This is a genomic window from Citrobacter sp. Cu096 (assembly GCF_030332285.1).
In the GTDB taxonomy this organism is placed as follows: Bacteria; Pseudomonadota; Gammaproteobacteria; order Enterobacterales; family Enterobacteriaceae; genus Citrobacter; species Citrobacter meridianamericanus.
The window spans coordinates 230687-287499 of sequence record NZ_JAOWID010000019.1; the positions used below are offsets into that span (position 1 = coordinate 230687).

Sequence of the window (56813 nt, forward strand, 5' to 3'; positions counted from 1 at the left end):
TTAGCCCCGCAGTTGCCGGATATGCAGTCTGAGTTGCTGGATAAACATTATCTGCGCAAACACGGGGCAAATGCGTATTACGGGCAATAACGGGTCAGGCGCTATTGATATGTTCTTTGCAATAGCGCCGTTTCCACGCCGCGGGCGTCAGGCTGGTGTGTTTGCGGAAGATTTTGCGAAAATAGCCCACGTCATTAAACCCACATTTCATTGCCACTTCAGTAAGCGATAGCGAATCACTGATCAGCAGTTTTTCTGCCGCCCTCACCCGCTGGCGATGCAACGCTTCGGTTAACGTCAGACGAAAAGCGCCACGAAAAACGCGCCCCAGATAGTCCGCATTGCAATGCAGTTCTTTCGCCAACGTTGAGGCGGAAATCGGCAGGTGAAACCGGGTGTGAATGATTTGCTGTGCTTTCCAGGCCAGGGCATTCCCGGGGCTGTCGACGGGTTGCTCGCTGGCGGCTGCGGATATTTGCTGCAAAATCAGCAGTAGAATCAGTTCCAGCGCCATGCTGCGATGAATATTTTCCTGTTCACGTAAGAACTGGCGAAACAACGAAATAATATATTGTGGCTCACCCACCCGGGAATGCTGAGGTATAGCAAGTAACGATCCTGCTATTGATGCTTCATTTTCTGCTGTGACCTCAAAGTGCAACCAGTAAAATTTCAAATCAGCCGGAAATTGCCCAACGCCAATATGCGATCGCTGTGGCCACAGCAGCAAACTTTCTCCGGCATTCACGCAAAAAACTGTCTGGCCTTCGCGAATCGTTAATGTCCCTTTTTCAACAAAGATAATTTCCCAGGATTGCAATCGTCGCGCAGGATGACTGCCCACGCCCCGGGAAATAAATAGCCCACCATTTTGCACTTTAATCGGAAGAGACATGGATAATTCGAGCATATATATTCAAATTCCCGCTTTTTACATTATTTAAACTGCTATTTGTCATTGATTATTCACGATAAATTAGCTTTCCGCTGGATCGAAATCACATTTTTATAATGAAGTCGGAATTGTCATCTTTTTATACTTTTCTCTTCCCTTGTTGACCCAAACATTTCGTGCAGAATAAATAACGTATTTTGCAAATTACAAACAAATAACCCGCAACGTAGCGGGAAACTTTCTGAACATCCTCTCCGGGAGTTATTTATGACTTCGGCTCCGATTACAACATCTGATTTGGCACAGCGTGCCCAGGACGACAAATTATCCCTGCGTGAAAAAATTGGTTATGGGCTAGGCGATGCTGGCGGGACGGTAATTACCTGCCTGATCATGAACTTCCTGACATTTTTCTACACCGATGTCTTCGGGTTAACGCCTGCGCTGGTCGGCACATTATTTATTGCCCTGCGTGTATTTGACGCCATTTCCGACCCCATCATGGGTGTGCTAGCCGACCGTACGCAAAGCCGCTGGGGGCGCTTTCGCCCGTGGCAACTGTGGGTTGCGATTCCGATCGGTATTATTGGCGTGCTCACTTTTACCGTCCCGGACGCCAGCATGGGGGTCAAGATCGCCTGGGCATTCGGCACCTATCTCCTGCTCTCTGTCGGCTATACCGCCATCAACGTACCGTATTGTGCGCTGATCAACACCATGACGACCCGCCATAACGAGGTGATCGCCTGTCAGTCCTGGCGCTTTGTGCTGTGCGGCGTGGCGGGATTCCTGGTTTCCGTTGGTCTGCCGTGGATGGTGGATATTCTGGGTCAGGGCAATGCCGCACAGGGTTATCAGTTTGGCGTGGGCATCCTGTGTGCCATCGCGGTGGTGATGTTCCTGTGCTGTTTCTTCTGGGTTCGCGAGCGTGTGCCGCTGGCGATGATGGGGAAATTTACCCTGCGTGAACACATTGGAGGGCTGCGCAAAAACGATCAGCTATTGTTGATGCTGGTAATGTCTTTCCTGCTGATCAACGTCTTTAATATTCGCGGCGGCGGGTACATGTATTTTATTACCTACGTGCTGGAAGGCAGCACCGCCTATACGTCGCTGTTTTTCACCATGGTCACTTTCGCGTCCATCATCGGTTCAGTGATTGTCAGCCCCCTGACCCGCCGCATCGATACCGTCAAACTCTATTACTACACCAATCTGGTGCTGACGGCCCTGGCGATACTGATGTGGTTCCTGCCAACCGGCCCGGCTTATCAGACGCTGTGGCTGGCAGTCATCCTCGGTAACGGCATTATTTTAGGCTTCACGCTGCCGTTGCACTTCTCACTGATGGCCTTCGCCGACGATTACGGCGAGTGGAAAACCGGCGTGCGTTCCTCCGGCATGAATTTCGCCTTCAATCTGTTTTTCATCAAGCTGGCCTGGGCCTCAAGTGCAGGGATCATCAGCCTGCTATTTATTTTTGTCGCCTATCAGCCAGGCGCCGGTAACCAAACCGCCAGTTCGCTGCAAGGGATTACCGCAATGGAAACGCTGCTGCCCGCGCTGTTCCACCTGCTGCTGGCGCTGTCAATCCGCATCTGCAAACTCAATAACCCGATGATGTCGCGCATTGCCACCGATCTGCGTCAGCGTCATGTACAGCCTTAAGGAGCTCGAAATGAACGTACTGGAAGTCGACCTGCATAAGCTCACAGTCAGCGATCCGTTCCTCGGACAATATCAGCAGTTGGTGCGCGACGTGGTGATCCCCTATCAGTGGGATGCGCTCAATGACCGCATTGCAGAGGCGGAACCCAGCCATGCGATAGAGAATTTCCGTATCGCCGCAGGTCTGCAGGATGGTGAGTTTTACGGGATGGTTTTTCAGGATAGCGACGTGGCGAAATGGCTGGAGGCCGTTGCCTGGTCGCTGTGTCAGAAACCCGATGCGGAACTTGAGAAAACGGCCGATGAAGTCATTGAACTGGTGGCCGCAGCGCAGTGTGAAGATGGCTATCTCAATACTTACTTCACGGTGAAAGCCCCGAATGAACGCTGGACCAACCTCGCCGAATGTCATGAGCTGTACTGTGCCGGTCATTTAATTGAAGCGGGTGTCGCGTTCTTCCAGGCAACGGGAAAGCGCCGTCTGTTAGAGGTGGTGTGTCGCCTGGCGGATCACATCGACAGCGTGTTTGGACTCGGGGAGAATCAACTGCACGGCTACCCCGGACACCCGGAAATCGAGCTGGCGCTGATGCGCTTGTACGAAGTGACCCAGCAACCTCGCTATATGGCGCTGGTAAATTACTTTGTTGAACAGCGCGGCACACAGCCTCATTTCTATGACGAAGAGTACGAGAAACGCGGCCAAACCTCTTACTGGCACACCTACGGCCCGGCGTGGATGGTGAAAGATAAGCCCTATAGCCAGGCACACCAACCGATTTCAGAGCAGCAAAAGGCTATTGGTCACGCGGTACGCTTTGTCTACCTGATGACCGGCGTGGCGCATCTGGCACGCTTAAGCCAGGACGAAGGCAAACGCCAGGATTGCCTGCGTCTGTGGAAAAACATGGCCCAGCGCCAGTTGTACATTACCGGCGGGATCGGCTCGCAAAGCAGTGGCGAAGCGTTTAGCAGCGATTACGATCTGCCTAACGACTCAGTGTACGCAGAAAGCTGCGCCTCAATAGGCCTGATGATGTTCGCCCGTAGAATGCTGGAAATGGAGGCCGACAGTCAGTATGCCGACGTGATGGAACGCGCCCTGTATAATACGGTGCTGGGAGGTATGGCGCTCGACGGCAAGCATTTCTTCTACGTTAATCCGCTGGAAGTACACCCTAAATCATTAAAATTCAATCATATTTATGACCACGTGAAGCCCGTTCGCCAGCGCTGGTTCGGCTGCGCCTGCTGTCCACCGAATATCGCCCGCGTGTTAACCTCAATTGGTCATTACCTCTACACGCCACGTCAGGATGCGCTGTATATCAATATGTACGTGGGCAATAGCATGGAGGTCCCTGTTGCAAATGGCTCGCTTAAGCTACGTATTAGCGGGGATTACCCATGGCATGAACAGGTAAAAATCGCCATCGAATCACCGCAATCGGTGTATCACACCCTCGCTCTGCGCCTGCCAGACTGGTGCTCCGCACCGCAGGTTTTGTTGAATGGTCAGCCGGTTGCGCAGGATATTCGCAAAGGCTATTTGCACATCAGCCGAACCTGGCAGGAAGGCGATACGCTCAGTTTGACCCTGCCGATGCCGGTACGTCGGGTGTACGGAAATCCACTGATGCGCCATGTGGCAGGGAAGGTCGCCATTCAACGTGGGCCGCTGGTGTATTGCCTGGAGCAGGCCGACAACGGTGAGGAGCTACATAATTTGTGGCTGCCGAAAGAGAGTGAATTCCGGGTATTCGAAGGTAAAGGTTTGTTCAGCCATAAGATGTTAATTCAGGCTGAAGGTGTGAAGCAAAGTAGTGCCAACGCCTCACAGCAATCCTTGTGGCACTACGATGTTTCACCGGCTTTGCGTGAGGCGCATACGCTGACGTTTATTCCGTGGTTTAGCTGGGCGAATCGTGGTGAAGGCGAAATGCGTATTTGGGTGAATGAGCTGTAATTGAAAACGTGCCGGATAATGACGCTTCGCGCTTTATCCGGCCTGGCGCACTGAAAAGATTGCCCTCCTCCCTGAGGACAAACGGGTGAGAATCAGAAACGCCAGGTTAACCCGGTCAGGAATGTGAAGCTGTCGTCACGATCAACCATCGGGCTATTTTTGATGTCATCCGGCAACGCACTGTAGTTGGCGCTGGCCAGCAGCGTCAGGTTGCTGGTCAAAGCGTATTTCGCGGTCAGTGCAACATACGGTGTCCAGCTGTCGCCAGGGGAGTAGCTTGATAACCCACTACGGCGGGATTCATTGCCAGAGATACCGTAATAATATTGGTTGAAGTTTTCGTCATAGTAGAGCACGCCAATCGCCGGCGTCAGCGTCAGCTTGCCCATCGGCATTTGGCGGAACAGAGATAATTCCCCGACCCAACCGTTGCTGTTATCCAGCACATCCGCTGCGGCGGAGACTTTCACGCTGCCCCATCTTTCATGGTGATACCATGCTGCACCTGCCATCGCGGTAGCGTCACGCTTATCCAGCATTTTCATCGCATGGTCGTCGTTATCGCCTGGATCAAACTCAAGCGGCATATATGAGGCAGTAATACTAAATTCATTACTTTCGTTTTTTGAAAGAATATAACCTAACGTTGTTTGCCTAAAATAAAAGGATTCACTTTCATAACTGGCAAGCGGTGCAACGTGAACATTATCATTATATCCACGATAAGGTGATTCATTATATACAGCGCCACCGCCAAGAGAAAATTCTGCGGCTGATGCACTCGCCATAAAAGAAAAAGCAATTAGCGCCACAACATTGCGTTTAATTAACATGCCAACTTTCCATTTTAAAATAAGCTACAAAGCGCGTGCATAATAATGCTTACAATTTCATCGATGCAACATTCATATTTATATAGTAATATATAAAATCATATATATATTGGGCTTTGCGATGAATAAATTACAACTCAAACACCGGGAATTGAAGATTATCTCGGTAATCGCTGCCAGTGAGAACATCAGCCACGCAGCGACCATCCTCGGCATTGCGCAAGCCAACGTCAGCAAATATCTTGCTGATTTTGAATCAAAAGTAGGGTTAAAAGTTTTCGACAGAACCACCCGACAACTCACCCTTACTCCGTTTGGCAAGGCACTGCTTCCCTACATCAACGACATGCTGGACAGAACCGAACAGCTGAATAATTTCATTGCTGATTATAAGCATGAAAAAAGCGGGCGAGTCACAGTTTATGCGCCAACTGGGATAATTTCTTACTTATCACAAAAAGTTATTGCAGAAATAAAAAACATTGGCGGTATTTCTCTTACACTAAAAACATGTAATCTGGAACGTAAAGCATTTTATGAAGGCGTTGATTTTCCGGATGATTGTGATGTTTTAATTACCTACGCTCGTCCAAAAGATGAGTCATTGGTTGCGAGTTTCATAACGAAATATGCAGTGATGGCTTTTGCCAGTCCGGAGTATCTCAGAAACCATCCTATTAACTGCCCCGAAGACCTTGAACACCACTCCTGTATCTTGATTGATTCAATGATGATTGACGATGCAAATATTTGGCGATTCACCACTCTCGAAAGTAAGGAGATGCGCGACTATCGTGTGACAGGGAATTACGTTTGCGATAATACGCAGTCCGCACTGGCACTGGCACGTAACCATCTTGGTATTGTTTTTGCGCCAAATACCAGCGTACAGCAAGATATTGAAGCCGGACTGCTGGTTCCGTGCTTCACTGAACAATATGAATGGTGGCTGGATCTGGTGGCCATTTTCCGCAAACGCGAATACCAGCCCTGGCGAGTACAGTTTATTCTTGATGAGATGTTGGGGGAAATTCGCCGGCAGCTTACTCAGTCGCAGAAACAGCAGACTGAGTAAGCAAAATAGCCTGATTTTAATGATCGAGATACAGGTAATGCACCCAACTGGTCATGCGCAACAAGACCTTGCGCATGACTGACACATGTTCGAAGTGGTCTGAATAAACGGCGACCTGCGCGTAAATCCCATCAGGTAACGCGCTAACCTCCGCATTATCATTCAGCTCAATCGTGGCAATCACACCTTCCGAACCGGGCGTGGAATTTAAAGATTGCAGCGCCCCGTTCGACTGGTATGTGCCGCCCGGCACTGCCGGACTAATCGCAGCCAGTTTACCGCGAAATACCTTACCCGGCAGCGCGTTAAACACCACTTCAGCTTCATCACCTGGTTCCAGACGCAGCAGCGAGTTTTGACGGAACTGGGCGATAATTTGCCGTTTTTGATCCGGGATAAACACCATCACCGGACGCATCGGTAACGCAGCGGCATAGGTTCCGGGACGCATCAGCACCTGCGTAACGTAACCATCGCTGGGCGCACGAACCACGGTTTGATCCAGATTGAATTCCGCCTCAGCCAGTTGTGCCTTCAGGCTGGCAATTTGCGAATTCTCACCCATTATCAGGCTGTCTAACTGGCTTTGTATTTGCTGCTGCTCTGCGACAGAGGATTTCACCGACGCTTCCTGCGCCAGATAGTTTTGCCGCGCCGCATCGATATCGCGTTCAGAAAAAGGATTCACCTTCGCCTGACTCCCCTGCACATAACGCTGGTAATCTTTCGCCAGCTTGTCACGGGTAGCCTTAGCCCGCTGCGTGTTGGCTTTCATTTCGTCCAACTGCGCCACCAGCGCCTGCTCTTTATGTTGTGCTGTAACAATATCGGCTTTCAGGCGATCAACCCGTGCCTGATAACGCCCCGGATTAAGCTTGAACAGAACTTCGCCTTTTTTAATCAGCGTATTCTTCTTATCCGTCACTTCCGTTACTACACCCGTTACCTGCGGCACTACGGGAATAGAAATTACCGCCTTTTGCGCCTTATAGGTATACGGATGGTTATAATTCATCAGTAGTATCAGTCCACAAACAATGAATATACCGCCCAATACCGCAGTGGGCACGGTCCATTTGTTGACAGGTATTTTAAATATTTTAAATATTGACCACGCACACGCCACATAGGTCAAAACGATCAGTAAATCCATCGATATTACTCCGCCGGAGAGGTCTTAACCTCACCCAGTTTCTTTTCCAGATCAGCTACCCGTTCCTGCAGTTGAATAAGGGAAGAATCAGCGCTCTGCATCCCCCAGCCTCGCTCCGGGCGATACAGTGTTGCCCAGATCCACAAAAAAGGCCAAATAACATGTAAGGTGAACAAACTCACCCAGCCCGCAACATGTATTGCGTCGGCATGAGGATGGTTACGTTTTTTTGCAATCAGGTAGGGAATATCATGCAGAATAATAACCCCATAAAAAATGACCAGGAATACAAAAACAAGCACTCCTAATGCAAAATAATCAAGAAACATATTTGCCTCAGAGATTGAAATAACAAATAAGAATTCTATTTAGATTAACAAATAGATTGAATGATAGTAGATGAGTATGTATATGAAGTGCAATTATCTTATTTATATAACGACATATGGGTTTATATATAACTGAAGAATAAAGATATGCCCGGCGCAAAACCGGGCAATAAGTGATGAGAAATTAAAACAGCCCCAGCGGTTTATCCGAGTAGCTCACCAGCAGGCACTTGGTTTGCTGATAATGCTCAAGCATCATCTTATGCGTCTCGCGTCCGATGCCCGATTGCTTATAACCGCCGAACGCCGCATGTGCCGGGTAAGCGTGGTAGCAGTTGGTCCATACACGCCCCGCCTGAATCCCACGGCCCATCTTGTACGCCAAATTACCGTTACGGCTCCAGACGCCAGCGCCTAGCCCATATTGAGTGTCATTGGCGATTTCCAGCGCCTCTTCCATGGTTTTGAAGGTCGTGACGGCCAGCACCGGTCCGAAGATCTCTTCCTGGAAAACTCGCATGTTATTCTTGCCAAACAGAATGGTCGGTTCGAGGTAGTAACCCTCTTTTAACTCGCCATCGAGGAGCTTGCGCCGCCCACCGGTGAGAACATCTGCCCCTTCTTTCTTACCAATGTCGATGTAATTCAGTATAGTTTCCAGTTGACCATGCGACACCTGCGCACCCATCTGCGTCACACTGTCTAACGGATTACCGCTACGAATACTCTCCACGCGGCGAATGGCTCTTTCCATAAAACGTTCGTAAATGGATTCCTGTACCAGCGCACGGCTCGGACAGGTACACACTTCGCCCTGGTTGAAGGCAAACAGCGCAAAACCTTCCAGCGCTTTGTCAAAAAACGCATCTTCTTCATCCATCACGTCAGCGAAGAAGATGTTGGGTGATTTCCCACCCAGCTCCAGCGTCACAGGGATAATGTTCTGCGTGGCGTACTGCATGATCTGCTGCCCAACTTCCGTTGAGCCGGTAAACGCCACTTTCGCAATGCGTTTAGACGTCGCCAGATACTCACCAATTTCCCCACCCGCGCCGTTTACCACGTTCACCACGCCAGGTGGGAGCAGATCGCCGATAACGTCCATCAGCAGCAGTACGGACAGTGGCGTCAGGCGGGCAGGTTTAAGCACTACGCAGTTACCCGCTGCCAGCGCAGGCGCCATCTTCCAACTGGCCATCAGCAAGGGGAAGTTCCACGGAATAATTTGTCCTACCACACCGAGAGGTTCATGGAAGTGATAAGCCACGGTCTCGCTATCAACTTCGCTTATTCCCCCTTCCTGCGCACGAATACAGGAAGCGAAATAGCGGAAATGATCAATCGCCAGCGGCACGTCTGCCGCGCTGGTTTCACGGATGGGTTTACCGTTATCCCAGGTTTCTGCCGTCGCCAACAGTTCCAGGTTTTGCTCCATACGGTCGGCGATTTTGAACAGAATCGCCGCCCTGTCCTGCACGGATGTTTGCGCCCACTTGTCTTTTACTTTGTGCGCGGCATCCAGTGCCAGATCGATATCCTTTTTGCCGGAAGAGGCCACTTCGCACAGTAATTGCCCGGTTACCGGCGTCAGGTTTTGGTAATACTCGCCGTCCACAGGGGCGACCCAGTCACCACCGATAAAGTTATCGTATCGGGCTTTTAACTTCAGAGGGTAACCATACTCGCCGGGATAAATACGCGTTGAAGGGGGGTTGTTGGTCATGACCGTCTCCTTGCTGTAGGGGTACTACAAGGGTAGACGGGGCTGGCGAATTATTCGCCAGCCATTTAATGCTTTACGACAGGTATCACGAATTACATGGCAGCGCGATAAATCGCCATGATTTCTTCATGAGTCGCCTGAATCGGGTTAGTGAAGCCGCAGGCATCTTTCAGGGCATTGGTCGCCAGTACGGCAATATCCTCTTCCTTCACGTTCAGCTCACGCAAACCAGCCGGAATATTCACTTTCTGCGCCAGTTCGCGGATCGCCGTAATGCAGGCTTCTGCCCCTTGCTCTGCGCTCAAACCAGCAACGTTCACGCCCATTGCCCCTGCGCAATCGCGCAGGCGAGCGGCAGCTACTTTGCTGTTGAAGACCTGCACATGTGGCAGCAACACAGCATTACATACGCCGTGCGGCAGATCGTAGAAGCCACCCAACTGGTGCGCCATAGCGTGTACGTAACCCAGAGAGGCATTGTTAAAGGCCATGCCCGCGAGAAACTGCGCGTAAGCCATGGCTTCACGCGCCTGAGCATTGCTGCCCTCTTCAACGGCGACCGGCAGGTTTTGTGTAATCATGGTGACCGCTTTCAGCGCACACGCATCGGTAATTGGCGTGGCGGCAATTGACACGTAGGCTTCGATAGCGTGGGTCAACGCATCCATACCGGTAGCCGCCGTCAGAGACTTCGGCATGCCGACCATCAGCGAGGAGTCATTAACCGACAGCAGCGGCGTAACGTGCTTATCGACAATCGCCATTTTAATGTGGCGTACTTCATCCGTAATGATACAGAAACGGGTCATTTCTGATGCCGTGCCCGCGGTGGTGTTAATGGCGATCATCGGCAACTGCGGTTTTGCAGAACGGTCTACACCTTCGTAATCGCGAATATCGCCGCCGTTAGCGGCCACCAGAGCGATACCTTTCGCACAATCGTGCGGAGAACCGCCGCCGAGAGAAATAACGCTATCACATTCGTTTTCTGTCAACATTTGCAGGCCAGCGGCAACGTTGCTGGTCGTGGGATTAGGATGCGTACCGTCGTAAATTACGCTGAAAATATCACGTTCCTGTAATGCCTTTTGAATCTCGCCAGCCATACCTAATTTCGTCAGCATGGCATCCGTGACAATCAGCGTACGGCGAAAACCATATTCCGCCATTGTATTCATTGCGTCTTTTAATGAATCAGCGCCAATTACATTCACGGAAGGAATAAAAAATGTTGAAGCAGCCATTGTACGATCCTTAATTACTCTAAAGAGTCAGGAAGCATACGAGTGAAATATCCAACAAAATATGATCGTGGTTGTTATTTTAATAACACCCACAATTAAAAAGCACATTAGGTTCATAATCTAATGTGCTTATTTCTTTCAATATCTATTTTGTATTAATTCATTTAATTCCTGAATTAATTGTTTCATTACTTTTCAGGGAACAGTAATGCATCGCGTAATAAATGATCATTTCCCCGACGACGCGTAAAACCAATGCGGTCAAAATATTCCAGAATCTGAATAGCCAATTTTCGTCCAACGTTAAGCCTGTCGCGGAAATCGGCAGCACAGGTCGATCCTTTCTCCTGATCCAGCTCGCGGATCATATTGGCAAAAGCCACAATCCGATCGTTACGGTAATAGCGATCTTTAACGATCGCGGTGATGATGCCTTGCTGCGCCGCTTGCCGTAACGCCATACGCATTATCTGCTCATCCGTACCGGTCTGTTTTGCCAGATCGCGTACCCACCATGGCTCATCACCAAAAAGTGATTCTACTTTTTGCCAGATAGCCTGCTGCTCATCGCTAAAACCGGCCTTATGATCGGGCAAATGCAGCCAGCCATGATGACTATGGATGACGCCGCTCTCACGCATCTTTTCAATCAGCAGCAGCACCAGTGCTTCGTCTTCCATTGGTAAAGCCATCCGGCGCAGGCGTTCGCGCCCAGGTCCTGGCTCATCACGGTGCTGGTCGTGGTAAGTCGCCAGCGTATCGAGGATTTTGCGCTGCCAGCGTGCGGCAACGGTGGCATCCAACAGACTGTATCCCGCCTGAATAAAGCCATGCTGCTCAATCAACGGACGCATGCCGTTACCGTTGAGCTGACGCGACCATGCGAAGTCGGGAATATTCACCGCTCCACGCGTCAGATGTAGAGCCAGGGCGTCACCGTCACTTTGCGACTTCTCCAGCGCCGCCAGCCATTGTAAATACTCCGGCTTACGCTTCCCGCGACGCGGCGGATTGAGCGTTACCACGCGGGCGCCAGCCAGCGTCGTGCGGGCCGAAATATCGCGCAGCACCAGACGATCGTTATCGGCGAGCCAGAGCGGCGTATCAAACACCAGTTCCGCCAGCGTCCCTTCAAGCAGCGAGATTCTCCCGGTAACGTGGCTGGCAGCGTGGTGAATATGCAGAGGTTGCCACTGCATCAGCGGTGCCGCATGTTCTAAAGAGACAATCACGCGGGTAAACGCCTCTGGCGGCGCATCAGAAAGCAGCCAGTCGCCGCGGTTAAGTTCTTCTTTTTGCGCATCACCGGCAATATTCAGCGCAATACGTTGCCCCGCCTGTGCGCGATCGGTGGCGTGATTTTGCGCATGCAGACTACGTACGCGCATCGGTTTGTTGACGCCGGTGAGCCACAACGTGTCACCGACATTCACTTCACCGCTAAGCGCCGTCCCGGTCACCACCAGCCCCGCACCTTTGACCGTAAAGGCACGGTCAATCGCCAGGCGAAAGCTGCGATCGCAGGCATGCTCACGCGACGTCAATTGCAGCAAATGATCGCGTAGTTCTTCGATTCCACGGCCTTCACTGGCGGCCGTCACAAACAGAACCGCATCCGCGAAGCCATAGTTCTCAAGTGTGGTGTGCACCTCGGCACGCACCGCCTTGATGCGAGCTTCATCCACGCGATCGGCCTTGGTGAGCGCCACGGTGATCTGAGGATTGCCCGTCAACTGCAGAATTTGCAAATGCTCACGCGTTTGCGCCATCACGCCGTCATCACACGCCACCACCAGCAGCGCATGGTCGATGCCGCCAACACCCGCCAGCATGTTAGACAGAAACTTTTCGTGTCCGGGCACATCGATAAATCCCAGTATCCGCCCGTCCGGCTGCGGCCAGTAGGCATAGCCGAGATCGATGGTCATGCCGCGTTTTTTTTCTTCCGGCAGACGGTCGGCGTTCACGCCGGTAATCGCCTGTAATAACGTTGTTTTTCCGTGGTCAACGTGTCCGGCGGTTGCAATAATCATTTCAGCATCATCTCCATAAACCGGGTCTCGTCTTCAAGGCAGCGCAGATCCAGCCACATACGGCCATCATAAATTCGGCCAATGATCGGCACGGGCAGCGCACGCCAGCGGGCGGCCAGTGCGTCGAGGCGGCTACCGCGCCCGTCATGAGGGGTAAAGGTTAATGCTGCGCTGGGCAGCCTATCAACCGGTAGCGAGCCGCTGCCAATTTGCGACAGGCAAGGCATGACGTTCAAGGCAAATTCATCGCCGTAATGCTCAGCAAGCCGCGCCTGTAATTGTTGTGCCTGCGCGTGGACAGCCTCCTGCGAGCGAGTGAGTTGGCGTAACGTCGGCAACTTCTGCGCCAGCGCTTCCGGGTGCAGGTAGAGCCGCAGCGTCGCTTCCAGCGCTGCCAGCGTCATTTTATCAGCCCGTAATGCGCGTTTCAGCGGATGACTCTGTAAACGAGCGATCATCTCTTTTTTACCGACGATAATCCCGGCCTGCGGCCCGCCCAGCAGTTTATCCCCAGAGAAGCTCACCAGACTCACTCCAGCGGCAATCAGCTGTTGCGGCATCGGTTCCTGTGGCAATCCATACTGGCTGAGATCGACCAGCGAGCCGCTGCCGAGATCCGCCACTACCGGCACATCCAGTTCCTGACCAATGGCGGCCAGCTCAGCCTCATCCACCGACTTCGTAAAGCCTTCTATGCTGTAATTACTGGTATGGACTTTCATCAGCAGACCGGTGTTTTCATTCACCGCCTGACGGTAATCTTTCTCATGGGTCCGGTTGGTAGTACCGACTTCGCGCAGAACACATCCGGCCTGACACATCACATCCGGAATACGAAACGCGCCGCCAATTTCCACCAGCTCACCGCGCGAAACGACCACCTCTTTACCGTTAGCCGTGGCGGCCAGCATCAGTAAAACCGCTGCCGCATTGTTATTGACGATACAGGCATCCTCCGCCCCCGTCAGACGGCAGAGTAGATCCGCCAGCGCCCGATCCCGATGTCCACGTCCGGCATCATCCAGGCTATATTCCAGCGTCACCGGCGTGCGCATTGCTTGCACCACCGCCTCGATCGCATCTTCGGCCTGCGACGCGCGCCCAAGATTGGTATGCAGCACCGTTCCAGTGAGATTAATCACCGGACGCAACGCGCTTCGCGATTCTCGTTCCAGACGGGCGCTGGCTTCTTGCGCCCAGTCCTCACACCATGCCGGGAGCGCGTGCGTGTCGCGAATCGCTTCTCGGGCTTCGTCGAGCATATGACGCAGCAGGTCAACCACCCGGGTATGACCGTGAGACTCACGTAAGGCTGGGAAGGCGCTATCGCGCAATAAACGATCGATAGCGGGAAGCTGGCTGTAGAGTGAACGCATGTCGGTTGTCATGAAAGGGCCTGGCTGTTGGTGGCCCTCTCCACCGTGGAGAGGGCTATCGATATAGGGAGGATTGTACCGTGACTTTGCTCAGGCGGACATACATGCACATCAAGCCTTTGGCGGTTCTGTGCGGGCAAAACTTTCGCGTTGAAAGAGCGTTTCCACCAGTTTGACCAGACGCGGGCGGTCCACACACCAGCCGGGTGCGACCCGACGGAAATTGAGATAACCGACGGCACAAGCAATCGCGATGGTAGCCAGGTTAACCGTATCCGTTTTCAGCGTACCGTCCGCCAGATAGCCTTCCAGCATATCCAGACTACGGGTAATTTTCTCTCGCTGGCGTAACAGTTCGGTTTCTGACTGCTGCGCGGCGGGGCGAGCCTGCTCGCGTACCGAGACTAATCCCGCATCCATAATACCGTCGGCCAGCGCTTCCAGTTGACGAACTTTGAGTGCCGCTAACGGTTCACGCGGCAGCATGGCTGGCGCAATATCCAGCAGCTCTATGTATTCTGCGATGATCGGAGAGTCAAACCAGTACTCACCCTCATCGGTGACTAACGCGGGCACTTTTCCTAGCGGGTTATAACGCGCCACGCCGCTATCCGCGTTATAAGGAAGTTCATTCACAAATTCGAAGGTGATACCCTTTTCCAGTAACAGAATAGAAATTTTACGCACAAAAGGGCTGGTATAGCTGCCAATGAGTTTCATGCCGGGTCCTTTTTGCCAACAAAAATATCAGTATGGCTCAGGTCGCCGTAAATGGCAGGTGATGACGATCTCAATGATCCAAATAAAGGTAATGCATCCAGCTGGTCATGCGCAGCAGCACTTTACGCATCACTGAAACGTGAGCGAAATGGTCGGAATAGACCGCCACCTGAGCATAGATACCGTCCGGCAGCGCATCCACATCGCCATTGGGATCCAGCTCAATCGTGGCCAGCACGCCATCGGTACCCGGCACTACAGTCAGAGACTGCAATGCTCCCTGGGCCTGATAAGAACCGCCCGGCACAACCGGCAGAATGCTGGTGAGCTTGCCGGAGAATACCTGGCCTGGCAGCGCGTTGAAGACCACTTCCGCTTCATCACCCGGTTTAAGACGCAACAACGAATTCTGACGGAATTGCGCCACGATTTGCCGCTTCTGTTCCGGAATAAACACCATCACCGGGCGCAGAGGCAGCGCGGCGGCGTAGGTCCCGGGCCGAATCAGCACCTGCGTAACATAGCCGTTGCTGGGGGCACGGACGATAGTCTGCTCAAGATTGTATTTGGCTTCAGCGAGCTGAGCGCGCAAAGACGCAACCTGAGATTGCTCCCCGTTGACCATACTGTCTAACTGGCTCTGAATCTGCGTCTGCTCGGCAACGGAGCCTTTTACCAGCGCATCCTGTGCCAGGTAGTTCTGCCGCGCGTTGTCGATATCGCTTTCAGAGAAGGGATTAACCTTCGCCTGGCTGCCCTTCAAATAGCGTTGATAATCTTTATACAGACGATCGCGTTCAGCGGAAACGCGGGTAGTATTGGCGACGGCTTCAGAAAGTTGGGCTTTCAAATTGTCGATGTTGTGCGTGGCGGTAACAAGATCAGCCTGCAGTCGATCCACTCGCGCTTGATAACGCACGGGATCGAGTTTAAATAACACCTCGCCTTTTTTAATTAGCTGATTATTTTTATCTGTCACCTCACTCACAATTCCAGTGACCTGCGGGGTTAGAGGAATTGAAATAACCGCCTTTTGCGCCGTAAAGGTATACGGATGGTTATAGTTCATTAATAAGATGAGTCCCGCCACAATAAACACTCCACCTAATGCGGCGGTGGCAAGCGTCCATTGGTTTACAGGAATACGGAATATTTTAAAGATGGCCCAGGCAAATGCCACGTAAGTCAGGACAATCAACAAATCCATGATCAAATCTCCGGAAAGGTGGAGTTATCGTCTTTTTTCTCCCCATCCAGTCTTTTTTCCAACTGGGTGATGCGCGTAGCCAGCGCGGCAACTTCAGGGTCAGGTTCCTTTCCGGTTGGCGTAATGTGTGACTGCATCCCCCAGCCTCGTTCTGGCTGATAGAGCGTGGCCCAAATCCACAGGAACGGCCAAATCACATGCAGTGTAAAAAGGCTCACCCAGCCCGCCGTATGAATGGCATCGGCATGGGGATGATTGCGCTTCTTAGCCATGTTATAGGGAATATCATGGATAGCGATGATTCCGTAAAACAGAACCAGAAAAACGAAGATCAGCACACCTAACGCGAAATAGTTTAGAAACATACCCGCCTCGTATTCACGCTAATCAGAGCTTTCAATTGCAGGCAGCCGAAAGGAGTCATGGCTGGTAATTTGAACATAATTGCAGTTAGTCATTTTCGCCATCCCATCAGGGTAAAAATTTGCAGGTTGACGGCTCGCGAGGTAGCAACAAGAAATGGATGATGAAACAGAATCCGCGCCAGATCACACCAGGAGAAATCCAGGCAAATATTTATTGCGAAGCAGATCACAAATACTCAACAAACAGCCAAAGCAAAAACGTGAACGAGTTCACATTTAAGTGTCTTTTTCAGCGCATTCTTGCGTAATGATGTTTTTTTATACTGGCAATTTGTGATCAAAATCACATTAAGCAATACCGTAAACCCTATATTTACGTGACATTGATCACACTAAAAGTCGTCGACTGGACAGTTGAACGATTCAGTGCCAGATTTCGCAGTATCTACAGGGTCCGGCTACCTCCTGCCGCTACATTAACAAACCTCGGGCTTTTAGCCTGCGCGACAGCAAACATAAGAAGGGGTGTTTTTATGTCATCCGATATTAAGATCAAGGTGCAAAGCTTTGGTCGATTCCTCAGCAACATGGTGATGCCAAATATCGGCGCGTTTATCGCGTGGGGTATTATCACCGCATTATTCATTCCGACAGGGTGGTTGCCGAACGAAACGCTGGCGAAGCTGGTCGGCCCAATGATCACCTATCTGCTGCCGCTGTTGATCGGTTATACCGGTGGTAAGCTGGTTGGCGGCGAGCGTGGCGGTGTGGTCGGTGCTATCACCACTATGGGCGTTATCGTCGGTGCGGATATGCCGATGTTCCTCGGCGCGATGATCGCAGGTCCGCTGGGCGGCTGGGCTATCAAACATTTCGATGGCTGGGTAGACGGTAAGATCAAGTCCGGTTTCGAAATGCTGGTGAATAACTTCTCCGCTGGCATCATCGGGATGATCCTCGCCATTCTGGCATTCCTTGGCATTGGCCCATTGGTTGAAGCACTGTCCAAAATCCTGGCGGCAGGCGTTAACTTCATGGTTGTCCATGACATGCTGCCGCTGGCGTCAATCTTCGTTGAACCGGCGAAAATCCTGTTCCTCAACAACGCCATCAACCACGGTATTTTCTCACCGTTGGGTATTCAGCAGTCCCATGAGATGGGCAAATCCATCTTCTTCCTGATTGAAGCTAACCCGGGTCCGGGTATGGGCGTTCTGCTGGCATACATGTTCTTCGGTCGCGGCAGCGCTAAACAGTCTGCAGGCGGCGCGGCTATCATCCACTTCCTGGGTGGTATCCACGAAATTTACTTCCCGTACGTGCTGATGAACCCGCGTCTGATCCTGGCCGTTATTCTCGGCGGTATGACTGGCGTATTTACACTGACTATCCTGAACGGCGGTCTGGTATCTCCGGCCTCTCCGGGTTCTATTCTGGCAGTACTGGCAATGACGCCGAAGGGCGCTTACTTCGCTAACATCGCAGCTATCTGTGCTGCAATGGCGGTCTCCTTTGTGGTCTCAGCCATTCTGCTGAAAACCAGCAAAGTGAAAGAAGAAGATGACATTGAAGCCGCAACCCGTCGTATGAACGACATGAAAGCGGAATCCAAAGGCGCATCTCAGCTGGCAGCGGGTGACGTTACCAACGACCTGAGCCATGTGCGTAAAATCATTGTTGCCTGCGATGCCGGCATGGGTTCCAGCGCCATGGGTGCGGGCGTACTGCGTAAGAAAGTGCAGGATGCCGGTCTGTCTCAGATTTCCGTCACCAATAGCGCGATCAACAATCTGCCGCCGGATGTGGATCTGGTCATTACCCACCGTGACCTGACCGAACGCGCTATGCGCCAGGTTCCGCAGGCACAGCACATTTCACTGACCAACTTCCTCGACAGCGGTCTGTACTCCAATCTGACCGAACGTTTGGTCGCTGCGCAGCGCCACAACGTGAACGAAGAGAAAGTCCGCGATCACCTGAAAGACAGCTTTGAAGAGGGTGATACCCACCTGTTCAAACTGGGTGCGGAGAATATCTTCCTTGGCCGTAAAGCCACCAACAAAGAAGAAGCGATTCGCTTTGCCGGTGAGCAATTGGTGAAAGGCGGCTACGTTGAGCCAGAGTACGTCGAGGCGATGCTGGACCGCGAAAAACTGACCCCAACTTACCTCGGCGAGTCCATCGCTGTACCGCACGGTACGGTTGAAGCCAAAGACCGCGTGCTGAAAACCGGCGTGGTATTCTGCCAGTATCCAGAAGGCGTACGTTTCGGTGAAGAAGAGGACGATATCGCCCGGCTGGTCATTGGTATCGCTGCACGTAACAACGAGCACATCCAGGTGATCACCAGTCTGACTAACGCGCTGGATGACGAATCCGTGATCGAACGTCTGGCCCATACCACCAGCGTGGATGAAGTTCTGGAGCTGCTGGCGGGTCGTAAGTAAACCCCGTTGCCCGATGGCGCTACGCTAATCGGGCCTACGGTTTCCTCTCCCGCAAGGGAGAGGGTTTGGGTGAGGGGAAATCTATGCAGTCCCTCACCCCAGCCCTCTTGGGTAAAAACATTAATGAAGGTTAATACTATGAAAGCATTACATTTTGGCGCAGGTAATATCGGTCGTGGCTTTATCGGCAAACTGCTGGCGGACGCGGGGATACAGCTGACGTTCGCGGATGTAAACCAGGTCGTGCTCGATGCCCTGAATGCCCGTCATAGCTATCAGGTTCATGTGGTCGGTGAAAACGAGCAGGTTGATACCGTTTCCGGCGTCAACGCCGTAAGCAGTATCGGCGATGATGTCGTCGACCTGATTGCTCAGGTAGATTTAGTCACCACCGCCGTCGGTCCGGTCGTGCTTGAGCGTATCGCTCCGGCCATCGCCAAAGGGCTGGTGAAACGCAAAGCGCAGGGTATCGTGACTCCGCTGAATATCATCGCCTGTGAGAACATGGTGCGCGGAACAACCCAGTTGAAAGGCCACGTCATGAACGCGCTGGCAGATGAAGACAAAGCCTGGGTTGAAGAACATGTTGGCTTCGTCGATTCCGCCGTAGATCGCATCGTTCCCCCTTCAGCTTCTGCAACCAACGATCCGCTGGAAGTCACCGTCGAAACCTTCAGTGAGTGGATTGTCGACAAAACGCAATTCAAAGGCGAACTGCCAAACATCCCGGGAATGGAATTAACTGATAACCTGATGGCATTTGTCGAACGTAAACTCTTCACGCTGAACACCGGGCATGCTATAACCGCGTACCTCGGAAAATTGACCGGTCATCAGACCATCCGTGACGCGATTCTCGACGAGAAAATCCGTGCAGTGGTTAAAGGTGCGATGGAAGAGAGCGGCGCGGTACTGATCAAACGCTATGGCTTTGATGCGGCAAAACATGCAGCATATATTCAGAAAATCCTCGGTCGCTTTGAAAACCCGTATCTGAAAGATGACGTTGAGCGCGTTGGCCGTCAGCCACTGCGTAAACTGAGCGCGGGCGATCGTCTGATTAAACCGCTGCTGGGCACGCTGGAGTACGGCCTGCCGCACGCGAATCTGGTCACCGGTATTGCAGCAGCGATGCATTATCGCAGTGAAGAAGATCCGCAGGCACAGGAACTGGCCGCGCTGATTGACGAAAAAGGTCCGCAGGCCGCGCTGGCGCAGGTTTCCGGTCTGGATGCCAATAGTGATGTGGTGGCGGAGGCGGTTAACGCATATAACGCGACCAAATGATTGAGAATGTGGCGCAGGTCAGCCTGCGCCCAAATGACAGATTGTCAGATATGCAGGCAATAATGGAACAAACGCAGGCCTTTGAAAATCGTGTGCTTGAGCGTCTGAATGCTGGCAAAACCGTACGCAGCTTCCTCATCACCGCCGTAGAACTGCTCACCGAGGCGGTGAATATCCTTGTGCTTCAGGTATTTCGCAAAGATGACTATGCGGTAAAATATGCTGTAGAACCGTTGCTTGACGGCGATGGACCGCTGGGCGATCTTTCCGTTCGTCTGAAACTCATTTACGGTCTGGGCGTACTCAGCCGCCCGGAGTATGAAGATGCGGAACTGCTGATGGCGCTGCGGGAAGAGTTAAACCATGACGGCAATGAATACGCGTTCACCGACGACGAGATTCTTGGTCCGTTTGGCGAACTTCACTGCGTGGCGGCACTCCCGCCGCCGCCGCAGTTTGATACCTCAGACTCAGGTTTGCACGCTATGCAGATCCAGCGCTACCAGCAAATGGTGCGCTCCACGATGGTACTTTCCCTGACTGAGCTGATTTCTAAAATCAGCTTAAAAAAAGCCTTTCAAAAATAAGAGCCTGCCGGCTTACTTCTCTTCCTGCTGCGGTCGATACAGCTGCCGATAGTACGCCAGACGTTGCAGATACAGCTGCGCGTTCTCCTGTGGTATTTCAGAAGGGACTACGTCGCGCGGCGGTGTTTTATTCAAATATTCGCGAAAAGCCTGGCTAGAAGCCATAAAATCGACCGTCTTATCAATTAAAGCCGAAACGTTCTCACCTATTTTCGCCATAATCTTCCCTCCTCCATGTATTAACCGCACCCAGCCTGTGCGGTTTCTCATTTAAGTTTAGGATCGGTTGGGCGATTATATTGAGGAAAACGTGCTTCGCTATAAACCTGCCAACAAAAAGCGCCATAGCCAATCTTATCGCTTAAAGTTCCTTATTAATCAAAAAAGTAGCATTACCATTAGCTGAATAATACTTACAGCATTTGATTATTTATCTTCGATGAGTTGTGAATAATCCCGCTCTGCGCGCATACTATAGGATATTCATCCTATTTTTATCAGAAGCTATCCTATGAAAGAAGTCGAAAAAAACGAAATTAAACGCCTGAGCGATCGTCTTGACGCAATCCGCCACCAGCAGGCTGACCTGTCCCTGGTTGAAGCCGCCGACAAATATGCCGAGCTTGAGCAAGAGAAAGAAACACTGGAAACTGAGATCGCACGACTGCGTGAAGTGCACGGTCAGAAGCTGAGCAAAGAAGCGCAAAAGCTCAGCAAACTCCCGTTCCGTCGTGCCATCACCAAAAAAGAACAGGCCGACATGGGCAAGCTGAAGAAGAGCGTGCGCGGCCTGATCGTCGTTCACCCGATGACCGAACTTGGCCGTGAAATGGGCCTGAAAGAGATGACGGGCTTCGCGAAAAACGAGTTCTAGTCTGCCACCGGGCAACACTCGCTTGCCCGGTTCTTCGCTTCCCCTCGCAATTGGCCCTACCAATTTCAGTCAGATCCTACCAACACCTCACATTTCATTAAAATGTGCGTACATTACCGTTGCCAACAAATAACATTTGATTAACCATTCATTGTCATTACCCTCCACAACAATATTGGCAGGGCCACTTTTACACATAATGTGACGAAGAGATGAGCACAGACTCATTGCATTATGTCAGCGGCCCCCAGGAGACCTGCAATGAATCTCTGGCAACAAAACTACGACCCGGCCGGTAACATCTGGCTTTCAAGCCTGATTGCCTCGCTACCTATTCTGTTCTTTTTCTTCGCGCTGATTAAGCTCAAGCTGAAAGGCTATATTGCGGCATCGTGGACGGTGGTGATCGCGTTGTCGGTCGCCTTATTGTTCTACAAAATGCCGGTCGATCACGCGCTGGCTTCTGTGGTGTACGGTTTCTTCTATGGTCTGTGGCCGATTGCCTGGATCATTATCGCCGCGGTATTCGTCTATAAAATCTCGGTAAAAACCGGGCAGTTCGACATTATCCGTTCGTCGATTCTCTCCATCACTCCTGACCAACGTCTGCAAATGATCATCGTGGGCTTCTGTTTTGGGGCGTTTCTGGAAGGTGCCGCTGGTTTTGGTGCGCCCGTCGCAATTACCGCTGCGTTGCTGGTTGGCCTCGGCTTTAACCCGCTGTATGCGGCAGGGTTATGCCTGATTGTGAACACCGCGCCGGTGGCGTTTGGTGCAATGGGTATTCCAATTCTGGTTGCCGGTCAGGTCACCGGGCTGGACAGCTTTGAAATCGGCCAGATGGTGGGTCGCCAGTTGCCGTTCCTGACGATTATCGTACTGTTCTGGATCATGGCGATTATGGACGGCTGGCGCGGCGTGAAAGAGACCTGGCCTGCGGTAATGGTCGCTGGTGGTTCGTTTGCTATCGCGCAGTACCTCAGCTCGAACTTTATCGGGCCGGAACTGCCGGACATCATCTCTTCTCTGGTTTCTCTGGTCTGCCTGACGCTGTTCCTGAAACGCTGGCAGCCAGTGCGCATCTTCCGCTTTGGCGACATGGGCGCTTCCCAGGTTGATCAGACGCTGACTCGCACCCGTTATACCGTTGGACAGGTGGTTCGCGCCTGGTCTCCATTCCTGTTCCTGACCGCCACCGTCACACTGTGGAGCATCCCGCCGTTTAAAGCGCTGTTTGCCCCTGGCGGCACGATGTACCACTGGGTGGTCAATATTCCGGTGCCATTCCTCGACAAACTGGTAGCCCGCATGCCGCCGGTGGTACACGAAGCCACAGCCTACGCGGCGGTGTACAAGTTCGACTGGTTCTCGGCAACCGGTACCGCCATTCTGTTTGCCGCGCTGCTGTCAATCGTCTGGCTGAAAATGAAGCCGTCTGCCGCTCTGCAAACCTTTGGCAGCACGCTAAAAGAGCTGGCGCTGCCCATCTACTCCATCGGAATGGTACTGGCATTCGCGTTTATCTCTAACTACTCGGGGCTGTCTTCAACGCTGGCATTGGCGCTGGCGCACACCGGCCACGCCTTTACCTTCTTCTCGCCGTTCCTCGGCTGGCTGGGGGTATTCCTGACCGGTTCAGACACCTCATCAAACGCACTGTTCGCGGCTCTGCAGGCAACGGCAGCTCAGCAAATTGGCGTCTCTGATGTACTGCTGGTTGCGGCGAATACCACCGGTGGCGTGACCGGTAAGATGATCTCCCCGCAGTCAATCGCCATCGCCTGTGCGGCCGTGGGGCTGGTGGGTAAAGAATCTGACCTGTTCCGCTTTACCGTGAAACACAGCCTTATTTTCACCTGTATGGTGGGTGTGATCACCACGCTGCAGGCCTATGTCTTAACCTGGATGATTCCATGATAGTGATGCCCAGACGCCTGTCAGACGAGGTCGCATCTCGTGTGCGGGCGCTGATTAAAGAACAACAGCTGGAGGCGGGCATGAAATTGCCCGCTGAGCGCCAACTGGCCATACAGCTCGGCGTATCCCGTAACTCACTGCGCGAGGCGTTAGCCAAGCTGGTAAGTGAAGGCGTGCTGATTAGCCGTCGTGGCGGCGGGACGTTTATCCGTTGGCAGCATGAACCGTGGTCCGAACAAAACATTGTCCAGCCACTGAAAAGCCTGATGGCGGACGACCCTGATTACAGCTTCGATATTCTCGAAGCCCGCCACGCCATCGAGGCCAGCACCGCCTGGCACGCCGCCATGCGCGCCACGGCCGCCGACAAAGAGAAAATCAGGCTCTGTTTCGAGGCCACACAAAGTGAAGATCCGGATCTCGCTTCACAAGCAGACGTTCGCTTTCACCTTGCCATCGCTGAAGCCTCGCATAACGTGGTGTTGCTACAAACCATGCGTGGTTTCTTCGACGTATTGCAGTCTTCGGTAAAACAGAGTCGCCAACGTATGTACCTGGTGCCGCCGGTGTTTTCACAGCTCACAGAACAACACCTTGCTGTGCTGGACGCGATTGTCGCTGGGGACGCCGACGGCGCGCGAAAGGCAATGATGGCGCATCTCAGTTTTGTCCATACCACCATTAAACGCTTTGATGAAGACCAGGCCCGCCAGGCGCGTATCACCCGTCTGCCCGGTGACCATAATGAAATTAGCAGGGAGAACAACACATGATTATTTCAGCAGCCAGCGATTATCGCGCCGCAGCCCAGCGCATTCTGCCTCCTTTCCTGTTCCACTACATTGACGGTGGGGCGTACGCGGAGCATACCCTGCGCCGTAACGTGGAAGATTTATCAGAGGTGGCACTACGCCAGCGCGTGCTGAAGAACATGTCAGATCTTAGTCTGGAAACCACCCTGTTTAACGAAAAACTGTCGATGCCAGTAGCCCTCGCGCCTGTCGGTTTGTGCGGCATGTACGCACGCAGGGGCGAAGTTCAGGCTGCCGCCGCCGCTGATGCCAAAGGCATACCATTTACGCTTTCGACGGTATCCGTCTGCCCAATTGAAGAAGTCGCCCCGACCATCAAGCGTCCGATGTGGTTCCAGCTTTACGTTCTGCGCGATCGCGGCTTTATGCGTAACGCCCTAGAACGCGCCAAAGCCGCAGGCTGCTCCACGCTGGTTTTTACCGTCGATATGCCCACGCCCGGCGCACGCTATCGTGACGCTCATTCAGGTATGAGCGGACCAAATGCGGCACTGCGTCGTTACTGGCAGGCAGTTACCCATCCACAATGGGCATGGGACGTTGGCCTGAAAGGTCGGCCGCATGATTTAGGCAATATTTCGACGTATCTTGGCAAGCCCACCGGCCTTGAGGATTACATCGGTTGGCTGGCGAATAACTTCGATCCGTCCATCTCCTGGAAAGACCTCGAGTGGATCCGTGAGTTCTGGGATGGCCCGATGGTGATCAAAGGGATCCTCGATCCAGAAGATGCCCGCGACGCCGTGCGCTTTGGCGCCGACGGGATTGTGGTTTCCAACCACGGTGGGCGCCAGCTAGATGGCGTGCTTTCTTCCGCCCGCGCGCTGCCCGCCATTGCCGATGCGGTAAAAGGCGATATCGCGATTCTGGCCGACAGCGGGATCCGCAACGGTCTGGACGTGGTGCGCATGATTGCGCTGGGTGCGGATAGCGTGCTGCTGGGCCGTGCTTACCTGTACGCGCTGGCAACCCACGGCCAGGCCGGTGTGGCGAATCTGCTGAACCTGATCGAGAAAGAGATGAAGGTGGCAATGACCCTGACCGGTGCGAAATCCATTAGCGAAATCAGCCGCGATTCACTGGTACAGGAACTGGGCAAGAGCCTGCCTGCCGCATTGGCTCCTCTGGTCCAGGGTGATGCCGCGTGAGGGTGAATTAAATATCTGTTATTCTGCCCCCCGTTATTAAGGGGGCAGTATGCTTAACATCGTTTTGTTCGAACCAGAAATCCCGCCAAATACCGGCAATATTATCCGTCTTTGCGCCAATACCGGCTTTCGTCTGCATATTATTGAGCCAATGGGCTTTACCTGGGACGACAAGCGCCTGCGTCGCGCAGGGCTGGATTACCATGAATTTACCGCCGTGCTGCGCCACCCTGATTATGCCACTTTCGTCGCCGCAGAAAATCCGCAACGTCTGTTTGCCCTGACCACCAAAGGTACGCCAGCGCATAGCGCAGTAAACTATCAGGATGGCGATTATCTGATGTTTGGCCCGGAAACACGCGGTCTGCCAGCCAGCATTCTCGACGCGTTACCAGCCGAACAAAAAATTCGTATTCCGATGATGCCGGACAGTCGCAGCATGAACCTGTCTAACGCGGTGTCGGTAGTGGTGTATGAAGCCTGGCGCCAGTTAGGTTATCCTGGCGCGGTATTGCGTAGTTGATTTGTGTCGGGTGCGGCTAACGCCTTATCCGACCTACGGCAGAATTTAACGTTTACTTTTCGAGCGTTATCGGCGCAGTCAGGTTGAACATGGACTGCGCGCAGTACGTGAGGATGGCGAGCACAGTCCTGGTTCAAGATGACAAGTAAGATAGCTCGAAATCAGATGCCATCGCCATACTCAAACGTATGATGTATCCCGTTGAAATGCTGATCCATATCCATAGACGGCTTATCGCTGTCAGGCTTGCCGACGATGCGCGCCGGAACGCCTGCGGCAGTAGTATGCGGGGGAACAGGCTGTAAAACGACGGAACCTGCGCCAATCTTCGCGCCACGCCCGACTTCAATATTGCCGAGAATTTTTGCTCCCGCACCAATCATCACACCTTCACGAATTTTAGGATGACGGTCACCGCCGGATTTACCGGTCCCGCCAAGCGTGACAGATTGCAAAATAGAGACGTCGTTTTCAATCACCGCAGTTTCACCGACCACAATACCGGTGGCGTGATCGAGCATAATCCCCCGGCCAATTTTTGCCGCCGGGTGAATGTCTACCTGAAAGCTAACGGACACCTGATTTTGCAGAAAGATCGCCAGCGCCTGACGCCCCTGGTGCCACAGCCAGTGACCGATACGATAGGCCTGAAGCGCGTGAAAACCCTTCAGATAAAGAAGTGGGGTGGAATATTTATCGACGGCCGGGTCACGCGTGCGCACCGCCTGAATATCACAAGCCGCCGAAGCAATCATTTCAGGATCGGCCGCGTAGGCCTCTTCCACGACTTCTCGAATCGCAATGGCAGGCATGATCGGAGAAGCGAGTTTATTCGCCAGCATATAACTCAGCGCACTGCCGAGGTTTTCATGCTTGAGCAGCGTTGCGTGGTAAAAACTGGCTAGCATTGGCTCACATTCCGCCAGTGCCCGGGCTTCCGCTTTAATGTTTTTCCAGACGATATCCAGTTCTTCACACGGCATTGCATACTCCAGAAGGTAGCAAAACGACCAACCCGTTCTACGCGGGTCGGGTCGTTAGATTGAAACGGTTCCTTACGGCTAGTGGCTGCTTCGCTCGTCCTTGCGCGCACGACCTAATAACGTCAATGCTGCCTCGCGCGCATTTTTTCCGCAATACAATACTTGATAAATTTCCTCGGTTATTGGCATCTCAACACCAAAACGGTGCGCCAATTCACGAACTTCTTTCGTATTGCGATAGCCTTCAACCACCTGACCAATCTTGTCCTGCGCGCCCTGCACGTCCATACCCTGGCCGAGCATCATGCCAAAACGACGGTTACGCGACTGGTTGTCGGTACAGGTCAGCACCAGATCGCCTAAACCCGCCATCCCCATAAAGGTGGCAGGATCGGCACCCAGCGCCGCGCCAAGGCGAGACATTTCGGTCAGTCCACGGGTGATCAATGCGGTTCGCGCATTCGCGCCGAAGCCGATGCCGTCAGACATCCCCGCGCCAATAGCAATAACGTTTTTCACCGCGCCGCCAAGCTGCACGCCAATGAAATCCGGGTTGCTGTAAACGCGGAAGCTTTTACCGCAGTGCAGCAACTGCTGGAGATCGTCAGCAAAGGTGTCGTCCGTCGAGGCCAGAGAGATCGCCGTCGGCATACCTGCTGCCAGCTCTTTGGCGAACGTCGGACCGGAGATGACCGCCAGTGGAATAGCATCCCCCAGCGCTTCGCGTGCGACGTCCTGCAGCAGACGTCCCGTTTCCGCTTCCAGACCTTTTGTCGCCCAGACCAGCCTCGCGTCAGGACGCATCAGCGGTTTGATGTTACGCAGCACTTCGCCAAAGACGTGGCTCGGCACCACCACCAGAATATTACGACTGGCGGCCAGCGCAATGGCTAAATCACTTTCCAGGCGCAGCGTTTCGGGAAAAGGCACATCAGGAAGGAACGCGACGTTGCAGCGATCGTGCTCAAGGGTCGCGATATGTTTCGGATCATGGCCCCACAGGACAACCTGATGGCCATTTCTTGCCAGGGTGATGGCAAGAGCGGTGCCGTACGAGCCGGCACCAATCACAGTCATTGAAGCATTACTTTGGTTCATCAGGCATCCTGATGTTCTTCAGTACCTTCGCCAGTCTGCTGCTGTAAATAGTTCATGAACAGCGCATCAAAGTTGACCGGCGCAAGGTTCAGTTGCGGGAATGTACCGCGTGAAACCAGGCTGGTGATGCATTCACGAGCATACGGGAACAGAATGTTCGGGCAGTATGCGCCAAGGCAATGCGCCATCTGAGTCCCTTCAATACCACTGATGGAGAAAATACCGCCCTGCTGAACTTCGCACAGGAACGCAGTTTCTTCACCCAGGGAAGCCGTTACGGTGACACGCAGCACTACTTCATACACATCATCTGCCAGTTGGGTAGAGGCGGTATCAAGATCAAGTTTAACCTCTGGCTGCCAATCTTTCTGGAAAACATGCGGTGCATTTGGCGCTTCGAAAGATACATCCTTGGTATAAATACGTTGGATCTGGAAAGCCATTTCAGTGTTATTTTGTTCTGACATGTTGAGAAAACCCTTTAGTGTTGTCCTTTAAATACTATCCGTACGCCTTAACGCAGCAGGGGATCAAGTCCACCACGCGCATCCAACGCATACAAGTCGTCACAACCACCAATGTGCTGTGCATCAATAAAAATCTGTGGAACCGTTGTACGGCCACTGCGCTTGATCATCTCTTCACGCTTCACGGCATCGCCGTCAATCGGAAGTTCCTGGAAACTCACCCCCTTGCTGTTCAACAGCGCTTTTGCACGATGGCAAAACGGGCAGGTTGCTTTGGTATAGATCTCAATATTGGCCATGACTTATCTCCAGTGTTCTTTTACCCTGCAGGATAAAAACGGCGGGTAAATTACTTGCCGCGAACCAGTGGCAGATTCTCACCACTCCAGCCCGCTACGCCGTCTTTCAGTACAGATACCTGCTCAAAACCGGCTTTAATCAGCGCAGTTGCTGAATCCTGGCACTGCATACCAGAGCCATCAACCACAATAACAGGTTTGTTTTTGTGTTTTTCCAGCTCGCCAAAATTGTTGGCTTTGATTTCGCTCGGCAGCAGGTTAGTAGAGCCTGCGATATGACCTTTGCGGAAGTCGTCGCGCTGACGTAAATCGACGATAACGGCGTCTTCTTTATTGATGAGACGTGTAGCTTCGCCGCGCGTAATCACCTTCACTTTTGAGGTCAGGCTCTTAAACGTGGTAAACAATACAGCCGCCAGTAACGCAATCCAGGCGATACTCAAGACAGGGTGGCGACTAACAAATTGCATAATTTCTTGCATGGGGGGTAACAACTCCCGACTCAGTGATTAAAAAAACCAGGAAAGGAGTATACCTGCGCGTTGGCGCAAATACAGCCAGAGCGTGCATTGGATTGCATTTTTGCGGGGCGCTACGGAAAAAAAAATGTAAATCAGTGTTCACCCTGGCACGCGATCCCCCATTATTTGATCTTCGGGGGCTACTTTATCGATTCAGCTGTAGTAAAATTATGCAATTATTTTTTATCTATTGAGTGTGAGGTTGTCGCAATGTCGGTTTCTAAAAAACCTATGGTACTGGTGATTCTGGATGGCTATGGCTATCGTGAAGACAGCCAGGATAACGCCATCTTTAATGCCAAAACCCCGGTAATGGATGCTCTGTGGGCAAAACGCCCGCATACCTTGATTGATGCGTCTGGTCTGGAAGTCGGTCTGCCCGATCGCCAGATGGGCAACTCCGAAGTGGGTCACGTCAACCTGGGCGCGGGCCGCATCGTTTATCAGGACCTGACCCGTCTGGATGTTGAAATCAAAGAACGTACTTTCTTCGCCAACCCGGTGCTGACCGATGCGGTCGACCAGGCAAAAAATAGCGGTAAAGCGGTACACATCATGGGTCTGCTCTCTGCTGGCGGCGTTCACAGCCACGAAGATCACATCATGGCGATGGTAGAAATGGCCGCTGAACGCGGTGCTGAGAAAATCTATCTGCACGCTTTCCTTGATGGCCGTGATACCCCGCCGCGCAGCGCTGAACATTCCCTGCAGAAATTCGAAGAGAAATTTGCCGCACTGGGCAAAGGTCGCGTAGCGTCCATCATCGGTCGTTACTACGCTATGGACCGCGACAACCGTTGGGATCGCGTGGAGCAGGCTTATGACCTGATGACGCTGGCAAAAGGCGAATTCCAGTTCGCTACAGCTGTTGAAGGTCTGCAGGCGGCTTATGCCCGTGACGAAAACGACGAATTCGTTAAAGCCACCGTGATCCGTGCTGAAGGCCAGGCTGAAGCTGCTATGGAAGACGGTGATACGCTGATTTTCATGAACTTCCGTGCTGACCGTGCGCGTGAAATCACCCGTGCGTTTGTTAACGCTGACTTCGACGGCTTCGCCCGTAAGAAAGTCGTTAACCTCAACTTTGTGATGCTGACCGAATACGCGGCCGACATCAAAACTGCGGTTGCTTACCCACCAGCATCTCTGGCCAACACCCTTGGCGAGTGGATGGCGAAGAACGACAAAACGCAGTTGCGTATTTCCGAAACCGAAAAATACGCGCACGTGACCTTCTTCTTTAACGGCGGTGTAGAAGAGCCGTTCAAAGGCGAAGACCGTATTCTGATCAACTCACCGAAAGTCGCGACCTACGATCTGCAGCCGGAAATGAGCTCTGCTGAGCTGACCGAAAAACTGGTTGCTGCGATTGAGAGTGGGAAATACGACACCATCATTTGTAACTACCCGAACGGCGATATGGTGGGTCACACCGGGGTGATGGAAGCAGCGGTTAAAGCGGTTGAAGCGCTGGATCACTGCGTTGAGCAGGTGGCTAAAGCGGTTGAATCCGTTGGCGGCCAGTTGTTGATCACTGCAGACCATGGTAACGCAGAGCAAATGCGCGATCCGTCCACCGGTCAGGCGCATACTGCGCACACCAACCTGCCCGTTCCGCTGATTTATGTCGGTGGCAAAAACGTCAAAGCAGTTGAAGGCGGCAAACTTTCTGATATCGCCCCGACCATGCTGACGCTGATGGGTATGGAAATCCCGCAAGAGATGACTGGTAAGCCGCTGTTCATCGTGGAATAATCCCTCCCCATGAGGGGAAAGGCGATTAATACCATCACCCGGGCCGTGAAACTGCGTAAGTTTTCAGTCAGGCCCTTGTTCTACGCCAGCGCGCTTAGCGCTGGCGTATTGCTGTGCGCCTTTACCGCCCACGCGGACGAACGCGATCAGCTTAAATCTATTCAGGCTGATATCGCGGCAAAAGAACGCGCGGTACGCCAACAGCAACAACAACGCTCCACCCTCCTCGCTCAACTAAAAGCTCAGGAACAGGCTATCGCCGTGGCCGCAAGGCAACTGCGCGAAACACAAAACTCACTGGCGCAGTTGAATGCGCAAATCGCTGAGATGAACGCCGCACTCGCGAAGTTGGAAAAACAGCGGGCCGCACAAGAACGCAGCCTGGCAGCCCAGCTCGATGCAGCATTTCGTCAGGGCGAACACACCGGCATTCAGCTCATCCTAAGCGGTGAAGAGAGCCAGCGCGGGCAACGTCTACAGGCCTATTTCGGTTACCTGAACCAGGCGAGGCAAGAAACTATCGCGCAGCTGAAACAAACCCGCGAAGAGGTCGACTCGCAAAAAGCCGAGCTTGAAGATAAGCAAAGCGAACAGCAGACGTTACTGTACGAACAGCGCGCCCAGCAGGCTAAACTGGAGCAGGCGCGTAATGAACGCCAGAAAACGCTCTCGGGTCTGGAATCATCGATTCAACAAGGTCAGCAGCAACTGGGCGAAATGCGCGCCAACGAATCACGCCTGCGCAACAGCATTGCTCGCGCCGAAGCCGCAGCCAAAGCACGCGCAGAACGTGAAGCCCGCGAGGCGCAAGCCGTACGCGATAAGCAGCAGGATGCGTCACGAAAAGGCTCAACCTACAAGCCAACCGAAAGCGAAAAATCTCTGATGTCGCGTACCGGTGGTTTAGGTTCGCCGCGCGGCCAGGCATTCTGGCCCGTTCGTGGTCCAACGCTACATCGCTATGGCGAACAGCTGCAGGGTGAGCTACGTTGGAAGGGGATGGTTATTGGCGCATCCGAAGGCACCGAAGTTAAAGCTATTGCCGATGGTCGCGTCATTCTCGCGGACTGGCTGCAGGGCTATGGCCTGGTGGTGGTCGTTGAGCACGGTAAAGGCGATATGAGCCTGTACGGTTATAACCAGAGCGCGCTGGTCAGCGTCGGTACACAAGTTCGCGCCGGGCAACCTATTGCACTTGTGGGTAGCAGCGGCGGTCAGGGCAGGCCAGCACTCTATTTCGAAATTCGTCGCCAGGGTCAGGCGGTCAATCCACAGCCGTGGTTGGGAAGATAAGTTTTGCCTCATTTTCGTCGTCTGGTACTCTCTCTCGCCAGCCTGCTGGCCTTCGCAACACCTGTATTTGCTGGCAAACTCGCCATCGTCATTGATGATTTCGGCTACCGTCCGCACACTGAAAATCAGGTGCTGGCGATGCCTTCCACAGTCTCTGTTGCCGTTCTGCCAAACGCGCCACATGCGCGTGAAATGGCGACTAAAGCGCATAACAGCGGGCATGAAGTGTTGATCCACCTGCCGATGGCGCCACTGAGCAAGCAGCCATTAGAGAAAGATACTTTGCGCCCGGAAATGAGCAGCGAAGAGATTGAGCGGATTATTCGCGACGCGGTCAGCAAAGTACCGAATGCGGTCGGACTGAACAACCATATGGGCAGCGCGATGACCTCCAGCCTGTTCGGCATGCAGAAGGTGATGCAGGCACTGGAGCGCTACGATCTCTACTTTCTGGACAGCATGACCATCGGCAACAGTCAGGCAATGCGCGCAGCATCAGGAACTGGCGTGAAGGTCATCAAACGCAAAGTCTTCCTCGATGATACGCAAAACGAAGCCGACATTCGCCGTCAGTTCAATCGTGCCGTCGAGCTTGCGCGCCGCAACGGCTCAGCAATTGCCATTGGGCACCCACACCCTTCGACGGTTCGTGTTCTGCAGCAGATGCTTTATAACTTGCCAGCGGACATCACACTGGTTCGCCCAAGCAGCCTGCTCAATGAACCACAGGTGGATACGTCCAGACCAAACTTCACATCGCCGAAGAACGGTACGCCAGATACGCCGCGTAACCCTTTCCGCGGTGTAAATTTGTGCAAACCGAAGAAACCGATAGAGCCGGTTTACAACAGCCGCTTCTTCAGTGTGCTCGGTGAAAGCATCACCCAAAGCACGCTGGTGCAGTACATGCGCCTGCAGTGGCAGGGCTGGCAATAATTAGTCTTTAATATCCAGCGTTAAATGGGCCAGGCGGCGCGGCGTCAGTGATTTATCGCGCCACTGACTAAAGCGGATGGCCCACAATAGCACCTGATAACCCAGCTTAACGCTGCAAATATTGCTCACCATGCGCTTGAACATACCCGACACGAAAACCTCGGCAATCATACGCTGGCGGATTTTTTCATCCGGCTCTTTTCGGATGCAATGACAAACGCGTAGCGCTTCATAAATCACCTGCTGTTTGAACTCGGGGTAAATGGGAATGCGTCCGGCGTAATCGTGATTCATCTTATCCAGCAGACGGGTAATTTTGATGTAGTGGCGCTGGTAAGCCAGGTTCTTCTCTCCGGTACGCGGCAGACGACTGACGGACGCACCATGCAGGAAGTATTTGTAAAGCGGGACTTCCGTGTAACGCGCACGTTTGGCGTTAAACATAAACTCCGTCGTCCAGATAATATCCTGGTGGTGCAGACCGGACAGGAAAGTCAGTCCGGCGTCGCGAATGGTCTGATGACGGTATACGCCCATCCAGACAACGTGCCGCCAACGGCGACTGGCTAACGCTTTGCGTAACCAGTCCGGCCCGGTCATCACGCCGGTAGAACGAATTCGATCGGTAGGAATAGATGCCCATGTGTGACCGGTTTCCGCAATACACCAATCAGCATTGCACTGCGCAACGTCCAGATTATCTTTCAACGCCATATTCATCAGCGTTTCATACATTTCCGGATAGGCAATATCATCGCCGTCTACGTATGCGATGTACTCGCCCCTGGCGACTTCCATACCGGTATTACGCGCCACAGATACCCCACCATTGCGCTGGTGCAACAGATGCACGTGCGGATAACGATCCGCATAAGACTGAGCAAGCTCCGCTGAGTTATCCGTAGAACCATCATTCACAATGATGATCTCGAGGTTCTTCCAGGTTTGCGCAATCAGCGAATCCATACACGCAATGAACGGTTCACCCGTGTTGTACAGGGGCATAATGACGCTCAGGAGACCAGGGGTATAGGTCATATCAAATCCAGCCAGACAATAGAGTAATCGGCACTTTTTAGCATATTAAGCGGCAGATTTTCAGAAAAAAATATTAATTCTTTAGCGAAAAATGCGCCGGGCGGGAAGGCTCATGCAAGCAAAAAAAGCCCCGGATGTTAATGATAATCAACATCCGGGGACAACACTCAGAATCCACTGACTGGATAGGGTTAATCCCAGCTCAGGATCACTTTCCCTGACTGGCCTGAACGCATAGCGTCAAAGCCCTGTTGGAATTCATCGATGGAGAATCGATGGGTGATGATCGGCGACAAATCCAGACCAGACTGGATCAATGCAGCCATTTTGTACCAGGTTTCAAACATCTCGCGACCGTAGATACCCTTAATAAACAAACCTTTAAAGATAACCTTTGTCCAGTCAATAGACATGTCGGATGGTGGAATGCCCAGCATAGCAATGCGGCCACCGTGGTTCATAGTGTCCAGCATGGCGCGAAACGCGGGCGGCGCACCGGACATCTCCAGGCCCACATCAAATCCTTCAGTCATACCCAGTTCAGCCATCACGTCGGTCAGATTCTCTTTCGATACGTTGACCGCACGAGTGATGCCCATTTTACGCGCCAGCTCAAGGCGATACTCATTAACATCGGTAATCACCACGTGACGCGCGCCAACGTGCTTCGCAACCGCCGCAGCCATAATACCGATTGGACCCGCGCCGGAAACCAGCACATCTTCCCCAACCAGATCGAATGACAGCGCCGTGTGCACCGCATTACCGAACGGATCGAAAATAGACGCCAGGTCGTCGGAGATGTTGTCCGGGATTTTAAACGCATTAAACGCCGGGATCACCAGGTATTCCGCAAAGCAGCCAGGACGGTTTACGCCGACGCCGGTGGTATTGCGGCACAGGTGAGTCCGCCCACCGCGGCAGTTACGGCAATGTCCGCAGGTGATATGACCCTCACCGGAAACACGATCGCCGATTTTAAAGCCTTTAACTTCCTGACCGATGCCAACAACTTCGCCGACATATTCATGCCCAACGACCATCGGTACCGGGATGGTTTTTTGCGACCATTCATCCCAGTTATAAATGTGAACGTCAGTCCCGCAGATGGCTGTTTTACGGATTTTAATCAGCAAATCGTTATGGCCGACTTCCGGTTCAGGAACGTCGGTCATCCAAATGCCCTCTTCCGCTTTCAGTTTGGATAACGCTTTCATTTCACATCCTCAGGCAATAACGCCCAGTTGTTTACCAATGCGTGTGAACGCCTCAACAGCACGCGTAATCTGCTCAGGGGTATGCGCCGCAGACATCTGGGTACGGATACGCGCCTGACCTTTCGGAACCACCGGATAGAAGAACCCGGTAACGTAAATCCCCTCTTTTTGCAGTTCACGAGCAAAGTCCTGCGCGATCACCGCATCACCCAACATCACCGGGATAATCGCGTGATCGGCACCGGCCAGCGTAAAGCCAGCGGCGGACATTTGCTCACGGAACTGACGTGCGTTCGCCCACAGTCGGTCACGCAGTTCAGCTCCGGATTCCACCATCTCCAGTACCTTAATGGACGCAGCAACAATCGCCGGAGCCAGTGAGTTGGAAAACAGATACGGACGAGAACGCTGACGCAACCACTCAACCACTTCTTTGCGCGCTGCAGTGTAACCTCCGGATGCGCCACCGAGTGCTTTACCCAGTGTCCCGGTGATGATGTCCACACGGCCCATTACGTCACAATATTCATGGGAGCCACGACCATTCTCACCGACAAAACCGACGGCATGAGAGTCATCAACCATGACCAGCGCGTCGTATTTATCTGCCAGGTCACAAACGCCTTTCAGGTTAGCAATCACGCCGTCCATAGAGAACACGCCATCGGTGGCGATCAGGATATGACGAGCACCCGCTTCACGCGCTTCTTTCAGGCGCGCTTCCAGCTCGACCATATCGTTGTTGGCGTAACGGAAACGCTTTGCTTTACACAAACGAACGCCGTCAATGATAGAAGCATGGTTCAGGGCATCAGAGATAATGGCATCTTCCGCACCCAACAGCGTTTCAAACAGGCCGCCGTTGGCATCAAAACAGGAAGAGTAAAGGATGGCATCTTCCATACCGAGGAATGCCGCCAGTTTTTGCTCCAGTTGCTTATGGCTGTCCTGGGTACCGCAAATAAAGCGTACCGAAGCCATGCCAAATCCGTGAGAATCCATACCCACTTTTGCCGCCGCAATCAGCTCCGGGTGGTTAGCCAGCCCCAGATAGTTGTTTGCACAAAAGTTAATAACGTGGCTTCCGTCCGCCACGGTGATATCCGCCTGCTGGGCAGATGTAATAATGCGCTCTTCTTTAAACAATCCTTCCGCACGTGCGGTGTCGAGATCGTTCGTTAACTGTTTGTAAAAATCCCCACGCATTTCAATTCTCCAGACTGGGCAAATTTCAGCACATATTACCCAAAGCTATACGTTGATACGAGATGACGCATCACCACTTCTTCAAAATGAAGCATAAATCACGTGTACCCGCACGGCTTATCGGTGAATGGCTGAAGCCTGGGCCATGTAGTGATATGATAGAAAGTATTCGTGTCTGAGATTGTCTCTGACTCCATAATTCGAAGGTTACATTTATGATCATCGTTACCGGCGGCGCGGGCTTTATCGGCAGCAACATCGTTAAGTCCCTGAATGATAAAGGCATCACCGACATTCTGGTGGTGGACAACCTGAAAGACGGCACCAAGTTTGTTAACCTGGTGGATCTGAATATTGCTGACTACATGGACAAGGAAGACTTCCTGATCCAGATTATGGCCGGGGAAGATTTCGGCGATATCGAAGCGATTTTCCACGAAGGCGCATGCTCTTCCACCACCGAGTGGGACGGCAAGTATATGATGGATAACAACTATCAATACTCTAAAGAGCTGCTGCACTACTGCCTGGAGCGTGAAATCCCGTTCCTGTACGCATCCTCCGCCGCCACCTACGGCGGTCGCACTTCTGATTTCATCGAATCCCGTGAATACGAGAAACCACTGAACGTTTACGGCTACTCAAAATTCCTGTTCGACGAGTACGTTCGTCAGATCCTGCCGGAAGCCAATTCTCAGATTGTTGGCTTCCGCTATTTCAACGTCTACGGACCGCGTGAAGGCCATAAAGGCAGCATGGCGAGCGTCGCTTTCCACCTGAATACCCAGCTCAACAATGGCGAAACGCCAAAACTGTTCGAAGGCAGCGAAAACTTCAAACGTGATTTCGTTTACGTTGGCGATGTGGCTGCAGTGAACCTGTGGTTCCTGGAAAACGGGGTTTCCGGCATCTTTAACCTCGGTACCGGTCGTGCGGAATCTTTCCAGGCCGTTGCTGATGCTACGCTTGCGTACCACAAAAAAGGCAGCATTGAGTACATTCCATTCCCGGAAAAACTGAAAGGCCGCTACCAGGCGTTTACCCAGGCAGACCTGACTAACCTGCGCGCAGCGGGCTATGACAAGCCGTTTAAGACCGTTGCCGAAGGCGTAACGGAATATATGGCCTGGCTGAACCGCGACGCGTAAGAAGTTAGCATGAAAATACTGGTGATCGGCCCGTCATGGGTGGGCGACATGATGATGTCGCAAAGTCTCTATCGCACGCTTAAGGCGCGCTATCCCCAGGCGATAATCGACGTGATGGCACCGGCATGGTGCCGTCCGCTGCTGTCGCGTATGCCTGAAGTCAACGAAGCCATCGCCATGCCGCTGGGACACGGCGCGCTGGAGATTGGCGAACGCCGCAAACTCGGTCACAGCCTGCGTGAGAAACGCTATGACCGCGCTTATGTGCTGCCTAACTCGTTTAAATCCGCGCTGGTGCCTTTTTTTGCAGGCATCCCGCATCGCACCGGTTGGCGTGGCGAAATGCGCTACGGCCTGCTCAACGATGCGCGCGTGCTGGATAAAGACGCATGGCCGCTGATGGTCGAACGCTATGTAGCCCTGGCCTACGATAAAGGCGTGATGCTGTCGGCTAAAGATTTGCCGCAGCCTCTGCTATGGCCACAGTTGCAGGTCAGCGAAGGTGAAAAGTCTCTGACTTGTAGTCAGTTCTCCCTTTCTGCCGAACGCCCCATCATCGGTTTTTGCCCAGGTGCGGAATTTGGTCCGGCGAAACGCTGGCCACACTACCATTACGCAGAACTGGCTAAGCAACTGATCGACGAAGGTCATCAGATTGTGCTGTTTGGCTCAGCAAAAGACCATGAAGCCGGAAATGAAATCCTGGCAACGCTAAGCGTTGAGCAGCAGGCCTGGTGCCGTAATCTGGCGGGCGAAACGCAGCTTGAGCAGGCCGTCATTCTGCTCGCCGCCTGCAAAGCGGTCGTCACCAACGACTCTGGATTAATGCACGTTGCCGCAGCGTTGAATCGACCTCTGGTAGCGTTGTATGGCCCAAGTAGTCCGGACTTTACTCCGCCGTTGTCGCACAAAGCACGGGTTATTCGTCTGATTACGGGCTATCACAAAGTGCGCAAGGGCGATGCGGCAGAAGGCTATCACCAAAGTCTGATTGACATCACTCCCCAGCGCGTACTGGAAGAACTCAATGACCTGTTGTTACAAGAGGAAGCCTGACGGATGCGGGTTCTGATCGTTAAAACGTCTTCTATGGGCGATGTACTGCATACGTTGCCCGCATTAACCGATGCGCAACAGGCCATTGCGAATATTCAATTTGATTGGGTGGTCGAGGAAGGATTCGCCCAGATCCCTTCCTGGCATGCAGCCGTTGACCGGGTCATCCCCGTCGCGATTCGCCGCTGGCGTAAAGCCTGGTTTTCAGCGCCGATTAAAGCCGAGCGTGAAGCATTTCGCGACGCGGTACGTTTGCAGCAGTATGACGCAATAATTGATGCGCAGGGTCTGGTTAAAAGCGCTGCATTGGTGACACGTCTGGCGCGGGGCGTCAAGCATGGTATGGACTGGAGTACGGCCCGCGAGCCGTTGGCTAGCCTGTTTTATAATCGCAAACATCACATTGCCAAACAGCAGCACGCGGTAGAACGTACGCGTGAATTGTTCGCCAAAAGTCTGGGATATGCCAAACCGCAGTCGCAAGGTGATTACGCTATCGCTCAGCATTTTGTAAATCGATGCAATGCTGATACAGGCAAATATGCCGTATTTCTGCATGCCACAACGCGCGATGATAAGCACTGGCCGGAAGCCAACTGGCGGGAGCTAATTGGCCTGTTAAATAACGCAGGCATACGTATTAAACTGCCCTGGGGCTCCCCCCATGAAGAAGCGCGAGCCAAAAGGTTGGCAGAAGGTTTTCCTTACGTCGATGTCCTGCCGCGGATGAGTCTGGAAGAGGTTGCTCGCATCCTGGCGAGGGCAAAATTCGTGGTGTCGGTTGATACAGGCCTAAGTCATTTAACCGCCGCGCTGGATCGCCCTAATATCACGTTATACGGCCCAACAGACCCAGGATTGATTGGTGGGTATGGAAAGAATCAATACACACAGCAGAGCCATTCCGGAAAATTGCAGGATCTGGACGCAAGCTTAGTCAACGTATCGCTAATTGATAATAATTTGCTTTAACTTTAAGAGACGATCTATGCTTCGCCAACATACGCTTTCTCGTTTTGCTTGTAGTATCAAAAATAATCCTTTCGATTTTATATACGTCTTATTTTATGCTGGGATCCTGGTAACTCTTGCGATGCTACTGGTCAATCCAGATGAAGCATTGAAGGTATTTATTTTCTCCACGGCTCTGTCTCTGCCGATTATAGGAAAAAATATAAAGTATGTGTGCAGTAGCAAACAAAACCTGGTTTTGCCTTTTATGTTGCTGCTCTTCGGTTTGCTCCAGATTATTTGGGTAGAAGTATTTAAACAACCAGGCTCAGCCTTTACCGGTGCCTATCGTTCATACCAGAACGGTGGAAAAGTGATGATTTTCACCGCACTGGTTATGACAGCTCTGACATCGCGAGAGCCGTGTGCCGATAAAACTCGCATTACCAGTATCTGGACGCTCCTCACAGCAATCGGTTTGTATCTTTTCGCGGGCTACCAACTTGCTGGAGCAGCTGAACCTTTAAATTACCGTGTTGCACTGGGTTTTGAGCATCAAACCGGCACAGCCTATGCGCTTACGTTAATTGCGTTACTGGCGTCACAAGCCATTATTAATCTACGTCTGAAACGCACCGTTTTATTCTATCTGTTACATTTTTTGATATCGCTGGCGGTGATCATCACAACGCAGACCCGAGCAGCGATATTAGTGTATCCGATCCTGAGTATCGGATTATTTTTCATGCACTACCGCCACAACCGCACTATGTTATTAAAAGCATTACTGGCCTTTGTGGTGCTGGTCGGGCTGGCGGCAATTCCGTTAAAACCAGTCATTGAAAGTCGCTATCAGAACTTCCTGGTCGATCTGCACTCTTATAATCAAAACAATAGCAACACCTCTATTGGCGCGAGACTTGCGATGCAACGGGCAGGTATTGAATCCGGGAAAGGTCATGACTGGGGACAATCACTTGAACAACGCGGCGCAGAAATTCAACGACTTGCGGTGCAAGATACTTCCCTACAAGGAGCTCTTGAGTTCATTAACGTCCATCTGCATAACGAAATCATTGACACCTTTTCGCTAAAGGGCATCCCTGGGGTTGTTGTGCTACTCTTGCTCTATATCGCCATGTTTTTAACAGCTTACTGGCAACGTAGTCCCTTGTTGTTCGTTATCTCAGGCGCAATCGCTATCTATGGCTTGAGTGATTTATTATTATATGCCAAAGGTGAAGCTCTGAGCAGCGTACTGGCTTTATGTATAGCAGCAGTGCTGAGCTCGAATCCAACGAGAGAATCATGCTATGATTAGCGCTTCAGGTTATTTACTGAGCATTATAATACCTACATACAACAATGCTGAACTCATCACAGCGACGTTGGCGTCGATCCATCAGAGTATTACTGATGATGTTGAGCTAATCATTGTTAACGATGGCTCAACAGATTTAACTGAAGAGCGTATCAAGGCATTTTATCGCGAGCAAAAATGTCACAACGTCAAGTATATAAGCCAAAAAAATCAAGGTGTTGCTATCACCCGTAACGTTGGCCTTGCCCATGCGACAGGGAAATATATTGGCTTTGTTGACAGTGACGATATTGTCTGCACAGATTATTTCACTATTCTTCTTCCTAAATTAAGAGAAGAAAAATACGACATTCTCGAATTTAATTTAACCCGGGATATAAAAAATCTGTATCAGAACTCATCTGGTATAGAAAACGGAATTAACCAGCACGAAATTATATTATCGGATGATAATTATACTCCTCTGATACCAATATTCCGGGCAGGGCAATGGCATCTCATGACAAAAATCTTCCATCGTGACGTTATTGGCAACGATCAATTCGAAGAACATCGTCGGTATGAAGACATGATTTTCTGCCCTTTCCAATACTTTAAATGCCATAAAATATTAAAGATTGAGAATAAACTGTATTTTTACCGGAGAAATGAGAAGAGCATTACCGAGAACATTATTGATAGTGATGCGGACAGTATCTTTTTTGCTATGCGTAAAATGTATAACTATATAAATAGTAATAGCGCAAAGCGTACTGTTGCCACACTTATGATCATCAACTGTTTTCTGGAAGGACGGAAACTGTTACGCAAGAAAAAAGGTTATTATCGCTACAGCGAAAGCATGCTGAATGACATTCAGAATGCACTAGCATGCTGTGACACAAAAATCGTTAAGAAAAAAATAATTCTTAAAATGAAATACCCCCATATTGATCGTTCTATTTCTGAAATAAGATATAAAACAATATCTGGTTTTAAGAACTTATTTTTTCGAAAGGGATTTTAACATGTTTGAAAAAATTGATCGAGTTCTTATTTGCAAGCTCAAATTTTATGGAGATGTTCTGTTAACAACGCCGGTCATTGCCAGCATTCGGGCTCGTTATCCACATGCCAAGATCGATCTGCTCCTTTATAAAGATACCAAAGCAATCTTAGCAGCCCACAAAGACATCAATGCATTTTATCTCATTGAGAAAAAACAGGGCCTGCTGGCAACAGCAAAAAATTATCTCTCAGTACGTCAGCAACTGAAGAAAAATCACTATGACCTGATTGTTAACCTTACCGAGCAATGGCCAATTGGTGCACTTATCGCCTCTTTACGCCGTCCTTCAATTGCCTTCCAGCGCGAGAAAGATCACTGGAACCGACTTTTTACGCGAGTAACCCCCTCAATTGGGACACATATTGTTGAACAAAACCTATCGATTCTAAAAGGCATTGGTTTTAGCGAAGCAGAATTGAAGAAAGAGATGTCACTGAGTTATCGGCAGGACGATTATCAACATCTGGTATCCCTGTTACCCACTTTGCCTGCGCAGAAATATGTCGTTATTCAGCCCACTGCCAGGCAAGAGTTTAAATGCTGGGATGATGAGAAGTTCGCGCATGTTATAGACCACCTGCATCAGCGTGGTTTGCATGTTTATCTTACCTGTGGGCCAGCATTAAGTGAGCAGCAACAGGTTCAGCGCATTGCTGAACTGTGCCAATCTCCCCCCGACCTGACGCTGGCAGGTAAAACAACCTTCCTGCAACTGGCTGCGTTGATCGACCATGCTGTTTTGTACATTGGTGTCGATTCTGCACCGATGCATATGGCAGCAGCGCTAAAGACACCGCAAGTTTGCCTGTTTGGTGCCACCAATTTTCAACAATGGAAGCCGTGGTCTGATAAAGCCATTTTGATTTGGGCTGGCGAATACCATCCGATGCCTTCGCGGGATGAACTTGACCGGTCAAAAAAATATCTGACATGGATACCGGAACAGGCCGTGGTTGACGCTATCGATACGGTACTTCATGATAATGACAATGTTCAAGGTAATGAGAAAGCATAAATGGACAACAAAAATAACATTATTAATATTGCTTACTGTACAGATGCTAATTATCTGGAATATGTAGCAGTGTCCATTATGTCTGTCATAATGAACAACCCGGAACAGGACCTGTCATTTTTTGTCTTTGTGTATGACGTTACTGACGAAGAAATCAATAAACTGCGTTCTACCAGTGATAAAATTCAGGTTATCAATATCGATAAAGAAGAGATTGAAAAGTATAATAATGACTTTGCAATCAAACACTTGAACCGTTCGACCTATATGCGTCTGGCCGTACCGCGCTTACTAAAAGATACAGTTGAGCATTTTATCTACTTAGATGCCGATACCCTGTGTTTTGATAAGCTCAATGACATTAACAACATTGATATCAGCAAGGTTATTTGTGCAGTCAGCCACGACTCTCTCGATACTCATGATACAAAAAATGCCAAACGCCTGGGTTTGAGTACTGGTCATTATTTCAACGCTGGTTTTTTGTATATTAATATTGAAAATTGGATCAAGTTTGATATTGAAAATAAAGCAAACACCGTGTTATTTGAACAAGGTAAATCCTTACCTTACTTTGACCAGGATGCATTGAATATCGCAATGGACGGTAACGTTAAGTTTATTGATAACCGATGGAATTTTTTGTTCAACTGGTTTACCGATCAACAAAAAGAGATATTCTTTTACCAAAAAGATACTCTGCCAAGAATTATCCACTTCACTGGTGGAAGGAAGCCCTGGTATAAAGAACATACCGGGCTTTCACAACAACTTTATCTCTTCTACCATCATTTCACGCCATGGAGAGATACTGCATTGCGCTCCTATGCTCCACGTATGAGGCCTACTGATTATCGGGTTTACTCGCGCCAGGAAGCCAAAAAGGGGAATTACTGCGCGTCTGTCAAATGGTATATAAAATACCTTAAGACTAAATTACGTTAATAAAAAACTCCCGTAAGGGAGTTTTTTTACTTACTTTTAATTTTTTCCCGCAAATAGCCAATATAGCTAATTACCGAAGTGAAATACTTCCCTTGTAATCTCTCATGGCGTGATTTCTTTTTATATTGTTTTGGTGTTCTGGCGGGTAACAATGGAACATCCGCCCAAGGTGAAGCCTTCCAGGCATCAACAAAAAACTGTGCTGAAGGATAATTTGCCCATGAATTCCAGGGTTTAGTTACGCCTATATAATGGATAAGGATAGTATCATCTGTTATATATTTTTTATAACTTGAGGTATCCTTACTTTTGAGCTCTTGTTTAATTCCGTAAATTGCGTCATAAATTCTTGGTAAAAAAATTGTTTTACCAAAAAACATTATATTTAAGACATCCTGATCCAGAAAAGCGAATTTTCTGGTCTTATCCAGGAGAATCGAAAATGCTTCAGAAAAGAATTTCTGCTTTTTCCATTCTTTTAAATTTGCAAATATAACACCGGCATTGAAGTATTGTTCGTTAAATTCCGGAGTATCAAGTCGCTGCGCAGCATACTCCCGACTCTCTTCAACATCCTGAATAACCGCTGCAACATGATGTTCCAGAGTGATTTGTGTTAACTCAATAAGCGACCCTTTACATACAACGTCAGCGTCAATATAGAGAAGATTATCGATCTTTTCGCTAAGATACTCAAATGCGATAAATCTGAAGTAGGTCGCATGTGACCATGCATTTCCACACGGAAGGATCTTTAATCCTTCAGCATCCATCACATATACAGTGATATTGGTAGAAAACTGCTTTGCTAGTTTTTCTAATCTTTTACGGTAATCTGAGCCAAGATAATCAGTAAAAAGATGAAAATGTATGCTGATATCTTTGTTATGTAGTAAAACGGACGACATCGAAACTGCCGCCCCAAACATAAAGTTTTGATCAACCCCCCATGCAATATTGAGCTGTGGAGTTTGAGTCTCTGGAGCCCCAAAAACCTCAATGGTGTCTTTAATAGACTGATGACAATCAAAATTCATGTACTACACCTTTTTATATGCTATCTGAAAATTATCTGCACATCTAAATACTAATGAGACCGTGCACTATGTAGTTTGTTTTTTATATACATTACATGACTAAGTATCGAGCGGATATATTTCCGCTGCACTCTCTCATGCCGTGACTTTCGTTTATACAATTTTGCTGTATTTGCATTTAATAAGGATTTTTCCGCCCATGCGGATTTTTTATATGCGTCGATGAAAAATTTAGCCACTGGATATTTTGCCCATGTATGCCATGGTTTAGTGACACCGACATAATGTATTAAAACAGTATCATCTGTAATATAATTCTGGTAAATTTTATCGTTTTTATTTTTTAGTTCCTGATCTACACCATAAATGCAGTTAAAATCTCGTCTCAGGAAAATCACATTACCAACGAATAATATATTCAGAACATCCTGGTCAAAATAAAGCAGTTCTTTTTGGCGTTCATCTAAGATAGAAAATGCCTTTGTCAATAACTGCTGCTCACGCCAAACTTCAAGATTCGCAAACACCACTCCGGAGTTAAAGTATCCATTACTCAGTTCAGGAATACCGAGCCTGTTGCCAGATTTAGTACGTACTTCATCAACATCATTGATAACAGCAGCATATTCCCCACAGAAGTTAATCTCGGTAAGTTCTCGTAGAGAACCTTTGCAAATGACATCGGCATCAAGATACAGTACCGAACTTAACTCAGTACTTAAATATTCAAATGCGAAATAACGATAGTACATTGCATAAGTCCATGCTTTCGTACTCGGCAACTCACGAAATGCCGCGTTATCGAACACAAGGACAGTGACTGTCGTACTGTACATTTGCGTCAGGCGTTTTACGCTCTCCAGATAATCATCATCGATATAGTCTGTTGCTATATAAAAGTGAATATCAATATCAGGATTATTCACTAATACTGAGGTCATAGAAATGCCGGAACCAAACAAAAAATTACGATCGACACCATACGCAACACTTAATTTTTTACTCTTATCATGCGAGGAGCTGTCGATAACATGTTTTTGAATGATTAGCTTCTGGAAATCAATGTTCATAATAAAATGGCCTCAAACTTCATGTGTTATTTATAGCGCTTTTCTAATTGTTCTTTGTCTTATTTTTTGCGCTTTTGTGACAGCCTGTTCAAACAACCTGACTTCCTGACGAAAGATTTCACGTAGTGGCATCGAAAAATAGACACGTAAAAAACGATAGATATCTCTGGGCGTCAACCCGATCTCAAGTGAAGAGAAATAGAGTCCAATCAGATCCTTATCCCGCCAGCGACGTGGTACATGCTGGCGTATTTGTGCACGATGCAAATCAATTACGGAAAGTTTGATGTTCGCAACGTCTGCCGGCATCGGCTGCTGGAGCAGGAAATGGCAGATATAGCAATCCCGGTGATTTACCCCGCCCCGATGCATTTTACCCACCATTTCTGCCACGCGGGTAATAATTGTCCGTTTTAATACAAAATCAGGGCGCTCAACTTTCCACCTTGCACAAAAATCTTCAAGGCTTATGGCAGGAGAGAGATCTTCAGTGATGATAAATGAGGTTCGCTCTAAAGGATTCAGTCCTTTCTGCCCAAATGCAACACCGGTCATTGTGTCAACATTCAGTTCCTGTAAGCGATGAATTGCCAACCACTCACGGTCTGCGCCAAGTACAGGCATACGTAAAGAAATAAGGTTCTTAACCACTTCTTTAAGCGTGGTTCCATGATGATATTTAAGGAAATACCCTTTACCCATCATCTCAAAACGCAGGGTTCGCCGTGTTTCCAGAGCGCGAAAAACTTCACCATCCAACTTAGTGACTTCCGTAAACGGGTCTTTTCCTTGCCATTGCGTGGCAAATGGTTCTTTTAACTCAATCATTATCAAGACCTAAAATGATATCCGCAGCCTTATCTGCCAGGCTGTAGAGATCTTCTGTATCAGCAAAATGCCGCGCGTTCCTGACCCAATAACTTCTCTGCTCATTATTTTGCAGCGCATCGAAAAGTGCTGTATTCAGATTTTCCTGTTCAAAAGGTTCAGGAATCACCACCCCACACTGGGCGGCATTAATATAACCCGCATAGCCGCATACTTCAGTGGTTAATACTGGCAGCCCGGCAACTACAGCCTCCAACAAGACAATACCAGCAGCTTCCTGAACAGCCGGGTGAAGCAATAAATCGGCCGCAGACATCAATTCAGCGACATCATCCCGCCCCGAGAAGAACTGCACTTGTTCTTCAATACCCAATTGACGAGCCTGAGTGCGGTAACGATCGGCCTTATCCTGACCAACAACCATCAATCGCGTACGGTGACGTATAGCCTCAGGTAAAGAAGCCAACGCCTGCAATGTTCTTGGCACGCCTTTGCGTTTGAAATCAGAACCTACCTGCAGGAGTAGAAACTGATCGAGACCAATACCGTTTTTTTCTCTGACAATCTGCCTGCTGTTTTCAGGTTGCTGGCTGTACTTTCTGTCAGGGTATATTCCTGGTGGCAGAATACGAAAACGCTGGCTCTCAGTTTGGTAATGATGTTTGAAATCACCAATTTGTTTATCAGTTAACATCAATAGCGTGGTACCAGCACCTTGCTGAAATGCCGCTTTTTCAAAAGCGGAGTAATGCCGGTACCGACGCGTCAACTTGTAGAAAAAGCCTTTCTCACGGGCGACTTTCTCCGCGTAGCAAACGTCGGCGGCGTAATACACATCCAAGCCAGGCATTTTGTTAAACCCGACGACACGATCGACGGGATGCTGACGTAAATAATCCTGAACCCACTGATAATATTGCTCATTTTTCCCGTGATTGGTTCTGGATGAGACGGGGACAAGTATAATCTCCAGTTCATCCGGACGCTCGCCCTGCCATGACTGGGTAAACACCTGAACATGATGACCACGCGCAGCAACCGTAAGTGCTACCCGCAAGAAATCACGCTGTAGCCCACCATAGGGAAAATATTTGTACAAACAAAAAGCAATATTCATGCATCAATATCCGCATCGCGTCGCCAGACATACCGAGTCGGAAACATCAGAGTCGTGTAATCCAAGCCTGAACCATTAAAAGATTACCTCTCATGTTTTCGAAACGTCCCTGCCCGCTAGCTACCTGAAATTGTGTAGTAGTATATCATTTATTGCCACGCATTCCGAAATGAATATTTTTTGAACAAAAAACAAAATAATCTATTAAAAACATAAAGATATAAATTAAAATAGCTCACCAGAAAACCCACGCCGCACAAGACGTTAAGTCATGTAAATGCGGTCCTATGCATTTTTGAAATAACCACCTGTTAAAATAATGCTTCACCAATTCCATCGTTTTGAGACAACCTGGATAAAAATGATGGTAAAGCCATAGTTAAATACATAGAATCCCCAGCACATTCATAAGTCAGCTACCATTATGCTCGAATTGCTTTACACCGCCCTTTTCTACCTTATTCAGCCTTTGATCTGGATACGGCTTTGGGTGCGCGGACGTAAGGCTCCGGCCTACCGTAAACGCTGGGGTGAACGCTACGGCTTTTACCGCCGTCCGCTAAAGCCAGGCGGCATCATGCTTCATTCGGTATCTGTGGGTGAGACGCTGGCAGCGATCCCTTTGGTCCGCGCTCTGCGACATCGTTACCCTGACTTGCCAATCACGGTTACCACCATGACGCCAACTGGCTCAGAGCGTGTCCAGTCTGCGTTTGGTGCTGACGTTCAGCACGTCTATTTACCTTACGATTTACCTGACGCACTCAATCGTTTCCTGAATAAAGTTGACCCCAAGCTGGTGTTAATTATGGAAACTGAGCTATGGCCAAATCTCATTGCAGCACTGCACAAACGCCATATTCCTCTGGTTATCGCCAACGCCCGGCTTTCAGCTCGCTCGGCTGCTGGCTACGGGAAATTGGGTAAATTTGTTGGCAGATTGCTACGTCGCATTACGCTCATTGCTGCGCAAAATGAAGAAGATGGCGCGCGTTTTATTGCGCTTGGCGCCAGAAGCAATCAGGTCACCGTTACTGGTAGCCTGAAGTTTGATATTTCCGTCACGCCACAACTGGCTGCAAAAGCGGTTACATTGCGTCGGCAATGGGCGCCTCACCGCCCGGTATGGATCGCAACAAGCACCCACGACGGTGAAGAAAGCATTATCATTGCCGCCCATCAGGCGTTATTAAACCAGTTCCCTAATCTATTACTGATTCTGGTACCCAGACATCCTGAACGATTCCCGGATGCCATCAACCTCGTACGCCAGGCTGGACTAAGCTATACGACACGCTCTTCTGGCGAAGTTCCGTCATCAGGTACTCAGGTCGTGATTGGCGACACCATGGGCGAGCTGATGTTGTTGTACGGTATTGCCGATCTTGCTTTTGTCGGCGGTTCACTGGTCGAACGTGGTGGGCACAACCCACTTGAAGCGGCAGCGCATGCCATTCCGGTACTGATGGGGCCACATACGTTTAATTTTAAAGATATTTGCGCCCGCCTTGAACAGGCAAGCGGACTGATCACGGTCACCGACGCAAGCACGCTGGCGAAAGAAGTCTCTTCTTTACTGACCGATGCAGATTATCGTAATTTTTATGGCCGTCACGCAGTTGAAGTTCTGTATCAAAATCAGGGCGCGCTTCAGCGTCTGCTGCAGCTGCTGGAACCTTATCTGCCACCCAAAACGCATTGAGGCAAGCCATGCAAAAACGGGCGATTTATCCAGGAACCTTTGATCCCATAACTAACGGCCATCTTGATATCGTGACGCGTGCGACCAGCATGTTCGATCACGTAATCCTGGCAATTGCCGCAAGTCCCAGTAAAAAACCGATGTTTACCCTTGAAGAGCGCGTTGAGCTGGCACAACAGGCAACGGCGCATCTCGGCAATGTGGAAGTTCTGGGCTTCAGCGATCTGATGGCAAACTTTGCCCGCGATAATCAGGCTAACATTCTGATCCGTGGTCTACGTGCGGTGGCTGATTTTGAGTATGAAATGCAGCTGGCCCATATGAACCGTCATCTCATGCCGCAACTGGAAAGCGTCTTTCTGATGCCGTCTAAAGAGTGGTCATTTATCTCATCGTCACTGGTGAAAGAAGTCGCCCGCCACCAGGGTGACGTGACGCATTTTCTGCCGGAAAACGTCCATCAGGCATTATTGAGTAAACTGAAGTAATTCGTCTGGCCGGATGAGCGTCCGGCCGATAGGGTGTTATTTCTGACAGCACCTGCAGTAGAACGTTGTGCGCTGGGCGTGTTTTGTCGCAATGACTGGCGCGCCGCATACGCGACAGGGTTCGCCTTCTCTCCCATAGACCTGCAGCTCCTGAGCAAAATAGCCCGGCTTACCGTCACTTTGCAGAAAATCCTTCAGCGTCGTCCCGCCCTGCTCGATAGAACGCAGCAAAACCGCCTTGATAACGCGCACCAGCAGTTCACACTCATCCTGCGACAGCGATGACGCCAGACGGTCAGGATGGATACCCGCCGCAAACAGCGACTCGCTGGCATAGATGTTTCCCACCCCCACCACCAGCTTGTTATCCATCAGCCAAGGTTTAATCGCGGTTTTCTTCTTCGCACATTTCTGCTGCAGGTAACCGGCATTGAAATCGTCGCTCAGCGGCTCAGGGCCAAGATGGGCGAAGACATTATGCCCATCCAGTTCTTTAGTCCACAGCCAGGCACCAAAACGACGCGGATCGGTATAACGCAGGACTTTGCCGTTACTCATCACCAAGTCGACGTGGTCATGCTTTTCTGCCGGAAGCTCTTCAGGAAGGATACGCAAACTACCCGACATCCCCAGATGAATGATTACCCAGCCATCCGGCAGCTCCAGAAGCAGGTATTTCGCGCGCCGCTGTACGCTCAGAACAGGCTTATCACTCAGACGATAGATTTCCTCTGATACCGGCCAACGCAAACGACCGTTACGCACAGTCGCGCGCATAATCGTTGCTCCCACCAGATGCGGCTCAATCCCGCGACGACTGGTTTCGACTTCAGGTAATTCAGGCATAGTATCTCCGGCGGTGTATCAGGTCTCATTAATATGGGGACGGCCAGAAAACAAAAAACCCCGCCGAGGCGAGGTTTTTTGCTACATCGAAACTAAAATTATTTGATTTTAGCTTCTTTGTACAGTACGTGCTGGCGTACAACTGGATCGAATTTTTTCAGTTCCAGTTTTTCCGGCTTAGTACGTTTGTTCTTCGTGGTGGTGTAGAAGTGACCTGTACCAGCAGAAGAAACCAGCTTGATTTTCTCGCGAATACCTTTAGCCATGATTTATTTCCTCTTTAAGTACTTAGTACTTTTCGCCACGGGCACGCAGTTCAGACAGAACTGTATCGATGCCTTTCTTATCGATTACACGCATACCTTTAGCAGATACGCGCAGGGTGACAAAACGCTTCTCGCTCTCAACCCAGAAACGGTGAGAGTGCAGGTTCGGCAGGAAACGGCGTTTAGTCGCGTTCAGTGCGTGGGAACGGTTGTTACCGGTCACCGGACGCTTGCCAGTAACTTGGCAGACTCGGGACATGTCTATTCTCCAAAAATCAAATTAGCTCGAGCTTCGTATGGGGTATCGGCGCCTCGTCAGGCTTTACAGCCCGGTCATCGCATAGTTCTAAGTGAACTCTCGATTGCCAGGCCCAAATGCCAAACCCGAGATTCTCAAAGGTGGCGTAGTATACGCTGACCCGGCGTTATGCTCAAGTCCCGAACAGACAAAGATCCCGATGGATCGCGTAAAGTGCATTAAATCCAACCGCGTTCCGCAAAAGAAACGCACTCTCCGCGCCCAATGACCAGATGATCAAGCACCCGGATATCCATGAACTGACAGCATTTCACAACACGCTCGGTGATGAGTTTATCTGCTTTGCTCGGCTCTGCACACCCTGAAGGGTGATTATGCGCAAGGATCACTGCGGAAGCATTCATTTTTATCGCTTCGCGGACAATTTCTCGCGGATGTACCTCGACGTGGCTAATCGTACCGGAAAAAAGTTTACTGTGTTTAATCACGCGATGTTGAGAATCCATAAAGATCACAAAAAAGATCTCGCGTTCCTCTTGTGAGAGCTGACTTTGCAGAAATTCACGCGCCATTTCCGGGCTAAGTATTGCGCGCTCCTCAATCACCCGTACGTTGTAGTAACGCCTCGCCAGCTCCGCTATTCCCTTCAACTGTGCATACTTCGCGATACCGATGCCCTGAACATAGCTGAAATCCATGTAATCAGCAGACAACAGGCCATACAGCGAATCAAAATGCTGAAGCATCTCTTTCGCCAGCGTAAGCACATCTTTACCCAGCATCCCGGTGCGTAAAAAAAGAGCCAGTAGCTCAACGTCGCTCAGCGAGCTAGCGCCCTGCGCCAACAGCTTTTCCCGAGGCATTATACGTCCTGTATTTTCCATGCTTTTCCCCCCATTTCGCATCCGCATAGTGGCATAACGCCAGCGGAGAATCGACGCGCTGTTATCACTTCTTCGTAGCGCCTCGCAAACTGGATCGCGGGCAAAAGCACGACACATTGCGGATTGTGATAAAATATCCGCCTTCTGGTGAAACCCAACAGGAAAGATCATGATGAGCCTGGCCGGTAAAAAAATCGTACTTGGCGTCAGTGGCGGTATTGCTGCGTACAAAACCCCTGAGCTGGTGCGTCGTTTACGGGAACGCGGCGCTGACGTCCGCGTGGCGATGACCGAAGCGGCAAAAGCGTTTATTACTCCTCTGAGCTTACAGGCAGTTTCGGGTTATCCCGTTTCCGACAGCCTGCTTGACCCCGCAGCCGAAGCTGCGATGGGCCACATTGAGCTGGGGAAATGGGCCGATTTGGTTATCCTGGCCCCTGCGACGGCAGACCTGATTGCCCGCGTTGCCGCCGGTATGGCCAACGATCTGGTGTCTACGATTTGTCTGGCAACTCCAGCGCCTGTTGCCGTGCTGCCGGCCATGAACCAGCAGATGTACCGCGCTGCCGCTACCCAGCACAATCTGGGCGTTCTTGCCTCACGCGGTTTGTTCATTTGGGGCCCTGACAGCGGTAGCCAGGCATGTGGCGATGTCGGTCCTGGACGTATGCTGGATCCATTAACGATTGTGGATATGGCGGCAGAACATTTTTCACCTGTCAAAGATCTGCAACATCTCAACATCATGATTACAGCGGGTCCGACGCGTGAACCGCTTGATCCCGTAAGGTATATTTCCAACCACAGTTCCGGGAAGATGGGATTTGCTATCGCAGCCGCTGCAGCAAAACGCGGGGCAAACGTCACACTGGTATCAGGTCCGGTTTCGTTAACCACACCGCAATTTGTCCAGCGCGTTGATGTAATGACCGCGCTGGAAATGGAAGCCGCCGTGCAATCTGCGGTACAACAACAGCATATTTTTATCGGCTGCGCCGCAGTCGCTGATTACCGCGCTGAAACTGTCGCCCACGAAAAAATCAAAAAGCAGGCGACGCAGGGTGATGAATTAACAGTAAAAATGGTCAAAAATCCGGACATCATCGCCGGTGTTGCCGCACTGGATGCTAACCGACCTTTTGTCGTTGGGTTTGCCGCCGAAACAAATAATGTGGAAGAATATGCCCGGCAAAAACGCATCCGCAAGAACCTTGATGTGATCTGTGCGAACGACGTTTCGCTGTCTACTCAAGGATTTAACAGTGACAGCAACGCATTACACCTTTTTTGGCAGGATGGAGATAAAGTCTTACCGCTTGAGCGCAAAGAACTCCTGGGCCAATTATTACTCGACGAGATCGTGACCCGTTATGATGAAAAAAATCGACGTTAAGATTCTGGACCCGCGCGTAGGGCAACAATTTCCGCTCCCGACGTACGCCACTTCTGGTTCTGCCGGACTTGACCTGCGTGCTTGTCTTGATGACGCCGTAGAACTGGCGCCGGGTGCAACAACGCTGGTGCCAACCGGGTTAGCTATCCACATTGCCGATCCTTCTCTGGCAGCGGTGATGCTCCCGCGCTCCGGATTGGGCCATAAGCACGGTATCGTGCTGGGCAATCTGGTTGGTTTGATTGATTCCGACTACCAGGGCCAACTGATGGTGTCCATCTGGAACCGTGGTCAGGACAGCTTCACTATTGAGCCGGGCGAACGCATCGCGCAGATGGTATTTGTACCGGTCGTGCAGGCTGAATTTAATCTGGTGGAAGAGTTTGAAGCCACCGATCGTGGCGAAGGTGGCTTCGGCCATTCCGGGCGCAAGTAACCCGCAGAAAAGTATCCCACAGCGTAATAACGCAATAACATACCGCAAACAACCGTTTGCGGTCGCTGTGTGGATGCCTGCCTGGCAAGAGCTTATTTTCAGGGGTATTTTGTAACATGGTAGAAAAGCAAACTGCGAAAAGGAATCGTCGCGAAGAAATACTTCAGTCTCTGGCGCTGATGCTTGAGTCCAGCGATGGTAGCCAACGCATCACCACAGCAAAGCTGGCAGCCTCAGTTGGCGTATCCGAAGCGGCATTGTATCGCCATTTTCCCAGCAAGACTCGCATGTTCGATAGCCTGATTGAGTTTATCGAAGACAGTCTGATTACCCGTATCAATCTGATTCTGAAAGATGAAAAGGATACTAACGCGCGCTTGCGTCTAATCGTCCTGCTGATTTTAGGGTTCGGTGAACGTAATCCCGGCCTGACGCGCATTCTGACCGGACACGCGTTGATGTTCGAGCAAGACCGTCTGCAAGGCCGCATTAACCAGCTGTTTGAGCGAATTGAGTCGCAGCTACGCCAGGTTCTGCGAGAAAAAAGAATGCGTGAAGGTGAAGGCTACACCGTGGATGAAACGCTGCTGGCCAGCCAGTTACTGGCTTTCTGCGAAGGTATGCTGTCTCGGTTTGTACGTAGCGAATTTAAATATCGTCCAACGGATGATTTCGACACCCGCTGGCCGTTAGTTGCCGCTCAATTGCAGTAACACAGTTGCCCGGTAAGCTTAACGCTACCGGGCGATGACTTACACCCCAAACTCTTCGCGATACGCCCGGACTGCGGCCAGGTGCTCTGCCATTTCAGGTTTTTCTTCCAGATAGGCAATCAGATCTTTCAGGGTAATGATAGAAATCACCTTGCACCCATAATCGCGTTCCACTTCCTGAATCGCTGAAATCTCGCCGCGACCGCGTTCCTGACGATCGAGAGAAATCAGTACGCCTGCCAACGTCGCACCATTTGCCTGGATTATCTCCATGGATTCACGAATCGCAGTACCGGCAGTGATCACGTCATCCACCAGCATCACGCGCCCCTCAAGTGCGCTACCTACCAGATTACCGCCTTCGCCATGGGTTTTCGCCTCTTTACGGTTAAAGCAGTACGGCAAATCTTTATCGTGGTGTTCCGCAAGTGCTACAGCCGTGGTGGTCGCAATCGGAATACCTTTGTACGCAGGACCAAACAGCAAATCGAACTCAATACCGGAATCCACCAGCGCTTCGGCATAAAAACGGCCTAACAGAGCCAGATCGCGCCCGGTATTAAACAGTCCGGCATTGAAGAAATAGGGGCTTTTACGCCCGGATTTCAGCGTAAACTCGCCAAACTTTAGTACCTGCTTGCTAAGCGCAAACTCAATAAACTGGCGCTGATACGGTTTCATGGATTCGCTCCTCATCTCACTTTATTACAGACAAAAAAAAGGCGACTCATCAGTCGCCTTTAAAATCAATTTTCTAACGCCGCCTTCTGCGTCGCTACAATGGATTCGATTCCCCCTCGGGCCAACGCCAGTAGGGTGAGAAGTTCTTCATGGCTGAATGGCTCACCTTCCGCCGTGCCCTGTACTTCAATAATACGGCCATCTTCAGTCATCACCACGTTCATGTCGGTTTCTGCTGCTGAATCCTCAACGTACTCGAGGTCACAGAGCGCTTCACCGTTAACAATACCCACGGAAACCGCAGCGACCATCCCTTTCATCGGGTTAGTTTTCAGTTTACCGCTCGCGACCAGCTTGTTCAGCGCATCAGCCAACGCAACACATGCACCGGTAATTGATGCGGTGCGCGTACCGCCATCTGCCTGAATAACATCGCAATCCAGCGTAATAGTGAATTCGCCGAGCGTTTTCAGATCAACGGCGGCGCGCAGCGCGCGGGCGATAAGACGCTGGATTTCCATGGTACGACCGCCCTGCTTACCTTTCGCCGCTTCACGGGCGTTACGGGTGTGTGTGGCGCGTGGCAGCATGCCATATTCTGCGGTGATCCAACC

57 protein-coding genes (2 of these 57 running past the window's edge) are annotated in these 56813 nt (G+C 50.8%); 27 read left to right on the forward strand and 30 right to left on the reverse strand.

The window, feature by feature from the left end:
* Window positions 1–90 carry the 3' portion of an L-ribulose-5-phosphate 4-epimerase gene (gene araD, locus OGX99_RS05135; protein WP_151223994.1) on the forward strand. The gene continues 606 nt to the left of window position 1, outside the view, so 90 of the gene's 696 nt are visible here — the last part of the coding sequence; its start codon lies beyond the left edge, outside the window; it ends in the stop codon at window positions 88–90.
* Window positions 91–94: 4 nt separating this feature from the next.
* Here araD and OGX99_RS05140 read toward each other — a convergent pair whose 3' ends face one another.
* Entirely contained in the window at window positions 95–910 is an 816-nt protein-coding gene (locus OGX99_RS05140; protein ID WP_187253858.1) for a helix-turn-helix domain-containing protein, read from the reverse strand.
* Window positions 911–1162: 252 nt separating this feature from the next.
* On the opposite strand from OGX99_RS05140, the gene OGX99_RS05145 reads away from it, so the two are divergent.
* Both OGX99_RS05145 and OGX99_RS05150 read left to right on the forward strand, forming a co-directional pair.
* Window positions 1163–2563, forward strand: coding sequence for an MFS transporter (locus OGX99_RS05145; RefSeq protein WP_003837680.1), 1401 nt, complete (start codon window positions 1163–1165; stop codon window positions 2561–2563).
* A 10-nt stretch (window positions 2564–2573) separates the two neighbouring features.
* Entirely contained in the window at window positions 2574–4529 is a 1956-nt protein-coding gene (locus OGX99_RS05150; RefSeq protein WP_286542855.1) for a glycoside hydrolase family 127 protein, read from the forward strand.
* 92 nt (window positions 4530–4621) lie between these two features.
* Here the strand turns inward: OGX99_RS05150 and OGX99_RS05155 are convergent, their stop codons facing one another.
* Window positions 4622–5362 carry a MipA/OmpV family protein gene (locus OGX99_RS05155; RefSeq protein ID WP_151216970.1) on the reverse strand — a complete coding sequence of 247 codons (741 nt, stop codon included), beginning with the start codon at window positions 5360–5362 and terminating at the stop codon, window positions 4622–4624.
* Between the two features lie 121 nt (window positions 5363–5483).
* On the opposite strand from OGX99_RS05155, the gene OGX99_RS05160 reads away from it, so the two are divergent.
* On the forward strand, window positions 5484–6437 hold the full coding sequence (locus OGX99_RS05160) for a LysR family transcriptional regulator (RefSeq protein ID WP_151216971.1): 954 nt from the start codon (window positions 5484–5486) through the stop codon (window positions 6435–6437).
* Between the two features lie 16 nt (window positions 6438–6453).
* Here OGX99_RS05160 and OGX99_RS05165 read toward each other — a convergent pair whose 3' ends face one another.
* From OGX99_RS05165 to OGX99_RS05205, 9 genes are all read right to left on the reverse strand, one after another.
* Window positions 6454–7590 (reverse strand): HlyD family secretion protein, encoded by a 1137-nt coding sequence (locus tag OGX99_RS05165; protein ID WP_187253860.1) that lies wholly within the window; start codon window positions 7588–7590, stop codon window positions 6454–6456.
* Window positions 7591–7595: 5 nt separating this feature from the next.
* Window positions 7596–7919, reverse strand: coding sequence for a DUF3302 domain-containing protein (locus OGX99_RS05170; protein ID WP_187253861.1), 324 nt, complete (start codon window positions 7917–7919; stop codon window positions 7596–7598).
* Window positions 7920–8103: 184 nt separating this feature from the next.
* The gene (aldB, locus tag OGX99_RS05175; protein ID WP_151216974.1) at window positions 8104–9642 is read right to left on the reverse strand and encodes an aldehyde dehydrogenase AldB; all 1539 of its coding nucleotides are present in this window, start codon (window positions 9640–9642) and stop codon (window positions 8104–8106) included.
* Window positions 9643–9734: 92 nt separating this feature from the next.
* Window positions 9735–10886, reverse strand: coding sequence for an L-threonine dehydrogenase (gene yiaY / locus OGX99_RS05180; RefSeq protein WP_187259807.1), 1152 nt, complete (start codon window positions 10884–10886; stop codon window positions 9735–9737).
* Between the two features lie 188 nt (window positions 10887–11074).
* Window positions 11075–12919 (reverse strand): selenocysteine-specific translation elongation factor, encoded by a 1845-nt coding sequence (gene selB / locus OGX99_RS05185; protein WP_286542858.1) that lies wholly within the window; start codon window positions 12917–12919, stop codon window positions 11075–11077.
* On the reverse strand, window positions 12916–14307 hold the full coding sequence (gene selA, locus OGX99_RS05190) for an L-seryl-tRNA(Sec) selenium transferase (protein ID WP_151216980.1): 1392 nt from the start codon (window positions 14305–14307) through the stop codon (window positions 12916–12918). The genes selB and selA overlap by 4 nt, the downstream gene beginning before the upstream one ends.
* 99 nt (window positions 14308–14406) lie before the next feature.
* Window positions 14407–15015: a glutathione S-transferase gene (locus tag OGX99_RS05195; protein ID WP_075145483.1), complete on the reverse strand. Its 609-nt coding sequence runs from the start codon at window positions 15013–15015 to the stop codon at window positions 14407–14409.
* A 70-nt stretch (window positions 15016–15085) separates the two neighbouring features.
* Entirely contained in the window at window positions 15086–16222 is a 1137-nt protein-coding gene (locus OGX99_RS05200; protein WP_151216984.1) for an HlyD family secretion protein, read from the reverse strand.
* Between the two features lie 2 nt (window positions 16223–16224).
* Window positions 16225–16587, reverse strand: a complete 363-nt coding sequence (locus tag OGX99_RS05205) for a DUF3302 domain-containing protein (protein WP_151216985.1) — start codon at window positions 16585–16587, stop codon at window positions 16225–16227.
* A gap of 533 nt (window positions 16588–17120) precedes the next feature.
* On the opposite strand from OGX99_RS05205, the gene mtlA reads away from it, so the two are divergent.
* From mtlA to mtlR, 3 genes are all read left to right on the forward strand, one after another.
* A complete protein-coding gene (gene mtlA / locus OGX99_RS05210; RefSeq protein WP_151216986.1) occupies window positions 17121–19034 on the forward strand; it encodes a PTS mannitol transporter subunit IICBA in 1914 nt (637 codons plus the stop codon).
* Between the two features lie 138 nt (window positions 19035–19172).
* A complete protein-coding gene (gene mtlD, locus OGX99_RS05215) occupies window positions 19173–20321 on the forward strand; it encodes a mannitol-1-phosphate 5-dehydrogenase (protein WP_286542863.1) in 1149 nt (382 codons plus the stop codon).
* A complete protein-coding gene (gene mtlR / locus OGX99_RS05220; RefSeq protein ID WP_151216987.1) occupies window positions 20318–20908 on the forward strand; it encodes a mannitol operon repressor MtlR in 591 nt (196 codons plus the stop codon). The genes mtlD and mtlR overlap by 4 nt, the downstream gene beginning before the upstream one ends.
* Window positions 20909–20920: 12 nt before the next feature.
* On the opposite strand, the gene OGX99_RS05225 is transcribed toward mtlR, so the two are convergent.
* The gene (locus tag OGX99_RS05225) at window positions 20921–21127 is read right to left on the reverse strand and encodes a hypothetical protein (protein WP_151216988.1); all 207 of its coding nucleotides are present in this window, start codon (window positions 21125–21127) and stop codon (window positions 20921–20923) included.
* A 292-nt stretch (window positions 21128–21419) separates the two neighbouring features.
* Between OGX99_RS05225 and OGX99_RS05230 the strand changes: the two genes are divergently transcribed.
* From OGX99_RS05230 to trmL, 5 genes are all read left to right on the forward strand, one after another.
* The gene (locus tag OGX99_RS05230) at window positions 21420–21782 is read left to right on the forward strand and encodes a YibL family ribosome-associated protein (RefSeq protein WP_151216990.1); all 363 of its coding nucleotides are present in this window, start codon (window positions 21420–21422) and stop codon (window positions 21780–21782) included.
* 261 nt (window positions 21783–22043) lie between these two features.
* Entirely contained in the window at window positions 22044–23699 is a 1656-nt protein-coding gene (gene lldP, locus OGX99_RS05235; protein WP_151224000.1) for an L-lactate permease, read from the forward strand.
* Window positions 23696–24472: a transcriptional regulator LldR gene (gene lldR, locus OGX99_RS05240; RefSeq protein ID WP_151216993.1), complete on the forward strand. Its 777-nt coding sequence runs from the start codon at window positions 23696–23698 to the stop codon at window positions 24470–24472. The genes lldP and lldR overlap by 4 nt, the downstream gene beginning before the upstream one ends.
* Window positions 24469–25659 (forward strand): FMN-dependent L-lactate dehydrogenase LldD, encoded by a 1191-nt coding sequence (gene lldD, locus OGX99_RS05245; protein ID WP_252838566.1) that lies wholly within the window; start codon window positions 24469–24471, stop codon window positions 25657–25659. Before lldR ends, lldD begins: the two co-directional genes overlap by 4 nt.
* A 49-nt stretch (window positions 25660–25708) precedes the next feature.
* On the forward strand, window positions 25709–26182 hold the full coding sequence (trmL, locus tag OGX99_RS05250; protein WP_151216997.1) for a tRNA (uridine(34)/cytosine(34)/5-carboxymethylaminomethyluridine(34)-2'-O)-methyltransferase TrmL: 474 nt from the start codon (window positions 25709–25711) through the stop codon (window positions 26180–26182).
* A gap of 161 nt (window positions 26183–26343) precedes the next feature.
* Here the strand turns inward: trmL and cysE are convergent, their stop codons facing one another.
* The 5 genes from cysE to OGX99_RS05275 form a co-directional block, all read right to left on the reverse strand.
* A complete protein-coding gene (gene cysE / locus OGX99_RS05255; protein WP_151216999.1) occupies window positions 26344–27165 on the reverse strand; it encodes a serine O-acetyltransferase in 822 nt (273 codons plus the stop codon).
* A gap of 78 nt (window positions 27166–27243) precedes the next feature.
* Window positions 27244–28263 (reverse strand): NAD(P)H-dependent glycerol-3-phosphate dehydrogenase, encoded by a 1020-nt coding sequence (gene gpsA, locus OGX99_RS05260; protein WP_151217001.1) that lies wholly within the window; start codon window positions 28261–28263, stop codon window positions 27244–27246.
* Window positions 28263–28730 (reverse strand): protein-export chaperone SecB, encoded by a 468-nt coding sequence (gene secB, locus OGX99_RS05265; RefSeq protein WP_096759097.1) that lies wholly within the window; start codon window positions 28728–28730, stop codon window positions 28263–28265. Before secB ends, gpsA begins: the two co-directional genes overlap by 1 nt.
* 47 nt (window positions 28731–28777) lie before the next feature.
* The gene (gene grxC, locus OGX99_RS05270) at window positions 28778–29029 is read right to left on the reverse strand and encodes a glutaredoxin 3 (RefSeq protein ID WP_003024152.1); all 252 of its coding nucleotides are present in this window, start codon (window positions 29027–29029) and stop codon (window positions 28778–28780) included.
* A gap of 50 nt (window positions 29030–29079) precedes the next feature.
* On the reverse strand, window positions 29080–29511 hold the full coding sequence (locus tag OGX99_RS05275) for a rhodanese-like domain-containing protein (RefSeq protein WP_005120473.1): 432 nt from the start codon (window positions 29509–29511) through the stop codon (window positions 29080–29082).
* Between the two features lie 249 nt (window positions 29512–29760).
* Here OGX99_RS05275 and gpmM point away from each other — a divergent pair, with 249 nt between their 5' ends.
* Genes gpmM through OGX99_RS05290 form a run of 3 tightly spaced genes read left to right on the forward strand, consistent with a single transcriptional unit; the run spans window position 29761 to window position 33534 of the window.
* Complete coding sequence (gpmM, locus tag OGX99_RS05280; RefSeq protein WP_040231588.1) at window positions 29761–31305, forward strand: 2,3-bisphosphoglycerate-independent phosphoglycerate mutase; 1545 nt, start codon at window positions 29761–29763, stop codon at window positions 31303–31305.
* Window positions 31306–31338: 33 nt separating this feature from the next.
* On the forward strand, window positions 31339–32598 hold the full coding sequence (gene envC, locus OGX99_RS05285; RefSeq protein ID WP_252838613.1) for a murein hydrolase activator EnvC: 1260 nt from the start codon (window positions 31339–31341) through the stop codon (window positions 32596–32598).
* A 3-nt stretch (window positions 32599–32601) separates the two neighbouring features.
* Entirely contained in the window at window positions 32602–33534 is a 933-nt protein-coding gene (locus OGX99_RS05290) for a divergent polysaccharide deacetylase family protein (RefSeq protein ID WP_151217005.1), read from the forward strand.
* On the opposite strand, the gene OGX99_RS05295 is transcribed toward OGX99_RS05290, so the two are convergent.
* The 3 genes from OGX99_RS05295 to kbl all read right to left on the reverse strand — a co-directional run bounded on the left by OGX99_RS05295 (window position 33535) and on the right by kbl (window position 36995).
* Window positions 33535–34572 carry a glycosyltransferase gene (locus OGX99_RS05295; RefSeq protein ID WP_286542867.1) on the reverse strand — a complete coding sequence of 346 codons (1038 nt, stop codon included), beginning with the start codon at window positions 34570–34572 and terminating at the stop codon, window positions 33535–33537.
* Window positions 34573–34763: 191 nt separating this feature from the next.
* Entirely contained in the window at window positions 34764–35789 is a 1026-nt protein-coding gene (gene tdh / locus OGX99_RS05300; RefSeq protein ID WP_003024132.1) for an L-threonine 3-dehydrogenase, read from the reverse strand.
* A 9-nt stretch (window positions 35790–35798) separates the two neighbouring features.
* Window positions 35799–36995: a glycine C-acetyltransferase gene (kbl, locus tag OGX99_RS05305; protein ID WP_210904135.1), complete on the reverse strand. Its 1197-nt coding sequence runs from the start codon at window positions 36993–36995 to the stop codon at window positions 35799–35801.
* Between the two features lie 215 nt (window positions 36996–37210).
* Here kbl and rfaD point away from each other — a divergent pair, with 215 nt between their 5' ends.
* Genes rfaD through OGX99_RS05340 form a run of 7 tightly spaced genes read left to right on the forward strand, consistent with a single transcriptional unit; the run spans window position 37211 to window position 44479 of the window.
* Window positions 37211–38143, forward strand: coding sequence for an ADP-glyceromanno-heptose 6-epimerase (rfaD, locus tag OGX99_RS05310; protein WP_003827312.1), 933 nt, complete (start codon window positions 37211–37213; stop codon window positions 38141–38143).
* A gap of 9 nt (window positions 38144–38152) precedes the next feature.
* Window positions 38153–39199 carry an ADP-heptose--LPS heptosyltransferase RfaF gene (rfaF, locus tag OGX99_RS05315; protein ID WP_071685699.1) on the forward strand — a complete coding sequence of 349 codons (1047 nt, stop codon included), beginning with the start codon at window positions 38153–38155 and terminating at the stop codon, window positions 39197–39199.
* Between the two features lie 3 nt (window positions 39200–39202).
* Window positions 39203–40171, forward strand: a complete 969-nt coding sequence (gene rfaC, locus OGX99_RS05320) for a lipopolysaccharide heptosyltransferase RfaC (protein WP_151217009.1) — start codon at window positions 39203–39205, stop codon at window positions 40169–40171.
* Between the two features lie 16 nt (window positions 40172–40187).
* Window positions 40188–41471 carry an O-antigen ligase family protein gene (locus tag OGX99_RS05325; protein ID WP_279574226.1) on the forward strand — a complete coding sequence of 428 codons (1284 nt, stop codon included), beginning with the start codon at window positions 40188–40190 and terminating at the stop codon, window positions 41469–41471.
* Window positions 41464–42477, forward strand: a complete 1014-nt coding sequence (locus OGX99_RS05330; protein ID WP_286542870.1) for a glycosyltransferase family 2 protein — start codon at window positions 41464–41466, stop codon at window positions 42475–42477. The genes OGX99_RS05325 and OGX99_RS05330 overlap by 8 nt, the downstream gene beginning before the upstream one ends.
* A 1-nt stretch (window position 42478) precedes the next feature.
* Window positions 42479–43534 (forward strand): lipopolysaccharide core heptosyltransferase RfaQ, encoded by a 1056-nt coding sequence (rfaQ, locus tag OGX99_RS05335; protein WP_151217012.1) that lies wholly within the window; start codon window positions 42479–42481, stop codon window positions 43532–43534.
* Complete coding sequence (locus OGX99_RS05340) at window positions 43535–44479, forward strand: glycosyltransferase family 8 protein (RefSeq protein WP_187259821.1); 945 nt, start codon at window positions 43535–43537, stop codon at window positions 44477–44479.
* Between the two features lie 26 nt (window positions 44480–44505).
* On the opposite strand, the gene OGX99_RS05345 is transcribed toward OGX99_RS05340, so the two are convergent.
* Genes OGX99_RS05345 through OGX99_RS05360 form a run of 4 tightly spaced genes read right to left on the reverse strand, consistent with a single transcriptional unit; the run spans window position 44506 to window position 48531 of the window.
* Entirely contained in the window at window positions 44506–45516 is a 1011-nt protein-coding gene (locus OGX99_RS05345) for a glycosyltransferase family 8 protein (protein WP_187253872.1), read from the reverse strand.
* 50 nt (window positions 45517–45566) lie between these two features.
* The gene (locus OGX99_RS05350; protein ID WP_151217017.1) at window positions 45567–46586 is read right to left on the reverse strand and encodes a glycosyltransferase family 8 protein; all 1020 of its coding nucleotides are present in this window, start codon (window positions 46584–46586) and stop codon (window positions 45567–45569) included.
* A 30-nt stretch (window positions 46587–46616) separates the two neighbouring features.
* Window positions 46617–47414 carry a lipopolysaccharide core heptose(I) kinase RfaP gene (rfaP, locus tag OGX99_RS05355; RefSeq protein ID WP_151217019.1) on the reverse strand — a complete coding sequence of 266 codons (798 nt, stop codon included), beginning with the start codon at window positions 47412–47414 and terminating at the stop codon, window positions 46617–46619.
* A complete protein-coding gene (locus tag OGX99_RS05360; RefSeq protein WP_151217020.1) occupies window positions 47407–48531 on the reverse strand; it encodes a glycosyltransferase family 4 protein in 1125 nt (374 codons plus the stop codon). Before OGX99_RS05360 ends, rfaP begins: the two co-directional genes overlap by 8 nt.
* A 424-nt stretch (window positions 48532–48955) precedes the next feature.
* Between OGX99_RS05360 and waaA the strand changes: the two genes are divergently transcribed.
* Together waaA and coaD are read left to right on the forward strand one after the other, a co-directional pair.
* A complete protein-coding gene (gene waaA, locus OGX99_RS05365; protein WP_187253873.1) occupies window positions 48956–50233 on the forward strand; it encodes a lipid IV(A) 3-deoxy-D-manno-octulosonic acid transferase in 1278 nt (425 codons plus the stop codon).
* An 8-nt stretch (window positions 50234–50241) separates the two neighbouring features.
* Entirely contained in the window at window positions 50242–50721 is a 480-nt protein-coding gene (coaD, locus tag OGX99_RS05370) for a pantetheine-phosphate adenylyltransferase (protein WP_114681566.1), read from the forward strand.
* A gap of 36 nt (window positions 50722–50757) precedes the next feature.
* Here the strand turns inward: coaD and mutM are convergent, their stop codons facing one another.
* From mutM to radC, 4 genes are all read right to left on the reverse strand, one after another.
* Window positions 50758–51567, reverse strand: coding sequence for a bifunctional DNA-formamidopyrimidine glycosylase/DNA-(apurinic or apyrimidinic site) lyase (mutM, locus tag OGX99_RS05375; RefSeq protein ID WP_286542875.1), 810 nt, complete (start codon window positions 51565–51567; stop codon window positions 50758–50760).
* Window positions 51568–51665: 98 nt separating this feature from the next.
* Entirely contained in the window at window positions 51666–51833 is a 168-nt protein-coding gene (gene rpmG, locus OGX99_RS05380) for a 50S ribosomal protein L33 (RefSeq protein ID WP_003024094.1), read from the reverse strand.
* A 22-nt stretch (window positions 51834–51855) separates the two neighbouring features.
* Entirely contained in the window at window positions 51856–52092 is a 237-nt protein-coding gene (gene rpmB, locus OGX99_RS05385; protein WP_002436699.1) for a 50S ribosomal protein L28, read from the reverse strand.
* A 218-nt stretch (window positions 52093–52310) separates the two neighbouring features.
* Complete coding sequence (gene radC / locus OGX99_RS05390; RefSeq protein ID WP_151217024.1) at window positions 52311–52976, reverse strand: RadC family protein; 666 nt, start codon at window positions 52974–52976, stop codon at window positions 52311–52313.
* A gap of 172 nt (window positions 52977–53148) precedes the next feature.
* Here radC and coaBC point away from each other — a divergent pair, with 172 nt between their 5' ends.
* The 3 genes from coaBC to slmA all read left to right on the forward strand — a co-directional run bounded on the left by coaBC (window position 53149) and on the right by slmA (window position 55518).
* Complete coding sequence (coaBC, locus tag OGX99_RS05395) at window positions 53149–54369, forward strand: bifunctional phosphopantothenoylcysteine decarboxylase/phosphopantothenate--cysteine ligase CoaBC (protein ID WP_252838614.1); 1221 nt, start codon at window positions 53149–53151, stop codon at window positions 54367–54369.
* The gene (gene dut / locus OGX99_RS05400; protein ID WP_006687626.1) at window positions 54347–54805 is read left to right on the forward strand and encodes a dUTP diphosphatase; all 459 of its coding nucleotides are present in this window, start codon (window positions 54347–54349) and stop codon (window positions 54803–54805) included. The genes coaBC and dut overlap by 23 nt, the downstream gene beginning before the upstream one ends.
* 116 nt (window positions 54806–54921) lie before the next feature.
* Window positions 54922–55518, forward strand: a complete 597-nt coding sequence (gene slmA / locus OGX99_RS05405) for a nucleoid occlusion factor SlmA (RefSeq protein WP_005122608.1) — start codon at window positions 54922–54924, stop codon at window positions 55516–55518.
* Between the two features lie 39 nt (window positions 55519–55557).
* Here slmA and pyrE read toward each other — a convergent pair whose 3' ends face one another.
* Both pyrE and rph read right to left on the reverse strand, forming a co-directional pair.
* Window positions 55558–56199 carry an orotate phosphoribosyltransferase gene (gene pyrE / locus OGX99_RS05410; protein WP_061066836.1) on the reverse strand — a complete coding sequence of 214 codons (642 nt, stop codon included), beginning with the start codon at window positions 56197–56199 and terminating at the stop codon, window positions 55558–55560.
* Window positions 56200–56264: 65 nt separating this feature from the next.
* Window positions 56265–56813, reverse strand: partial view of a ribonuclease PH gene (rph, locus tag OGX99_RS05415; protein WP_003024054.1) — the 3' portion only. 168 nt of this gene lie beyond the right edge of the window; only the last 549 of its 717 coding nucleotides appear in the window; its start codon lies beyond the right edge, outside the window; it ends in the stop codon at window positions 56265–56267.

Bases quoted from the DNA above. Each gene is read 5' to 3' on its own strand.
- OGX99_RS05140 (WP_187253858.1), bottom strand. From the start codon at position 910: ATGCTCGAATTATCCATGTCTCTTCCGATTAAAGTGCAAAATGGTGGG.
- OGX99_RS05145 (WP_003837680.1), top strand. From the start codon at position 1,163: ATGACTTCGGCTCCGATTACAACATCTGATTTGGCACAGCGTGCCCAG.
- OGX99_RS05150 (WP_286542855.1), top strand. From the start codon at position 2,574: ATGAACGTACTGGAAGTCGACCTGCATAAGCTCACAGTCAGCGATCCG.
- OGX99_RS05155 (WP_151216970.1), bottom strand. From the start codon at position 5,362: ATGTTAATTAAACGCAATGTTGTGGCGCTAATTGCTTTTTCTTTTATG.
- OGX99_RS05160 (WP_151216971.1), top strand. From the start codon at position 5,484: ATGAATAAATTACAACTCAAACACCGGGAATTGAAGATTATCTCGGTA.
- OGX99_RS05165 (WP_187253860.1), bottom strand. From the start codon at position 7,590: ATGGATTTACTGATCGTTTTGACCTATGTGGCGTGTGCGTGGTCAATA.
- OGX99_RS05170 (WP_187253861.1), bottom strand. From the start codon at position 7,919: ATGTTTCTTGATTATTTTGCATTAGGAGTGCTTGTTTTTGTATTCCTG.
- aldB (WP_151216974.1), bottom strand. From the start codon at position 9,642: ATGACCAACAACCCCCCTTCAACGCGTATTTATCCCGGCGAGTATGGT.
- yiaY (WP_187259807.1), bottom strand. From the start codon at position 10,886: ATGGCTGCTTCAACATTTTTTATTCCTTCCGTGAATGTAATTGGCGCT.
- selB (WP_286542858.1), bottom strand. From the start codon at position 12,919: ATGATTATTGCAACCGCCGGACACGTTGACCACGGAAAAACAACGTTA.
- selA (WP_151216980.1), bottom strand. From the start codon at position 14,307: ATGACAACCGACATGCGTTCACTCTACAGCCAGCTTCCCGCTATCGAT.
- OGX99_RS05195 (WP_075145483.1), bottom strand. From the start codon at position 15,015: ATGAAACTCATTGGCAGCTATACCAGCCCTTTTGTGCGTAAAATTTCT.
- OGX99_RS05200 (WP_151216984.1), bottom strand. From the start codon at position 16,222: ATGGATTTGTTGATTGTCCTGACTTACGTGGCATTTGCCTGGGCCATC.
- OGX99_RS05205 (WP_151216985.1), bottom strand. From the start codon at position 16,587: ATGTTTCTAAACTATTTCGCGTTAGGTGTGCTGATCTTCGTTTTTCTG.
- mtlA (WP_151216986.1), top strand. From the start codon at position 17,121: ATGTCATCCGATATTAAGATCAAGGTGCAAAGCTTTGGTCGATTCCTC.
- mtlD (WP_286542863.1), top strand. From the start codon at position 19,173: ATGAAAGCATTACATTTTGGCGCAGGTAATATCGGTCGTGGCTTTATC.
- mtlR (WP_151216987.1), top strand. From the start codon at position 20,318: ATGATTGAGAATGTGGCGCAGGTCAGCCTGCGCCCAAATGACAGATTG.
- OGX99_RS05225 (WP_151216988.1), bottom strand. From the start codon at position 21,127: ATGGCGAAAATAGGTGAGAACGTTTCGGCTTTAATTGATAAGACGGTC.
- OGX99_RS05230 (WP_151216990.1), top strand. From the start codon at position 21,420: ATGAAAGAAGTCGAAAAAAACGAAATTAAACGCCTGAGCGATCGTCTT.
- lldP (WP_151224000.1), top strand. From the start codon at position 22,044: ATGAATCTCTGGCAACAAAACTACGACCCGGCCGGTAACATCTGGCTT.
- lldR (WP_151216993.1), top strand. From the start codon at position 23,696: ATGATAGTGATGCCCAGACGCCTGTCAGACGAGGTCGCATCTCGTGTG.
- lldD (WP_252838566.1), top strand. From the start codon at position 24,469: ATGATTATTTCAGCAGCCAGCGATTATCGCGCCGCAGCCCAGCGCATT.
- trmL (WP_151216997.1), top strand. From the start codon at position 25,709: ATGCTTAACATCGTTTTGTTCGAACCAGAAATCCCGCCAAATACCGGC.
- cysE (WP_151216999.1), bottom strand. From the start codon at position 27,165: ATGCCGTGTGAAGAACTGGATATCGTCTGGAAAAACATTAAAGCGGAA.
- gpsA (WP_151217001.1), bottom strand. From the start codon at position 28,263: ATGAACCAAAGTAATGCTTCAATGACTGTGATTGGTGCCGGCTCGTAC.
- secB (WP_096759097.1), bottom strand. From the start codon at position 28,730: ATGTCAGAACAAAATAACACTGAAATGGCTTTCCAGATCCAACGTATT.
- grxC (WP_003024152.1), bottom strand. From the start codon at position 29,029: ATGGCCAATATTGAGATCTATACCAAAGCAACCTGCCCGTTTTGCCAT.
- OGX99_RS05275 (WP_005120473.1), bottom strand. From the start codon at position 29,511: ATGCAAGAAATTATGCAATTTGTTAGTCGCCACCCTGTCTTGAGTATC.
- gpmM (WP_040231588.1), top strand. From the start codon at position 29,761: ATGTCGGTTTCTAAAAAACCTATGGTACTGGTGATTCTGGATGGCTAT.
- OGX99_RS05295 (WP_286542867.1), bottom strand. From the start codon at position 34,572: ATGACCTATACCCCTGGTCTCCTGAGCGTCATTATGCCCCTGTACAAC.
- tdh (WP_003024132.1), bottom strand. From the start codon at position 35,789: ATGAAAGCGTTATCCAAACTGAAAGCGGAAGAGGGCATTTGGATGACC.
- kbl (WP_210904135.1), bottom strand. From the start codon at position 36,995: ATGCGTGGGGATTTTTACAAACAGTTAACGAACGATCTCGACACCGCA.
- rfaD (WP_003827312.1), top strand. From the start codon at position 37,211: ATGATCATCGTTACCGGCGGCGCGGGCTTTATCGGCAGCAACATCGTT.
- rfaF (WP_071685699.1), top strand. From the start codon at position 38,153: ATGAAAATACTGGTGATCGGCCCGTCATGGGTGGGCGACATGATGATG.
- rfaC (WP_151217009.1), top strand. From the start codon at position 39,203: ATGCGGGTTCTGATCGTTAAAACGTCTTCTATGGGCGATGTACTGCAT.
- OGX99_RS05325 (WP_279574226.1), top strand. From the start codon at position 40,188: ATGCTTCGCCAACATACGCTTTCTCGTTTTGCTTGTAGTATCAAAAAT.
- OGX99_RS05330 (WP_286542870.1), top strand. From the start codon at position 41,464: ATGATTAGCGCTTCAGGTTATTTACTGAGCATTATAATACCTACATAC.
- rfaQ (WP_151217012.1), top strand. From the start codon at position 42,479: ATGTTTGAAAAAATTGATCGAGTTCTTATTTGCAAGCTCAAATTTTAT.
- OGX99_RS05340 (WP_187259821.1), top strand. From the start codon at position 43,535: ATGGACAACAAAAATAACATTATTAATATTGCTTACTGTACAGATGCT.
- OGX99_RS05345 (WP_187253872.1), bottom strand. From the start codon at position 45,516: ATGAATTTTGATTGTCATCAGTCTATTAAAGACACCATTGAGGTTTTT.
- OGX99_RS05350 (WP_151217017.1), bottom strand. From the start codon at position 46,586: ATGAACATTGATTTCCAGAAGCTAATCATTCAAAAACATGTTATCGAC.
- rfaP (WP_151217019.1), bottom strand. From the start codon at position 47,414: ATGATTGAGTTAAAAGAACCATTTGCCACGCAATGGCAAGGAAAAGAC.
- OGX99_RS05360 (WP_151217020.1), bottom strand. From the start codon at position 48,531: ATGAATATTGCTTTTTGTTTGTACAAATATTTTCCCTATGGTGGGCTA.
- waaA (WP_187253873.1), top strand. From the start codon at position 48,956: ATGCTCGAATTGCTTTACACCGCCCTTTTCTACCTTATTCAGCCTTTG.
- coaD (WP_114681566.1), top strand. From the start codon at position 50,242: ATGCAAAAACGGGCGATTTATCCAGGAACCTTTGATCCCATAACTAAC.
- mutM (WP_286542875.1), bottom strand. From the start codon at position 51,567: ATGCCTGAATTACCTGAAGTCGAAACCAGTCGTCGCGGGATTGAGCCG.
- rpmG (WP_003024094.1), bottom strand. From the start codon at position 51,833: ATGGCTAAAGGTATTCGCGAGAAAATCAAGCTGGTTTCTTCTGCTGGT.
- rpmB (WP_002436699.1), bottom strand. From the start codon at position 52,092: ATGTCCCGAGTCTGCCAAGTTACTGGCAAGCGTCCGGTGACCGGTAAC.
- radC (WP_151217024.1), bottom strand. From the start codon at position 52,976: ATGGAAAATACAGGACGTATAATGCCTCGGGAAAAGCTGTTGGCGCAG.
- coaBC (WP_252838614.1), top strand. From the start codon at position 53,149: ATGAGCCTGGCCGGTAAAAAAATCGTACTTGGCGTCAGTGGCGGTATT.
- dut (WP_006687626.1), top strand. From the start codon at position 54,347: ATGATGAAAAAAATCGACGTTAAGATTCTGGACCCGCGCGTAGGGCAA.
- slmA (WP_005122608.1), top strand. From the start codon at position 54,922: ATGGTAGAAAAGCAAACTGCGAAAAGGAATCGTCGCGAAGAAATACTT.
- pyrE (WP_061066836.1), bottom strand. From the start codon at position 56,199: ATGAAACCGTATCAGCGCCAGTTTATTGAGTTTGCGCTTAGCAAGCAG.